The sequence below is a fragment of the Clostridioides sp. ES-S-0010-02 genome, from assembly GCA_020641055.1.
Classification (GTDB): Bacteria; Bacillota; Clostridia; order Peptostreptococcales; family Peptostreptococcaceae; genus Clostridioides.
Map to the genome: position 1 here is coordinate 2,561,640 of CP067345.1, position 57,671 is coordinate 2,619,310.

Annotated in this window: 69 protein-coding genes, 3 pseudogenes and 2 CRISPR repeat arrays (2 of these 74 cut by a window edge); of the genes and pseudogenes, 9 read left to right on the forward strand and 63 right to left on the reverse strand. The window is 27.6% G+C overall.

What is annotated here, in order from left to right; all coding sequences use genetic code 11:
• A protein-coding gene (locus JJC01_11900) for a helix-turn-helix transcriptional regulator (GenBank protein UDN56881.1) crosses the window boundary here: on the reverse strand, positions 1-278 show its 5' portion. Its footprint begins 55 nt before the window's first position; the window shows 278 of its 333 coding nt (coding positions 1-278); the start codon lies at positions 276-278; its stop codon lies beyond the left edge, outside the window.
• 370 nt (positions 279-648) lie between these two features.
• Here JJC01_11900 and JJC01_11905 point away from each other — a divergent pair, with 370 nt between their 5' ends.
• The gene (locus JJC01_11905; GenBank protein ID UDN56882.1) at positions 649-1,269 is read left to right on the forward strand and encodes a flavodoxin family protein; all 621 of its coding nucleotides are present in this window, start codon (positions 649-651) and stop codon (positions 1,267-1,269) included.
• Between the two features lie 149 nt (positions 1,270-1,418).
• On the opposite strand, the gene JJC01_11910 is transcribed toward JJC01_11905, so the two are convergent.
• From JJC01_11910 to JJC01_11940, 7 genes and pseudogenes are all read right to left on the reverse strand, one after another.
• Positions 1,419-1,859: a hypothetical protein gene (locus tag JJC01_11910; GenBank protein ID UDN56883.1), complete on the reverse strand. Its 441-nt coding sequence runs from the start codon at positions 1,857-1,859 to the stop codon at positions 1,419-1,421.
• Between the two features lie 159 nt (positions 1,860-2,018).
• Positions 2,019-2,840 (reverse strand): conjugal transfer protein TraX, encoded by an 822-nt coding sequence (locus tag JJC01_11915; protein UDN56884.1) that lies wholly within the window; start codon positions 2,838-2,840, stop codon positions 2,019-2,021.
• Positions 2,841-2,850: 10 nt separating this feature from the next.
• The gene (locus tag JJC01_11920; protein ID UDN56885.1) at positions 2,851-4,254 is read right to left on the reverse strand and encodes a HAMP domain-containing histidine kinase; all 1,404 of its coding nucleotides are present in this window, start codon (positions 4,252-4,254) and stop codon (positions 2,851-2,853) included.
• A gap of 3 nt (positions 4,255-4,257) precedes the next feature.
• Positions 4,258-4,979: pseudogene (locus JJC01_11925) on the reverse strand (response regulator transcription factor).
• 118 nt (positions 4,980-5,097) lie between these two features.
• On the reverse strand, positions 5,098-5,871 hold the full coding sequence (locus tag JJC01_11930) for an ABC transporter permease (GenBank protein UDN56886.1): 774 nt from the start codon (positions 5,869-5,871) through the stop codon (positions 5,098-5,100).
• Between the two features lie 5 nt (positions 5,872-5,876).
• Positions 5,877-6,764, reverse strand: a complete 888-nt coding sequence (locus JJC01_11935) for an ABC transporter ATP-binding protein (GenBank protein UDN56887.1) — start codon at positions 6,762-6,764, stop codon at positions 5,877-5,879.
• A 13-nt stretch (positions 6,765-6,777) separates the two neighbouring features.
• Positions 6,778-7,800, reverse strand: coding sequence for a hypothetical protein (locus JJC01_11940; GenBank protein ID UDN56888.1), 1,023 nt, complete (start codon positions 7,798-7,800; stop codon positions 6,778-6,780).
• A 220-nt stretch (positions 7,801-8,020) separates the two neighbouring features.
• Between JJC01_11940 and JJC01_11945 the strand changes: the two genes are divergently transcribed.
• Positions 8,021-8,269, forward strand: coding sequence for a hypothetical protein (locus tag JJC01_11945; protein UDN56889.1), 249 nt, complete (start codon positions 8,021-8,023; stop codon positions 8,267-8,269).
• A 749-nt stretch (positions 8,270-9,018) separates the two neighbouring features.
• The gene (locus JJC01_11950; protein ID UDN56890.1) at positions 9,019-9,195 is read left to right on the forward strand and encodes a hypothetical protein; all 177 of its coding nucleotides are present in this window, start codon (positions 9,019-9,021) and stop codon (positions 9,193-9,195) included.
• A gap of 632 nt (positions 9,196-9,827) precedes the next feature.
• Here the strand turns inward: JJC01_11950 and JJC01_11955 are convergent.
• Positions 9,828-10,175: a helix-turn-helix transcriptional regulator gene (locus JJC01_11955; GenBank protein ID UDN56891.1), complete on the reverse strand. Its 348-nt coding sequence runs from the start codon at positions 10,173-10,175 to the stop codon at positions 9,828-9,830.
• A 133-nt stretch (positions 10,176-10,308) separates the two neighbouring features.
• Between JJC01_11955 and JJC01_11960 the strand changes: the two genes are divergently transcribed.
• Entirely contained in the window at positions 10,309-10,647 is a 339-nt protein-coding gene (locus tag JJC01_11960; GenBank protein ID UDN56892.1) for a TIGR04076 family protein, read from the forward strand.
• Positions 10,648-10,908: 261 nt separating this feature from the next.
• Here the strand turns inward: JJC01_11960 and JJC01_11965 are convergent, their stop codons facing one another.
• A complete protein-coding gene (locus JJC01_11965) occupies positions 10,909-11,106 on the reverse strand; it encodes a hypothetical protein (protein UDN56893.1) in 198 nt (65 codons plus the stop codon).
• Between the two features lie 155 nt (positions 11,107-11,261).
• On the opposite strand from JJC01_11965, the gene JJC01_11970 reads away from it, so the two are divergent.
• On the forward strand, positions 11,262-12,539 hold the full coding sequence (locus JJC01_11970; GenBank protein UDN56894.1) for an amidohydrolase family protein: 1,278 nt from the start codon (positions 11,262-11,264) through the stop codon (positions 12,537-12,539).
• Between the two features lie 267 nt (positions 12,540-12,806).
• Here JJC01_11970 and JJC01_11975 read toward each other — a convergent pair whose 3' ends face one another.
• The 4 genes from JJC01_11975 to JJC01_11990 form a co-directional block, all read right to left on the reverse strand.
• The gene (locus JJC01_11975; protein UDN56895.1) at positions 12,807-13,541 is read right to left on the reverse strand and encodes a hypothetical protein; all 735 of its coding nucleotides are present in this window, start codon (positions 13,539-13,541) and stop codon (positions 12,807-12,809) included.
• Entirely contained in the window at positions 13,534-15,780 is a 2,247-nt protein-coding gene (locus JJC01_11980) for a hypothetical protein (protein ID UDN56896.1), read from the reverse strand. The genes JJC01_11975 and JJC01_11980 overlap by 8 nt, the downstream gene beginning before the upstream one ends.
• Positions 15,780-16,520 (reverse strand): ATP-binding cassette domain-containing protein, encoded by a 741-nt coding sequence (locus JJC01_11985; GenBank protein UDN56897.1) that lies wholly within the window; start codon positions 16,518-16,520, stop codon positions 15,780-15,782. Before JJC01_11985 ends, JJC01_11980 begins: the two co-directional genes overlap by 1 nt.
• A gap of 108 nt (positions 16,521-16,628) precedes the next feature.
• Positions 16,629-17,018, reverse strand: coding sequence for a BlaI/MecI/CopY family transcriptional regulator (locus JJC01_11990; protein ID UDN56898.1), 390 nt, complete (start codon positions 17,016-17,018; stop codon positions 16,629-16,631).
• Between the two features lie 420 nt (positions 17,019-17,438).
• Here JJC01_11990 and JJC01_11995 point away from each other — a divergent pair, with 420 nt between their 5' ends.
• The 3 genes from JJC01_11995 (at position 17,439) to JJC01_12005 (ending at position 18,502) form a co-directional block, all read left to right on the forward strand.
• Positions 17,439-17,798: a DUF3796 domain-containing protein gene (locus JJC01_11995; GenBank protein UDN56899.1), complete on the forward strand. Its 360-nt coding sequence runs from the start codon at positions 17,439-17,441 to the stop codon at positions 17,796-17,798.
• Positions 17,798-18,001 (forward strand): helix-turn-helix transcriptional regulator, encoded by a 204-nt coding sequence (locus tag JJC01_12000; GenBank protein UDN56900.1) that lies wholly within the window; start codon positions 17,798-17,800, stop codon positions 17,999-18,001. Before JJC01_11995 ends, JJC01_12000 begins: the two co-directional genes overlap by 1 nt.
• 195 nt (positions 18,002-18,196) lie before the next feature.
• Entirely contained in the window at positions 18,197-18,502 is a 306-nt protein-coding gene (locus tag JJC01_12005; GenBank protein UDN56901.1) for a hypothetical protein, read from the forward strand.
• A 56-nt stretch (positions 18,503-18,558) separates the two neighbouring features.
• On the opposite strand, the gene JJC01_12010 is transcribed toward JJC01_12005, so the two are convergent.
• From JJC01_12010 to JJC01_12245, 48 genes and pseudogenes are all read right to left on the reverse strand, one after another.
• Positions 18,559-21,090 carry a cell wall-binding repeat-containing protein gene (locus JJC01_12010; protein ID UDN56902.1) on the reverse strand — a complete coding sequence of 844 codons (2,532 nt, stop codon included), beginning with the start codon at positions 21,088-21,090 and terminating at the stop codon, positions 18,559-18,561.
• Positions 21,091-21,250: 160 nt separating this feature from the next.
• Entirely contained in the window at positions 21,251-21,538 is a 288-nt protein-coding gene (locus tag JJC01_12015; protein ID UDN56903.1) for a hypothetical protein, read from the reverse strand.
• A gap of 106 nt (positions 21,539-21,644) precedes the next feature.
• Positions 21,645-22,442 (reverse strand): N-acetylmuramoyl-L-alanine amidase, encoded by a 798-nt coding sequence (locus JJC01_12020; protein ID UDN56904.1) that lies wholly within the window; start codon positions 22,440-22,442, stop codon positions 21,645-21,647.
• Positions 22,439-22,699 carry a phage holin family protein gene (locus tag JJC01_12025; GenBank protein UDN56905.1) on the reverse strand — a complete coding sequence of 87 codons (261 nt, stop codon included), beginning with the start codon at positions 22,697-22,699 and terminating at the stop codon, positions 22,439-22,441. The genes JJC01_12020 and JJC01_12025 overlap by 4 nt, the downstream gene beginning before the upstream one ends.
• Positions 22,700-22,714: 15 nt before the next feature.
• A complete protein-coding gene (locus tag JJC01_12030; GenBank protein ID UDN56906.1) occupies positions 22,715-22,945 on the reverse strand; it encodes a hemolysin XhlA family protein in 231 nt (76 codons plus the stop codon).
• 35 nt (positions 22,946-22,980) lie between these two features.
• Positions 22,981-23,163, reverse strand: coding sequence for a hypothetical protein (locus JJC01_12035; protein UDN56907.1), 183 nt, complete (start codon positions 23,161-23,163; stop codon positions 22,981-22,983).
• The gene (locus JJC01_12040; protein UDN56908.1) at positions 23,163-23,456 is read right to left on the reverse strand and encodes a hypothetical protein; all 294 of its coding nucleotides are present in this window, start codon (positions 23,454-23,456) and stop codon (positions 23,163-23,165) included. The genes JJC01_12035 and JJC01_12040 overlap by 1 nt, the downstream gene beginning before the upstream one ends.
• Positions 23,457-23,458: 2 nt before the next feature.
• The gene (locus tag JJC01_12045; GenBank protein ID UDN56909.1) at positions 23,459-24,055 is read right to left on the reverse strand and encodes a hypothetical protein; all 597 of its coding nucleotides are present in this window, start codon (positions 24,053-24,055) and stop codon (positions 23,459-23,461) included.
• Positions 24,056-24,068: 13 nt separating this feature from the next.
• Positions 24,069-24,914 carry a phage tail protein gene (locus JJC01_12050; protein UDN56910.1) on the reverse strand — a complete coding sequence of 282 codons (846 nt, stop codon included), beginning with the start codon at positions 24,912-24,914 and terminating at the stop codon, positions 24,069-24,071.
• Positions 24,907-25,554, reverse strand: coding sequence for a YmfQ family protein (locus JJC01_12055; GenBank protein ID UDN56911.1), 648 nt, complete (start codon positions 25,552-25,554; stop codon positions 24,907-24,909). The genes JJC01_12050 and JJC01_12055 overlap by 8 nt, the downstream gene beginning before the upstream one ends.
• Positions 25,551-26,687 (reverse strand): baseplate J/gp47 family protein, encoded by a 1,137-nt coding sequence (locus JJC01_12060; GenBank protein UDN56912.1) that lies wholly within the window; start codon positions 26,685-26,687, stop codon positions 25,551-25,553. The genes JJC01_12055 and JJC01_12060 overlap by 4 nt, the downstream gene beginning before the upstream one ends.
• A gap of 8 nt (positions 26,688-26,695) precedes the next feature.
• Positions 26,696-27,154 carry a DUF2634 domain-containing protein gene (locus tag JJC01_12065; protein UDN56913.1) on the reverse strand — a complete coding sequence of 153 codons (459 nt, stop codon included), beginning with the start codon at positions 27,152-27,154 and terminating at the stop codon, positions 26,696-26,698.
• Positions 27,129-27,494, reverse strand: coding sequence for a hypothetical protein (locus JJC01_12070; protein UDN56914.1), 366 nt, complete (start codon positions 27,492-27,494; stop codon positions 27,129-27,131). Before JJC01_12070 ends, JJC01_12065 begins: the two co-directional genes overlap by 26 nt.
• Positions 27,487-28,449: an XkdQ gene (locus JJC01_12075; protein UDN56915.1), complete on the reverse strand. Its 963-nt coding sequence runs from the start codon at positions 28,447-28,449 to the stop codon at positions 27,487-27,489. Before JJC01_12075 ends, JJC01_12070 begins: the two co-directional genes overlap by 8 nt.
• Complete coding sequence (locus tag JJC01_12080) at positions 28,446-29,117, reverse strand: LysM peptidoglycan-binding domain-containing protein (protein ID UDN56916.1); 672 nt, start codon at positions 29,115-29,117, stop codon at positions 28,446-28,448. The genes JJC01_12075 and JJC01_12080 overlap by 4 nt, the downstream gene beginning before the upstream one ends.
• A 303-nt stretch (positions 29,118-29,420) precedes the next feature.
• Positions 29,421-29,573 carry a hypothetical protein gene (locus tag JJC01_12085; GenBank protein UDN56917.1) on the reverse strand — a complete coding sequence of 51 codons (153 nt, stop codon included), beginning with the start codon at positions 29,571-29,573 and terminating at the stop codon, positions 29,421-29,423.
• A 247-nt stretch (positions 29,574-29,820) separates the two neighbouring features.
• A CRISPR array of direct repeats spans positions 29,821-30,974; the repeat unit is 30 nt; unit sequence ATTTAAATACATCTCATGTTATTGTTTAAC.
• A gap of 294 nt (positions 30,975-31,268) precedes the next feature.
• The gene (locus tag JJC01_12090; protein ID UDN56918.1) at positions 31,269-31,445 is read right to left on the reverse strand and encodes a hypothetical protein; all 177 of its coding nucleotides are present in this window, start codon (positions 31,443-31,445) and stop codon (positions 31,269-31,271) included.
• Positions 31,446-31,503: 58 nt separating this feature from the next.
• Positions 31,504-32,370 carry a phage repressor protein gene (locus tag JJC01_12095; GenBank protein UDN56919.1) on the reverse strand — a complete coding sequence of 289 codons (867 nt, stop codon included), beginning with the start codon at positions 32,368-32,370 and terminating at the stop codon, positions 31,504-31,506.
• Positions 32,371-32,492: 122 nt separating this feature from the next.
• Positions 32,493-32,645: a hypothetical protein gene (locus JJC01_12100; GenBank protein UDN56920.1), complete on the reverse strand. Its 153-nt coding sequence runs from the start codon at positions 32,643-32,645 to the stop codon at positions 32,493-32,495.
• Positions 32,646-32,903: 258 nt separating this feature from the next.
• Positions 32,904-33,428, reverse strand: a complete 525-nt coding sequence (locus JJC01_12105) for a hypothetical protein (protein UDN56921.1) — start codon at positions 33,426-33,428, stop codon at positions 32,904-32,906.
• Between the two features lie 130 nt (positions 33,429-33,558).
• Positions 33,559-34,386 (reverse strand): SHOCT domain-containing protein, encoded by an 828-nt coding sequence (locus JJC01_12110; GenBank protein ID UDN56922.1) that lies wholly within the window; start codon positions 34,384-34,386, stop codon positions 33,559-33,561.
• A 279-nt stretch (positions 34,387-34,665) separates the two neighbouring features.
• Positions 34,666-34,818, reverse strand: a complete 153-nt coding sequence (locus tag JJC01_12115) for a hypothetical protein (GenBank protein UDN56923.1) — start codon at positions 34,816-34,818, stop codon at positions 34,666-34,668.
• A gap of 245 nt (positions 34,819-35,063) precedes the next feature.
• Positions 35,064-35,426: direct repeats of the CRISPR family, unit length 30 nt; unit sequence ATTTAAATACATCTCATGTTATTGTTTAAC.
• A 216-nt stretch (positions 35,427-35,642) separates the two neighbouring features.
• A complete protein-coding gene (locus JJC01_12120; protein ID UDN56924.1) occupies positions 35,643-36,563 on the reverse strand; it encodes an SHOCT domain-containing protein in 921 nt (306 codons plus the stop codon).
• A gap of 80 nt (positions 36,564-36,643) precedes the next feature.
• On the reverse strand, positions 36,644-40,912 hold the full coding sequence (locus tag JJC01_12125) for a phage tail tape measure protein (protein ID UDN56925.1): 4,269 nt from the start codon (positions 40,910-40,912) through the stop codon (positions 36,644-36,646).
• 180 nt (positions 40,913-41,092) lie between these two features.
• Positions 41,093-41,566, reverse strand: a complete 474-nt coding sequence (locus JJC01_12130; GenBank protein ID UDN56926.1) for a hypothetical protein — start codon at positions 41,564-41,566, stop codon at positions 41,093-41,095.
• 76 nt (positions 41,567-41,642) lie between these two features.
• A complete protein-coding gene (locus JJC01_12135) occupies positions 41,643-42,065 on the reverse strand; it encodes a hypothetical protein (GenBank protein ID UDN56927.1) in 423 nt (140 codons plus the stop codon).
• A 15-nt stretch (positions 42,066-42,080) separates the two neighbouring features.
• Positions 42,081-43,501, reverse strand: a pseudogene (locus JJC01_12140) (phage tail sheath family protein).
• 3 nt (positions 43,502-43,504) lie between these two features.
• The gene (locus JJC01_12145; GenBank protein ID UDN56928.1) at positions 43,505-43,708 is read right to left on the reverse strand and encodes a hypothetical protein; all 204 of its coding nucleotides are present in this window, start codon (positions 43,706-43,708) and stop codon (positions 43,505-43,507) included.
• A gap of 12 nt (positions 43,709-43,720) precedes the next feature.
• On the reverse strand, positions 43,721-44,545 hold the full coding sequence (locus tag JJC01_12150; GenBank protein ID UDN56929.1) for a hypothetical protein: 825 nt from the start codon (positions 44,543-44,545) through the stop codon (positions 43,721-43,723).
• A 1-nt stretch (position 44,546) separates the two neighbouring features.
• Positions 44,547-44,957 carry a hypothetical protein gene (locus JJC01_12155; GenBank protein UDN56930.1) on the reverse strand — a complete coding sequence of 137 codons (411 nt, stop codon included), beginning with the start codon at positions 44,955-44,957 and terminating at the stop codon, positions 44,547-44,549.
• 12 nt (positions 44,958-44,969) lie between these two features.
• The gene (locus JJC01_12160; GenBank protein UDN56931.1) at positions 44,970-45,353 is read right to left on the reverse strand and encodes a hypothetical protein; all 384 of its coding nucleotides are present in this window, start codon (positions 45,351-45,353) and stop codon (positions 44,970-44,972) included.
• A complete protein-coding gene (locus JJC01_12165) occupies positions 45,350-45,667 on the reverse strand; it encodes a hypothetical protein (GenBank protein ID UDN56932.1) in 318 nt (105 codons plus the stop codon). Before JJC01_12165 ends, JJC01_12160 begins: the two co-directional genes overlap by 4 nt.
• Positions 45,668-45,669: 2 nt before the next feature.
• Positions 45,670-45,876 carry a hypothetical protein gene (locus JJC01_12170; protein UDN56933.1) on the reverse strand — a complete coding sequence of 69 codons (207 nt, stop codon included), beginning with the start codon at positions 45,874-45,876 and terminating at the stop codon, positions 45,670-45,672.
• 14 nt (positions 45,877-45,890) lie between these two features.
• Positions 45,891-46,931, reverse strand: coding sequence for a major capsid protein (locus JJC01_12175; protein UDN56934.1), 1,041 nt, complete (start codon positions 46,929-46,931; stop codon positions 45,891-45,893).
• A gap of 19 nt (positions 46,932-46,950) precedes the next feature.
• Positions 46,951-47,304 carry a hypothetical protein gene (locus JJC01_12180; GenBank protein UDN56935.1) on the reverse strand — a complete coding sequence of 118 codons (354 nt, stop codon included), beginning with the start codon at positions 47,302-47,304 and terminating at the stop codon, positions 46,951-46,953.
• 20 nt (positions 47,305-47,324) lie between these two features.
• The gene (locus JJC01_12185; protein ID UDN56936.1) at positions 47,325-47,972 is read right to left on the reverse strand and encodes a phage scaffolding protein; all 648 of its coding nucleotides are present in this window, start codon (positions 47,970-47,972) and stop codon (positions 47,325-47,327) included.
• A complete protein-coding gene (locus JJC01_12190; GenBank protein UDN56937.1) occupies positions 47,966-48,292 on the reverse strand; it encodes a hypothetical protein in 327 nt (108 codons plus the stop codon). Before JJC01_12190 ends, JJC01_12185 begins: the two co-directional genes overlap by 7 nt.
• A gap of 69 nt (positions 48,293-48,361) precedes the next feature.
• The gene (locus tag JJC01_12195; protein ID UDN56938.1) at positions 48,362-48,514 is read right to left on the reverse strand and encodes a hypothetical protein; all 153 of its coding nucleotides are present in this window, start codon (positions 48,512-48,514) and stop codon (positions 48,362-48,364) included.
• 65 nt (positions 48,515-48,579) lie between these two features.
• Positions 48,580-49,575: a hypothetical protein gene (locus tag JJC01_12200; protein ID UDN56939.1), complete on the reverse strand. Its 996-nt coding sequence runs from the start codon at positions 49,573-49,575 to the stop codon at positions 48,580-48,582.
• Positions 49,576-49,587: 12 nt separating this feature from the next.
• Entirely contained in the window at positions 49,588-51,093 is a 1,506-nt protein-coding gene (locus JJC01_12205) for a phage portal protein (protein UDN56940.1), read from the reverse strand.
• Positions 51,093-52,445 carry a PBSX family phage terminase large subunit gene (locus JJC01_12210; protein ID UDN56941.1) on the reverse strand — a complete coding sequence of 451 codons (1,353 nt, stop codon included), beginning with the start codon at positions 52,443-52,445 and terminating at the stop codon, positions 51,093-51,095. Before JJC01_12210 ends, JJC01_12205 begins: the two co-directional genes overlap by 1 nt.
• Positions 52,435-53,118 carry a hypothetical protein gene (locus JJC01_12215; protein UDN56942.1) on the reverse strand — a complete coding sequence of 228 codons (684 nt, stop codon included), beginning with the start codon at positions 53,116-53,118 and terminating at the stop codon, positions 52,435-52,437. The genes JJC01_12210 and JJC01_12215 overlap by 11 nt, the downstream gene beginning before the upstream one ends.
• A gap of 74 nt (positions 53,119-53,192) precedes the next feature.
• Complete coding sequence (locus JJC01_12220; GenBank protein ID UDN56943.1) at positions 53,193-53,480, reverse strand: hypothetical protein; 288 nt, start codon at positions 53,478-53,480, stop codon at positions 53,193-53,195.
• 93 nt (positions 53,481-53,573) lie between these two features.
• Positions 53,574-53,795: a DUF2829 domain-containing protein gene (locus JJC01_12225; GenBank protein ID UDN56944.1), complete on the reverse strand. Its 222-nt coding sequence runs from the start codon at positions 53,793-53,795 to the stop codon at positions 53,574-53,576.
• A gap of 60 nt (positions 53,796-53,855) precedes the next feature.
• Positions 53,856-54,533: a Bro-N domain-containing protein gene (locus JJC01_12230; GenBank protein ID UDN56945.1), complete on the reverse strand. Its 678-nt coding sequence runs from the start codon at positions 54,531-54,533 to the stop codon at positions 53,856-53,858.
• A 114-nt stretch (positions 54,534-54,647) separates the two neighbouring features.
• Positions 54,648-54,854 (reverse strand): hypothetical protein, encoded by a 207-nt coding sequence (locus JJC01_12235; protein ID UDN56946.1) that lies wholly within the window; start codon positions 54,852-54,854, stop codon positions 54,648-54,650.
• Between the two features lie 148 nt (positions 54,855-55,002).
• Positions 55,003-55,323, reverse strand: a pseudogene (locus JJC01_12240) (hypothetical protein).
• Positions 55,324-55,515, reverse strand: coding sequence for a hypothetical protein (locus JJC01_12245; GenBank protein UDN56947.1), 192 nt, complete (start codon positions 55,513-55,515; stop codon positions 55,324-55,326).
• A 285-nt stretch (positions 55,516-55,800) separates the two neighbouring features.
• Between JJC01_12245 and JJC01_12250 the strand changes: the two genes are divergently transcribed.
• Entirely contained in the window at positions 55,801-56,118 is a 318-nt protein-coding gene (locus tag JJC01_12250; protein UDN56948.1) for a pyrimidine/purine nucleoside phosphorylase, read from the forward strand.
• A gap of 96 nt (positions 56,119-56,214) precedes the next feature.
• Here the strand turns inward: JJC01_12250 and JJC01_12255 are convergent, their stop codons facing one another.
• A protein-coding gene (locus JJC01_12255) for an HAD-IC family P-type ATPase (protein ID UDN56949.1) crosses the window boundary here: on the reverse strand, positions 56,215-57,671 show its 3' portion. Its footprint extends 901 nt past the window's final position; only the last 1,457 of its 2,358 coding nucleotides appear in the window; its start codon lies beyond the right edge, outside the window; its stop codon occupies positions 56,215-56,217.

The window sequence follows — 57,671 nt, forward strand, 5'->3', positions numbered from 1 at the left end:
GACTTCCCTCTCTTTGATAAACTGTATTCTACTTTAGGTGGTATTTGAGGATATTCAGTACGAATAATCAAATCATCTGCTTCTAATTCCTTTAAAGATAAACTCAGAGTCTTATAAGAAATAGTCTTTATATAACGTTTTAGTTCATTATATCTAACAACTTTAAATTCAGCAAGGCAATAGAGAATTACCATCTTGTATTTTCCATTAATCAGTGAAAGTGTATAACTAAACCCTGTTTCACTTAAATCTGCTTGTGAGATACAATCCATATCCATGTGCTACACTCTCCTTTAGGTTAGTATTGAACAAAAATGTGCGTACTTGTCTTTTAGCTAATTTATAATAAAATTATAGTGTAAGAACAATTAAAAGTCAATTTGCTATAATACATATAAATTCTACTTAATACTAGTACTTTAGCATATTGTCAAATTTTAATTTATTTACTCTTTAATTCAAGTTATAAAAAACTTCTAACAAATGTAGTTTCATATCACTGATAAATTTAGTAATAGGAGGTGTTTTAAATGTAAATCTAAGAACAAATGGAATATACCTGTACTTATAGATTCATAGAAAACCTATTTTAGAAAAAGCAAAGACCCTTGAATATCTATTAAATAAATTTTACTGGAGGAATTTCTAATGAAAGTTTTATTAATAAATGGTAGCCCAAACCAATACGGGTGTACTTATACAGCATTAAATGAAGTTGCTAAAACATTAAATAAGCACGACATTGAAACCGAAATATTATATTTAGGTAAAAAACCAATACCAGGTTGTATTGCTTGCTCATCATGCTTTCAAACCGGCAAATGTACTTGGAATGATAAGGTCAATGAGTTAGCGAAAGAACTAGATAATATTGATGGTATTATTGTTGGTTCACCTGTATATTATTCTGGTGCAAGTGGACAACTAACTTCATTTCTTGACCGCTTATTTTTTTCAGCTGGAAGTAAAATGGCAAAGAAACTTGGTGCATCAGTTGTATCATGTCGACGTGGTGGAGCAACTGCAACATTTGACCAACTAAATAAATATTTCTCAATCAGTAATATGCCTATTGTATCATCACAGTACTGGAATCAGGTTCATGGTTTTACACCAGAGGATGTTATGAAAGATAAAGAGGGATTACAAACTATGAGAACTTTAGGTGAAAACATGGCATGGCTTCTTAAGTGTATTTCAGCTGGGCAAAAAACAGGAGTCAAAGACCCTCAATATGAAGAAAAAATTATGACTAATTTTATACAATAAATAATTTGGTTTTATTAATTGTTAATTTAAAATTAAAGTGATACTTAATAAATGGAATAGCGCATAGAAAGCAGTATAATACCTAAATAGTGGTTTTGATTCTATTTATATCAAAACCACTATTTTATTATTTAATCTGTTTAAAACGATTAATTTCTGACATGCTCAGTTATACCCTTCCATTTTCTTTTATAAAAATAGATTAACCCAATAATAGCTGGGAGTATTGGTGATAAAGATTGAGCAAAATAAACGCCTATAAATCCATATTCTAAAATAGTTCCTAGTGTATAACTAAGGGATAGTCTAATAACTACAGAATCTAATAATGCATTAAACATAGCTAGACTAGTAAAACCTATACCAGTTACAAATGAATCATAAATATGCATTACTGCATAAATCAAACTGTTAATTAAACAATAAATTCTAAGATACACAATTCCCTCTCTAATAACTGCTTGATTTTTAGACCCCCAAAATACAACTATTGATTCTGCAAATATTTGTACAAAAACAATGGAAATAAATGTTACAACCAAGCTTAATAATGACAGCTTGACCAACTGCCCAACATAGCATCCCTGCAAAAGTATTTATCTTCAATCCAATTCCAGATACTGCTGAGACAGCAACTCCATAATTATTTAACATGCCAGTCATTAATAAGTAGAATATATTGACCATAGACATTTGTATGAAATATAGAAAGTTATTAATAACCATACTTATCAATGTCTTCTATATTCTTAGATTTTTATCAAATACACTCCTAAAATATACAATATATATATATGTATTGGATAGTATAAATAAAACAAATATTTCATACTCTTACCTTTTTCTCCATTATAAAGCAACATAAAAGGAAGTGACGCAATCATCATCCATTGGTAATTTTCTAGAAGAGATTTTTTCAAGCTATAATCTCCTCCTGCTATGGCTACAAATATAAATATACACATCAAAAAATAACAAATACTTAAACTAAACTTCTTTCCTCTACATAAATAAAAAATAATCCCCAGTGCAATCAAAATTGGTCCACCTTCTACCAAAAATGGTACTGGTACAAAAATCATAATAAACATAAGTACTTTATCCGCTGAGCTAAAAAGTAAAGTTAATATAACGATTCCTAAAATTATAGGAACACTTATCATCAAAAGCCCTCTCACAAGATACTTTTTTTCTTTTTCTGTTCTAAATTTCTTTATAAATTCTATAGCCTGTAAATAAATTACTACCAAAAATAATGTTGCAAAAATATTATTCATAATAATTGAACCTTCTGGATTTTGGAAAGCAGTATTAATTATTTGATTCCCTATTGCCATAATGATAGCCCCTACATATAATCTAGCAATATACTTTTTTTTGTTGCTTGTATGACAAAACCCTTCTACTACCATAAACGTAAACAATGGTGCTGATATTCTACCTAACCAATGAAACCAAACTGGTATATGCATTGTTTGTGGCATAAAAGCTGCTATATGGTCAAATGTCATAAATACCAGTGCTAATATTTTAATAGTAAATCCATTGAAACCTTTTTTAAGAAAATCCATATCATATCTCCTACTTCTGATTTATTTTTATGACGACTTCTGTTCCTATTCCTATTTCACTATTCACATAAATACTACCTTTATGAATCTCTATTATCTCTTTAGAAATAGCCATTCCAAGACCAGAGCCTTTATGTAATTCACCTGTATTAGTACCTCTATAATATTTTTCAAAAATATGCTTTAAATCATTTTTACTTATTCCTACTCCACTATCTTTTATTATAATTTCTATAGTATCTTTTTTTACTATTTCTATTTTTATCAGAGTTTCTTCTTTATTATGCACTATTGAATTAAATATAAGATTTGTTATAGCTCTTCTAAATAAAATTGAATCTACATATACTTCAATTAAATCTTCATAACTTACAAACTCAATATTTCTATTTTTATATCTATTGTCATTTAGAATATCTATTATTATATTTCTAACCAAACTAACTAAATTTATTTTCTTCTTGTTCAAAACTAAGCTATTATTTTTTAATCGAGTTGATAAATTTAAATCATCAACCAAATTTTTTATATACTTGGACTTATTGTATATAATCTCTGTATATTCTCGTAATTCCTCTTCCACAAATTCATAATCTTTATCATTGATTATCTCTGCATATCCTTGTATAGAAGCCAGTGGTGTATTTATATCATGTGTTATATTAGCTAACCATTCCTCTCGCATCTCTTCATTTTCTTTTCTCTCTGCTTCGTTTACCCTCAATGTATCAGCCAACATATTGATATTTTCAAAAACTTCTTCATATATTCCCCTGTTTTTAAGATATAAACTATAATTTCCGTTAGCCATAGTTTCAATACTCCATATTACATTGGATATTGGCTTTGTAAGTTTTCTACTAAATAAGTATCCTATGCTTAAAGCTACCATCCCATCAATTACCAATGTCAAAGTGATAATTTTATTTAAAATTGCTTTAGCATTATCTTGAGAATAAGTTAAAATTATTCTCGATACATCTCTACTAGGCATACCTATTATTATATTTAGATGTTTGTTGCCTAAATATTTTTCTAAAACAAAATTAGTATACTCTGTTTCTATATATTTGTAGTTATTAACCATTTGAAAAGGAGTATATTTTTTTGGAGTATTCGTTGGCACATTTACTCCATACAATTCTTCTCCTGAGTCATTTAAAACTTGTACCCAAGAATGTGATTTTTTTAATTTGTCAATGCCAGCTTTTGATAACTTGAACTCTCCATTTTTTTCATATAGATCTTTTTCAAAAGAACGAGCAAACTCTTCAGGACTGTTTTTAGAACCTACAACATTAAAAAAATTATTAGTCGAAATCACATATAAAATAGACGCAATATTTATAATAACCACTGATATAACTACAAATACGATTGTAAACATAAAGTTTCTAGTAATCTTCCACTTCATATTCTAATCTTCCTTTACTGCTAATTTATATCCAAGTCCTTTTATCGTAAGGATATATTCTGGCTTTGAAGGATTATCTTCTAATTTTTCTCTAATCTTTCTAATATGAACCATTATAGTATTATCAAATCCAATATAATCTTCACCCCATACTTTATCCCATAACTTTTCTTTACTTATAATTTGATTTTGATTGTGTGCAAATAAAGACAATATTTTTAATTCTTTTGCAGATAATGCAATAGACTTACCATCTTTTATGAGTTCTGCTCTACTTTCATTTAATTTATATGGACCAAATGATATAATCTTTTCTTTATTATCTGAGTTTATGCTTTCATTTTGTTCTTCATTAAAATAATTTAGTCTTCTTAGATGAGCTTTTGCCCTAAAAGCGACTTCTTTAGGACTAAAAGGCTTTGTAACATAATCATCGCCTCCAATTGCTAGTCCAAGTAATTTATCTAACTCTTCCGTCTTAGCTGATAAAAATATGATTGGTACATTAGAGTTTTTTCTTATTTCTTTACAAATATCGTACCCTTCACCATCTGGCAACATAATGTCCAGAATGATTAAGTTGGGATTATATTTTTAAATACTTCCAATCCTTCCTTTCTTGTTTTTGCAGTATACACATTGTTAAGACCTTCTTTCTTAAATACAGTTTCTAAGAGTTTTAAAATTTCTACCTCATCATCTATTACTAAAATGCTATTTTCCATAAATAACCTCCTATGATAATTTATCTATATATTAACATATATCTTCTCTAAGCTTCATTTATATTATTTTAAATCAAGTCAATATATAAACAAAATCATTGTTCTTTTTTATTCTTAATTAAAACCTTTTACTTGATGTAAAATTTTTATATGTTATTTTAGTTAATATTATTATCAATATGATTGAGATTAATATAGATAAACCTATTAAAGTATTTGGTACATTATACTTAACAATTTGTTGACTCATCATAATCCAGTTTGGAGTAATAGAAACAAATTTTATAGCATTATCTGGTATAAAGCCTGTAATAAAGTATGGAACAGCCATAATTAAGCCTCCTAATATGAAAGGCATTACAGCTGATTTAAATATTGAAGAAAGTGCTAGTCCTATTTGTGCAAATATGAAAGAACCAAAAATGACTGATACTATAACAATCAAGTACATTTGTATTACGGTAAGATTTAAATTACTATTACTAAAATACCATAAGTTCTTAATTGGTTCATTCAAATTTTTAAATTCAAAAAAACTAAATCCTCTAATCCCAACCAATAATACAAAAGAAATGTTAATCATGGACAAAGTCAATCCATTAGCTATTATTTTTGATACTACTACTGACTTTTTCCCATTTTTAGTTGTATTTATTAGACTTGTCATATTAGAATCATATTCTTTTGTATAGTTTCCAGAAGTTATTATAAACATTATCAACCCTATTAAAGGTATAGAACCCTCTATCTTATAAAATATATCTGAATATGTGTCAAAAACATTAAATTTTCTAATCAATACAAACCCAAATAATAGTAAAAATATCCAAAGCATCCAAACACTTTTTAATTTTAAGGCTTTTATTATTTCTGCTTTAACTAAATTTATCATATCTGTTATATCTCCTTTGCATCTTCTAAATCAAAGTAAAGCATATATACATCCTCAAATTTTGCTTGAACTAGTTGTGCATTAGCTTCAGTTGGAGTATTTTCTGACACAACTCTAATTACTATTGAATTAACATCACTTTGAATACTTATAACTTTATATTTAGATTGAATCTCATCAATATCACACTCATCTTCAACTTGAATATTATAAACTTTATCTTGCATATGATTTAATATTTCTTTATGTGTTCCTTTCATAAGAAGTTTACCATTTTTAATCATTATTGTTTCTTTTGCAACTGATTCTATATCTGAAATTATATGAGTAGAAAGAATTATTATCTTATCCCTTGATATTTTTGCTATTAGATTTCTAAACCTCGCTCTTTCTTGTGGGTCAAGGCCTGCTGTTGGTTCATCAAGTACTATTATTTTAGGATTGTTTAATAAAACTTGTGCTATGCCAACTCTTCTTTTCATACCTCCAGAGAATTTTCCTATAGCCTTATTTCTGACATCATAAAGACCTACTAGCTCTAACAATTCATCTATCCTACAATTTAAATTTCTACCTTTTAGACCTTTCAACGCTCCTATATATTGTAAAAATTGTCTAGCTGTAAAGTTTTTATATACTCCAAATTCTTGTGGTAAATATCCTAAAATATTTCTATAATCATCATCCATATTAAATATATCCTTACCATTGTAAAGTATTTGCCCACTCTCAGGTTTTATTAGTGTGGTTATTTGTTTCATTAGAGTGGATTTTCCTGCTCCATTTGGTCCTAAAAGACCATAAACTCCATTTTCTAATGTAACTGTAATTTTATCATTTACTACTTTTTTTCCATATATCTTTGAAATATTTTTAACTTCTAATTTATTCATTTTAATTCCCCTTTTATCTATTTATATACTTTGACTTTATTACTGAGAAACACAAAGTCATTATACCTAAAAATATTACTACTAAAAGTCCTATTGATAGATTGACAATATCTATATTCATTTTAAATATTCTAATATCACCTAAATAATTTCCTATTATTTTATTAAATCCAAATATTAAATCATAGTAATTTACCGTTGAAATAATCGAAAGCAATCCTTTAGGTAATATGTGAACTACTGACATCACTTTAGCTACAGCTATACTTAAAATAAGAAAACCTACTGATGATATTGAAGATTTGCTAATAAAAGAACCTAACATAGCTATCATTGCCCATCCTTCAAACATTAAAATATCTATAGCTATATTTGATATTACATAATTGGTTATATTTGAATTTGCTTTTAATGTAGCTATATTGTCTACTATCCTAAACGATTCTAAGTCACCATTAATTGGTAATCCTTGTTGTATGCAGGTCATAATAAATATCCAGATTAAATAAACAAAATAAATTACTAATGGTATAAATATAGCAATAACTATTTTAGATTTTAATGCCTTTTCCTTCTCTTTTGATGATAGTATAATATCTTTTACTGAAGAAGTTACTTCATCTGTATAAAGATTTGATACAGTTATGATTATGACAATCAACATCCCTATATTTATAAGTGAATTTGTGGCTCTATAATTAAATACCTTCCAAAAGTCAACATTTTTATATTCATCAACATTTAGATTATCAAGTTTTTCTTTTGACATGGATTTAATCTTTTTAGAAAATTTATCACTATATGTTTGATTTGAAAGTTGTTTTAAAATATCAAGTTTTTTTTGAAATTTATCATTAGCTATATCTGTTCTATTACTTGTATATTCTATATGACCTTTTTTCTCATCAATATAATAATCTTCTGTTTCTAAAACAGGTTTAACAAATATACTGATTAATAATATGAATATTAATATCCCTAAAGATATCAACATGCTCTTAGATTTAATCAATTTCTTTATTTCCCAACTTATCAATATACATTTCCTCCTAAGTCTTTTTAATTGCTTTTTATTTATATACATAATAAAACTTAAATCTTATATCAATATAATTCTAACCTTAAATAAAACTTAAATTATGTGTTTAGTTTTATTCGCTACTTATTTTTATTGTAATTTTTTAGTTTACATTTTTTATAATAAACTTGCTATACTTTTATTAATAGGATTAAATCTAAGATAAGTTGGTGATTGTATGAAAAGTATAGATATTTATACAAAATTAAAAATAATCTTCTTAACATCTATGGCTATGTTTATTATTGGAGCAGCATTTATCTTTTTTATAGAAAATTATATAGTATCAATTATTTTTGTACTTGTTGGTATTTTTATTGATTGGAAATTTTATCGTTGCCCAAATTGTAATCATTATTTAGATTCAAGAATGGAACTTGTAAAGAATAGTACTTATTGCCCATATTGCGGAAAAATTATCAAATAGTGACTTAAAATGCATTTTATATTTAAAAGGAATTTTTTAATATAAAAACTTTATTATTAATAATCAAGATATTACATATAAATAATATAGTTTAACCAAATTTAATTGCATTGTTTTATTTATTTTTATAAAAGAACATATATATGTGTTATAGATATGCTCTTATCTTTTTTGTTGTCTCTTAAAATTTTTTATCATAACAAAAAAGATATAAAGAGTTATCTACAAGCTCTTTATATCTTTTAAATATCTATAAGTAAATCAATTAGTTTTTATATCTGTTTTAAAATATCTATCTTAAAGTTCTTACTAACAATAAATTTTATTTTTTATATTATTGTTAATTTTAATATTCTAGCATTTCACTTTATTTATTCTTACATTCATTTTAATAATATATCCTGAATACTTTTTTAGTTTATCCTCTACTTTGAATCTAATTAATTCAAATATATAAACCTTTAATTCAATCTATTCATGTAAACCTTATCAGTTTATTGTCAGAGTTTATTCTTCAAAAAATAAATATAATTTTATAATATTTTTTAATCTAAAACAAGCATGTTGAATAATAAATCATATTCTAGTATTATTAACTTGTAGAATAAAAGCTAAATTGGTAAAACTAGAAAAATTTAGTAATAAAGTTATAGTGATAAGTACTAAAAAATTCTTTGTAAGTTATGTTAACAAATTAGCACATATATAATTTTTTTATTTTTACTAAAGTTTTTAGGGGGATGGATAATATGTTTATTGGAGAAATAGACAGATGTACACATATATTGACTGCTTATATAAGTAGTTCATATGATTATTGTAATTTTATAGATACACAATTAGATGATTTTATATCAGAATATGGAGAAACTGTAGTTGAATCTTGTTTATATCAAGTTTTATTGTTAGTAAGTAGATATAATTAAAATTAAGTTTCATTTTCTAGAAAAACCTTTTTAGATTTTCTACCTTAAATAACTATATAATTTTTTATACTTTTCAAGTAACTATAACTTATTTTAAAGTAAAGATGTATTGGGAGTACATCTTTACTTTTTCACTATATAATTTAAAAGTATATACTATAAAATAAAACAACTATACAAATTACATCCTTTATATTCTCTTGAAACACAAGAATCATTCTATACACATATTCTACAATTTCATCAAATATGAATCTAAGTTTTTACTACTCCAAATTTTATCTATCTATAACGCAAATCATATTTATAAAATATCCCCCTATTATACTTAAATCATATATAAAGTAACATCAATATTTAGAATATTCAATATCAATTGCGTAACTGGTCAATAAAAATGTATAACTAGACAAATTTCCATATTTATATAAAAAATTCAAGAAAAATAATCATTTTATTTAGATATATTTTTTATTTTTTTATTTAATTTATATTAAAAAATATCACTAATAAAGATTTTAATTAGTGATTTTCAAAGTATTAATCACAGAAAATTATATACCTGTAAATTAACTTTAGCATTTCTAATTTATAAAATAAAAGCCCAGCAAAATCTTTACTGGGCTTTTATTTTATAAATTGAGTTTATTATTTTCACCCCATTTACACATTTCTTCTAAAATAGGCATTAATGACAATCCCCTTTTGGAAAGTGAATATTCAACTTTAGGAGGAATTTGAGGATATTCTTTGCGTATGATAATACCATCTCGTTCCAATTCTTTTAACTGATTATTGAGAATCTTATCAGTTATTGAACCAATACATCTTTTAAGTTCTCCATAACGTAATACATCATACTCGACTAACCAAAACATTATAATCATCTTCCATTTTCCTCCAATAATTGAAAGAGTATATCCAAATGGTGTAGAAGTTATATTAGTTAAATCAGATGTATTATAGTTTTTCATACTCATTTAATCACCATCCTATAATAAAGATACTATCCTAAATGTTAGTACCTTACTTAAAAGTAAATACTTGTTTAAATATAAGATAGCACATATACTTATATAAATAAAAGTTACAAATTATGAGGAGATGACTTTCATGAAAAAATGTAAAATAGAAGTAATAAAAACAACATTCCATAAAGATTTAGCAGATGAGTATGGATGTAAAGGTATTGGAAAATGCCCTATGCATAAAGTAGGAGAAGTATTTTTTGGAGATTTTGCTAAACCTGAAAAATTATGTGACGAAGCATGGAAAGCAATGTATCAATATGTATTTGCTTTGTCTCATGGTAGTGAAAAATTTTACTATGGAGATTGGATAGATAAAGAAGGAGTGGCTATATGCTCCTGTAATGATGGAATTCGTCCTGTCATTTTTAAAATTGAGAGAACTGATGAAGAATCTAAAATGGAATATAAACCCATAAGATAGATAATAGTCTTAAACTAATTTTACTAATCATATTTTAAATGCATTATTCCAATTTATTCCTTAAAATTTAATGCTTATAGTGAAATATAGTACTAAAATTAAATTAATGAAATACAATAAAAGGAAATTGTATATTGTACAATTTATGTCATAAAAAAGATTCATTTAAATCGATTTTAAAAACTGTTAAGTAATGTACCTAATATTTTTTTAATCCAGTTATAAAGAGAATACTCCTACCAATAGATGTCTCTAACATGATTATAATATATGATAAATCTTGTTCATTTTGTCATATATTATAATCTTATTAATTCCTAATATATTTTTTGTAATACAAAATTCCCTAATGTAAGAATCCTTTGAAATTTCACTTTTATATAATTTTATTATTTTATTCTCTCCATAATCATAAATTTTAGATGTATTTCCTTTACCAATACATTCGTATTGTTTCATTATTTTCATCCTCTCAAATTCAATAATATTTATTATTATTTAATAGTATTTATAACTCAGATTTGATATAATACATAGGGTAAAATTTTAATTAATAAACCCTATATATTTACTTATATATTAAAGCTAACAAATTTAAAACTAAGGAGAGCTATATGTTAAAAGCAATAAAAGGAAATATAATTTTTACAAAGACTTCAGATACTTTCACAGTATTTGAAAATAGCTACATTATACTAAACAAAGGCAAAGTAAAAGGTGTCTTTAAAGATATACCTAAAGAATATAAAAACTCAGAAATCATAGACTATACTGATAAACTTATAATACCTGGTATGAACGACCTTCATTGCCATGCACCTCAGTTTAGAAATTTAGGCATGGCTATGGACAAGGAACTTATACCATGGCTTGAAACTTATACATTCCCAGAAGAATCAAAGTATATAGATATAGAATATGCTACAAAGATGTATAAAAAATTTGTAAAAGAAGTATGGAAATCAGGTACTACTAGAATAGCTGTATTTGCAACAATACATAAAGAAGCATCTATGAAACTTATGGATATTTTTAAAGAAGCTGGTCTTGGAGCATATGTTGGTAAAGTAAATATGAACATGAATTGTCCTGACACTCTACTAGAAAATACTGAGGATTCTATCAACGATACAGAAGAAATAATAAACAAATACAGTGACATAAATTCTATTGTAAAACCAATTATAACTCCTAGATTTATACCTAGTTGTACAAGTAATCTCTTAAGGGAATTAGGAGATTTATGTTTAAAGTATAATGTTCCTATACAATCACATTTATCTGAAAACCATGATGAAATTGAATGGGTTAAAAGTTTAGAACCTGAATCTAAATTTTACGGAGATGCCTACAATAGATACAATTTATTTGGTCAAACAGCTACATTAATGGCTCATTGTATTCACTGCTCTCAAGAAGAAATAGATTTAATGAAAGAAAATGAGGTTATGGCTGTTCATTGTCCTGCTTCTAATTTTAATGTTGGTAGTGGAGCCATGCCTATTAGAAAATTACTTGATAATAATATTAAACTAGCTCTTGGTTCAGATATAAGTGGTGGTCATACATTGTCAATATTTAAAGCAATAGTATCTGCAATCCAGCTATCTAAATTATACTGGGTAAATTCTAATAAGAAATGTAATTTCCTATCGTTATCTGAGGCTTTTTATATTGCAACTAAAAGTGGAGGAAGTTTTTTTGGAAAAGTTGGTAGCTTTGAAGAAAATTATGATTTTGATGCATTAATTATTGATGATTCAGATTTAAATCATGACAGCTACTCTATACTTGAAAGACTTGAAAGATTTATCTATGTTGGTGATGACAGAAATATTATTCATAGATATGTATGTGGAAAATTAATTGAGGAACCTTCTGTAGAATTATAATAAAAATTTTTATTGTACATAACTTACTTAATTCATATACTCAATAAAAAGAGTATGTACTAAAATCCATGAAATCATAGATTAAAACATACTCTTTTAGATTATCTTTGATTTATTTCTAGTTGTATTTAATTTTAATAATTATATTGTGTTTTTCATAGTCAGTTTTATTTCTAAACTTTAATTTATACACATTACTCTTAATCCTTAAATAAGAATGCTACAATTTTTATGAAGTTTAACTAAATTACTCTTTGTAATACCCTTCTAAGCTTTAATTTTAGTTTTATTGTATGCTTTGCATACAATAACTATTAAGCCTATACCTATAATCACCAAAGCTATTCTACTTATTACAAATCTCTGTGGAATATCAAATGCAAGATTCCCCATCGTGTCTGCAACTTTACTCTCTAATATAGAGTTCACTAAATTTTTACCAGATATAATAGATAGTGTACCAGAATTTGTTATAAGAAATATTATTGGAATAAAAATATATAGAAAGTTTCCATTTATATTACCAATAAACATGCCCATACCTGATATAAATAACACAGATGGTATTAAAATTAGAATTATAGGTTTTATAAATTGACTAAAATCATTAAATTGAAATAATCTATTGTAAAAAATAAAACTTATTGCAATTACAACTGCAACTGTTAGAAGATACGCAACTGCTATTGTAAAACTTTTTAAGCAAAAATATGTTGTAGGTTTTATCTTAGTGCTCATAGTAATTGTCCTTACAGCTTCTTCTCTCTTTGAAAAGATGTACGTGCAAAACACAAGAACTATAACTAGTAAAAATGGATTTACATCAAGTAAAAAACCAGAATAACTCCACTCTGAAAATGGTGCTGTGTCGTTTAAACCATAGATTGTCTTTGTCTTAAGGACATGGTAGGAGAACCATCCTGTTATTAATATTAAAACCAAATATACCTTAGAGAATAACAATCTCTTCATTTCATATTTTATTATTTTTAAATTATTCAAAATTCAATTCCTCCCCTGTAAGATTACAAGTCTTTAAGAAATCATCATATTTTAATATATTGTACTTATATTTGTTATATAAGTCTTTAAGAATAGCTTCAAACTTATCTTGTCCTAAAATCTCTTCTGCCTTCAAAATTTGTAATGGCATTTTGTTATATAGAAGTCTCATAGAATTAGGTGATAAAATATTGAATACATAATTTTCAGGCAATTTTTCCAAATACTGCGGATTATTCATATAGAAATTTCTCTTAAGCTTATCATTTTCTTCTTTCCAATTATCTATAGTTTTTTTACTATACTCTTTTCCATACTCGTATTCCATGAACTTATTAGTTGCATAATTTGTTATTCCTTCTGGTGACCAAGGAGGTGTCATTTGGTCAACTTGTACTATAATCCCCCACCACTGGTGGCATATTTCATGAGCCAAAACTTCAGATCCATTTTCTCCCTCTCCTATGTGAGTATCAAATACATCTGGGTTGAAAATACTTTCATCCATATAACTTATATTCTCATGTGCTTTTCCTCCAGTTACCTGTCCTGATGAGGCTCCTCCTTCTACTAGCTTAAGCGGAATAACTTTATAACGTTCTAGTTCTCCATATTGTTTTGTATAGAAATTGATAGAATCTTTTATAATTTTCTCTGCATTCATTTTATTTATTTTATCTCCATGCTTTCTATTATAGTAAAATTGCACATCAATCCCACCTGCTTTTATATCTTTTTTTACATAGTCTGCAGCTATTATAGTCAACATTATTCCTCTTGTGCTAAATTTCCATGTACATTCATTATCCTTTTTATCACCTTTTACCTTTTCTGTACTGATTCCACTTACTACAGGTGTTATTCCAGTAGGTAGAGTTATATTACCATGAATCATCGATTCCATTGTATTCATAGCATCAACTTTAGGTTTTGGAAATATTGAACCTTTACTACGTAACTCAACCTTATCTTTACTTATTGTATCTCCTGCAAGAATAGTTTCAAATAGTTGATTGTTTATTAATTTCCCTCCATACTCAATTTCAATTTTAAGATTTTTTTCTTTAGGTATATTCAAACTAAGTCTTCCTTCTGCTTGTTTCTTCTTAGAAATATCATATTTAGCTTTCTTACCATTTATCTTAATATCTTTAATATCGTATCCAGGATTTAAATCAAATTCCAAGTTTTGATTTTCTCCACTAGTATTTTCCATAGTGTATTGTATTTTGCCATCTAATCTTGCCTTTTTAGGATTTATTTTTATATCAAGATCTGAATCAAGTAATTTTATATTCTTATTTAGCTTTTCATCAGCACCAGTAGACATAACAGCACCTGAGCCAGACTTCTTATCTGATACCTTTTCCATTTTAGGTGGAGGAGTATCATCATAATATGGTTCAAATGCATATACACTATAAGAACCTGCAATTAATACTATAGTTAAAATTGATAGTGATACCTTTTTCATATTAATTAGTATAGATGAAAAAACATTTTTTTCATATTTTCTTGTGCATATCACACCTAATAAATACGTTGATATTGATATAAAACTCCAAAGTAGTCTATTCCAACATAAAGCTTTTAATTGCAAAGTATTCCCAAAGCTATCAGAATAAATAGTAACTTTTGTCTGTACCCAATCAATAAGATAACTATCTTTTATATTTATAGATAAAAATACTAGAACAAGGAGTATAATCATACTTAAATCAATACGTCTTGTTATAGAATAAAATCCTGCTGAAAGTAAAATACCAAATAATAAGGCTGGTAACATTAAAACTAAATAGTTTATAAGATAAGTACTTAAACTAAAATTATCACCCATCTTAATGATAGAATATGGAAAACATATAATCATCGAAATTATTACAGATACTATAGTTGATACAAGAATAGAAATCACTCTAGCTAAATTTAAACTTTTAGCATCCATAATAGTTTCTATGATACCATTGGTTTTGTTTCTATAAATACTATCCATCTCATATATTGTAAACATTGAGAATAAAACTGTACATATTAAAGCCCCTAACTTTGCTGGATTAAGTAAAACAGGTATACTCAAACTAAGTGATTGTCCTGAACTACCTTGGGGCAATAATCCAGGATTTTCATACATTATTATTGATAGACCTGGTATCAGTGCTATTACTACTATGAAAGTCCATGTAATCTTTGAGCTAAAAAGCCTCTTTATCTCATCTTTGATAAATTTAATTGATTGCATTACTTTATCTCCTCCTCAGATATTAAAAGCATATACGCATCCTCTAATGATGGCTCTACAGGTATCGCAAATTCTGGAAGATTATGACTTACAATACGATATGAAGTCCCTGTTGTAGTAAGAATACTTGATGTAACTTTAAATTTGCTTGTTTTATTGCTATGTATTTTTCCATTTTTATCTTCATAAACTCCAACATGTCTCTCCGCTTTTTTAATTAACTCTTCAGAACTTCCATCAAATAGCACATTTCCTTTATTTATTACTATCAATCTATTACATACAGACTGAACATCTTCTATAATATGTGTGGACAATATTACAATCTTATCTCTTGAGTTTTTTGAAAATAAATTACGGAAGTTTATTCTCTCCTCAGGGTCTAGTCCGACTGTAGGTTCATCTAGTATTAATAACTCTGGATTTCCCATTATTGCTTGAGCTATTCCAACTCTCTGTTTTTGACCACCTGATAGGGTCTTAATCTTTGAATTTCTCTTTTCTAATAAATTAGTTTGACTAATAACTTCTTCTATTATCTTTTTTGTGTTCTTATTAATACCTTTTAAAACTGACATGTACTCAAGAAATTGATACACTGTCAACTCATCATACAAACCAAATTCTTGTGGTAAATATCCTAATTTACTTTTTAAATCTGTTTCATTCTGTTTAAGGGGTTTACCATTTACTAAAATCTGACCTGAAGTTTGAAGTATTCTTGAAGTCAAAAGTTTCATTAAAGTACTCTTACCTGCTCCATTAGGATATTATAATTTAGTCCGAATAATTAAAACATCTATAACAATTGAAATAAGTGGTATCCAATCAAATGGACACCACTTATTTTATTCATCAATATCATCTTCTTTTAAATTTTTAAAATACTCTTCTAACTTATCTAAGCTTTTACTATCTAAAACTTCATCATCATGCAGGGCTGAAATTAAACTCTTAAATGAATTGTTGTGCATAAAACTAAAGAAACTTTTTGTCTCAACCTTTAAATAATCTGTTTCCTTTATAGCTATAGTATAATATGTACATCTAACTACCTTATCAGTAGTTAAAAATCCTTTGTCTACTAAATTTTTTAGGAATGTTAGTGTTGTACTCTTTTTCCAATCATACTTTAACTTCATAGCTTCTATGACATCCCTTGAGGCTAAGATATCATCCACTCCCCAAATATATTTCATCAGTTTTAGTTCTGCATGTGGTAATTTATTAATCTTCATTAGTTTACACCTCTTACCAATTTATGTATAATTAAATTTTATACCAATAAGAGTGTGTAATCAATTGAATTAGAATATATATTTATTCCAATTTATTCCATATAAAAAATAAGCACTCCTATAAAAAGAGTGCTTTGGTGTATGTTAATGTATATATCTAATACAATTATAACATGTCTTATGTTCTAGTATGATAATTTTTGTTCGTTTTATTGTTACAACTTCTACTATAGTTTTATGTATTTCTTTTTAAATAATAAAAAACTACTTATTTTATTAATAATATAGATAAGTAATATTTATAAAATATTTTTTTATTTTAAATTTATTTTTTATATTGCATGACAACCATAAAATGTTATATATTCTTAACAAGAAGTTAAAAATACATCACATTGCATAGTATGGGAGGAATTATTAATGAAAAATTTTAAAGAACTAAATAAGCTTGGATTTTTAGGTTTCTTAGGTTTTCTAGGGCTAATTGGTATATTATATACTGGTGAAATACATACAATTAGCTTCTGTGCGTTTTTTGTTTTCTTTAGATACTTTAATATAATGCCAGATGAATTATTTAAAGAAAATTTAAGAAAAGCAGCAACACCAGCATTTTTCTTAACACTTACATCATTATCAGCATCTATGGTTATATCTATTATTTCAGATAAAACTTCTAATATAGAAAATGGACTAGGAATTAGCTTTTCTATAGCAATGATTAGTTTTATAGGAATTTTCGCATATCTACAACATAAAGAAGGAAAAGGATTAGAATAATGATAATTCGTTCAAAAACTAAAGAATATAGAGCAAGGTACAATATGAATCAAGAAGAACTTGCATCATTGGTAGGTGTAAGAAGAGAAACTATTGGCAACCTAGAAAACGGAAAATATAATCCTTCATTGAAACTAGCATTTGATATTGCTAATGTATTTAATGTAAGCATAGAAGAAATTTTTGAATATATAAAGGATTAACAACTTAAAGCAAGAGAATTGTAATAATAAAAATATAGTTCTCTTGTTTTTATGTTATAAAAAATGATATTTCTAGTTTTATGTATCATGTTAATATTTGTAATATTTTAGATACTCTTTGTACTTATGTTACTGATATACTTTGATTAAGAAAATTAAATCTATTTTGCTAAATTATGAAGGAGGTATCCTACTATGAATTTTGGGAATATCAATCTTATACTTATTGGAGTGGGAATTATAGTATTAACTACAATAATATCTTTAATTAAACCTAAAACTAGTTTTTGCAGTGAAAAATATTTTAATAAATTAGAATCAATGTATGGAAATATAGATAGGAAAAGAACTGTTAAACTGGAATTGCTTTATCGCTATGTAATAGGCTTTGAATATATAGCTATAAGTTTATTAGATATTACAATAATAGCAATTATATTAATAGTTATTATAACAGCAATCTTATATTATTTAATTAGGAAAAGGTATATTGTTATATAAACTTTAAATTTATTAAAAAAGAAGGTAACAACTAACTCTAGTTGCTACCTTTCAATCTATTTAACTAAGTTTTCTACTTCACTAAATGCTTTCTCATTTCCATTTCCACCAATTTGAGTTATATTTTTAAACTTTTTATTCTTGATTAACTCTTTTTGGCTATTATCTAATCCATTTCCAACTAATACTACTGGAGATTCCGTTTTACCTGCGAGTACTCCTACGGATAAAGCATCTACTAAATCATCTTGTTTATTCATTCCATTCTTAGCTATATATAAGTCATTAAGTGTATCTTTACTATAGAAATGATTTATTACTTTTGAGTTAGTTTCTGTTCTATCAGAACCTGCTATTTTAGTTACAGATGGTAATGTATTACTCACTTCTTTACTATTAAATAAAGATTCTCCACCTATTACATATGATTTTGATATGTTTTTATTAGCTATTAAGTCTTTTATATCTTTCATATCATCATTTTGATTAGTAAGAAGAATTGGCATTTCCTCTTTTGCTGATATAGCTCCCATACTTACTGCATCAGCTAATCCCTTTTCTCCATTTACTACTACTACTTTTGATAGATTAGAATTTTTATCTAATTCTTTTGCAAGTTTTATTGATGTTTCATATCTATCATTTCCAGATATTCTAATTACATTTAATCCCTTTTCCTTTAAATCAGATACTACTTTTTCATCAACAGACTTTAATCCACCTACTATGTACACATTTTTTGCTTCTAACCTATTTATTTCTTTTTCTGTTAATTTATTTAAGTTATTATTTTTAGTAAGTAATATTGGTGCATCTTTAGACTTAGCAAATGGTGTTGCTGATAAGGCATCAGATATACTAGAATCATTTATTAACACTATATTATCAGCTTTATTCCATCCTTTTTGACTTATTTTTACTGATGTTTCATTTCTATCTGAACCAACTATTTTTTTATTTGAGGTTGTTATTTTAGGTTTAGAAGACTCTTCATTTGTGGATGATGAACCTCCTCCACCTCCTGATAATACTGATTTTTTTTGATTTGACCAATCTAACTCTTCTAATTTTGTATTTTTGCTTACATCTAAACTAGCTAACCTATTTTCCCTACAATATAGCATCTCAAGTTCTGTGTTTTTTGTTACATCCAAGCTAGTTAATTCATTTTGTGAACAATTTAAACTCCTCATAAGAACATTATTACTTACATCCAAACTTGTTAATTTATTCTCTGAACAATTTAAACTCCTCATAAGAACATTATTACTTACATCCAAACTTGTTAATTTATTTTCTGAACAAGCTAAATTTCTTATCTTACTACTTTTATTTATATCTAAATTTGTTAATTTATTTTTTTGACAGTATAGGTTTAGAAGCTCTATGTTATCAGAAAAATTCAAATTCATTAATTCATTTTGTGAACAATCTAAGTATTTAAGATTGTTATTTTTACTTGTATTTAAACTATCTAATTTATTTTTATAACAAGTTAAATTTTCCAAGTCAATATTTTTACTTATATCCAAATCATTTATCTCATTGCCATAACAATATAATTCTACAAGTTCTATATTATTCTCTGTATTCAAATTTGTTAATTTGTTTACTGCACAATCTAGATATTTTAAATTCTTATTGCTGATTATATCCAAATCCTGTAGATTACTTTCACCACAAGTTAAATCTTCTAAATTAATACAATTTTCGATATTTAGATTACTTAATTGCTCTTGATTACAATATAGCTTTACAAGTTTTTCATGGTTTTTCAAATTTAAACTCTGCAATTTATTATTTTGACAACTTAATTTAATAAGTTCTTTATTATTATCTAAATTTATATTTGTTAATTGATTAAAGGAAAAGTTTAAATCTTGTAATTCTAAATTTGTAGATACATCTAAAGTATTTAAATTATTATACTCACACTTTAAAATTTTTAATTTCTGATTCTTAGATAAATTCAAACTACTTAATTCATTTTCAAAGCATAAAAGAGTTGTCAAATTAGTTGCTTTAGTTATATCTAAGTTTTTCAAATTATTTTTTCTACAGTTCAATTCTTCTAATTTAGAATTTTCTACAACTAAGTTTATTAGATTATTTTCCCCACAATGTACTGTTATCAACTCTTTATTATTACTTAAATCTAGACTTGTTAATTGATTTTCATTACAATATAATTCTTTTAAATTTATGTTGTTACTTAAATCTAGACTTGTTAACTGATTTCCTCTACAACTGAAATTTTCTAGCCCAATAAAATAATTAATTCCAGATAAATTTTCTATTGCTTTACTTCCTAATATTAAATCTTTTGTAGATTCTATAATCGTTTTTTGTGAAGTTCCAATTGGATTCCCATCATCTAAAATGCCTAGTTCATCACAAATTACTTTTCTAAAATTCTCATCTGGAAAAGCTTCTTTCATTGTCATATTTTCTAAGTTATTAATTTTCCTTGCTTCATATCTAACTTCCGTATTCTTCTCAATATCTTGTGCACTTATCTTATGTACTAAAGGTGATACAACTACCAATGAAAGTGATAAAATAACTGCTTTTTTACTTAAAGTTTTCATCCCCACACCTCAATTAAAGTAATATTTATTTAATTGAATTGTAGCACATATTATACAATTTCGAAATAAACTTTGAAATTAATATTCTAATCTTCAAATAATTTTTATTTTTTATAAAAAAATAAGGTAACAACTAATTTTAGCTGCTACCTTCTAATCATCAATGCTTAAATTTTGATACTCTAAAATTTTTAATTTGAGACTTGAATAACTGCTCAATCTCACCGACTATACTCTGTATCTTACTTTCATATCTTGAATCATAATATATATTTATCTCACCTATGCTATTTATGCTTATAGAATAATCTTTTCTTTCTATTATACATATGCTTCCACAATCTGATAAATCATTCTTGTATATTGATTTTAATTGTCTTTTTATCTTAAGAAAGTCTATTGCTGGATAAATATTATTTGGATAAAAACTTTTATCATTTATTAACATCTTATCCACCCCTTATCGTTTTATTTATAAAACTTTATACCTTATTAAAATTATATTAAACATATTTTTCCATATATTCATAATTATTTCATATAAAACATTTACTCTATCTATTAATAAAATCCAATGCTTTATAAAGTGTATCAAATCTATCATTACCTTTTATCATAGTGTATCTCTCTTTAGTTATAGAAACTATTTTATTACATGCTCCTCCACCTACAACATATAAATTCTCCGTTTGACCTGGTACATAATCTTTTATATCACATACTCTACATTCATTTTCTTTATAACTCCAACTGACTATTTGTGCTAATACCTTGTCAACTTCTCCCTCGTAAACCACTGTATGTTTATACATTTGTTTCACCTCAATATTATCTATTTTCTTATTTAATATACCCTCAGCTATTAGCTTTGCAACTGTATTTTTATTTTTAATATAGTAATCTGTATCTGCTTTACTGTCTACAAAACATACTTCGATTAGAATTGCTGGTGCTTTTGTATGACCAAGCCAGTAAAGACCCCTTACATCCGATTTAGCACCTCTATTTTTAAATACCATTGATAGTTTATCATTGACTCTATTTGCATACATTTTGCCATTATTAGTTTTATATATAGTTTCTGTACCCATAGGATTTAGGGTTGTATTATTTGCATTAAAATGAATTTGTACTGCCAAATCTACATCTTGTCTGTTGGCTATTTGACATTGTTCAGATAGATAATTATTCGATTTATCTATCTTGCCAGTATATACAGTTGCTCCACCTTGTTTTAACCATTTAGCAATTAAATCAGTTAGTATTCTGTTTTCTTTTCCTTCATCTATATATCCAACTGCTCCTGTTCCTTTACCTGTTAGCGTATGCCCTGGTATTATTGCTATTTTCATTGTTTATTTTCCTCCTTTAACTGTTTGTAAGTTTGATTTATACCTATTGATATACCCCAACAAATCACTCCTTGTAATACTGAGGTTGGATTTAATCCTAACATCCATACTGAGAAACCTATCCCAAGTGCTAATAACACTACTGGAATATACTTGTTATCTAACTGTTTATACTTCTTACAACCTGCTCCTACAACATAAAGAGCAGCAACTAAAATTAGCAACTGCTCAGGTATGAAACTTATTAAATTATCCATTTATTTTCCTCCTAATTAAAATATTCCTCTCTGAATTGCAAATATAAAGAATCCTATAAGTGTTGTAATCATTGTCCCAATCAACCACTTTAGCATACTAGTAAGTGAGTTCAAGTTCTCACACAATGCTTTTAACTCTGCTTTAGACTCTATATTTGCTACTTTTAACTCATCTATTTCATCATTATGTTTATTTATTGTTACCTCATGTCGTTTCAAATTGTCTTTGAAAAGTTCTTCATTCATGAAAACCTCCTAATTAATTGAAATAAAAAAAGAACCTACTTTGTTGGTTCTGTTCCTTCTACTACCCCACTATGCTCTATAATATAATCTTCTACTGCTTTTCTATACTCTGTATTAGTTACATCATCCAGTTCAAAAACTCGATTTTTCAAGGGGTTCAATCCCTTATTTAAAATCCTCTCTGCTAATATTCTTACTACAACATTATTTATATTCATTATAATAATCCTCCCACTTTTTCATTTTCTGCAATCAATATTTGATTTTCTAACTCTTGTATTCTCTTTTCTTCTTCTGTAATAAATACTGGTATTTCCTCTAAAATAGGTTCTTTTGTCTCTACATTTATACCAATGATTCTATATTTAGAATAATCTATAGAATTGTATTTTACCTCTAACCAATCAACTTTCATATCTTTATCATATGGAATTAAATCTCCTTTTCCCTCTCCTCCTTGAAATAAGATTTTTCCTTTGTTATCATAAATTATTAATTTTCCTACTTCCATATTTAAACCTCCTGCCCTATTGCTAACCATTGTACTTCATAAGTGTCTCCTGAAGCCCCATAAAGATGTATTACTGTTTCTATAGAAGTTCCATTGTTTAGCTCTGGTAAAAAAAAATCCTTCAACTCTGTTCTTACATTATCTTTTTTCCCATAAAAAATAAATTTAGAAAAAGGACTATTTATCCAAATAGAAAGCCGTCTATAGTCAGCATAAACAAAAACAACAAGTGGCACAAAATTTAGTTGTGGTAAATTTACACTCCATAAGTAATAATAATCATCATAAAATCTACCTTTAAATGCACTAGCTGTACCACTTGCTTGTCTTAAATCTTTTATACTGCTAACTTTACTTATCATATCTTGCAAACTTTCTGTACTGTTTGTTACAATACCTTTATTAGTTATGTTACTCGCAAGTGTATTTTTTAATGTTTGTGTTTTTGTTTTAGTTGTATTTAATTTATCTGTTCCTAAAAATGGACTTCCCAATGTACTTGCTATATTATTTTTACCTATCTGCAAGTCATTTTTTGTACTTTCAAATGCTATCATAAGTTCTCTTAAACTAGCATTATCAGTCAATTTTTCTGTCATATTCTCACCTCTCTTATATCATGTCTATCAGGCTATTTGCTATTGAAATTCCTTTTATTCTCTGTCCATTCACTTCTGTTTCTAAATTATTCTGTTTTTCCGATAATGTATTATAATTTCTTGCTAGTTGATTTAATGCTTCCTCTACATTGTCACTTTCAAATAAGTTATCTGTATCTTTTATAGTTGTTTTATCTGCTGTTGTTTCTATACTATCTACACTAGTTTTTACCTCATTAATTACACTAACTATATTTGTTTTATCTGTTGTTTCAAGGAGTGTTGTATCTCCTATTTTATTGTTTAACTCTGTCTTAGCAGTTTCTATATTGCTCGTTAACTCTGTTTTAGTTGTATCAATTTTAGTGTCTAACGTATTGATATTTGTTAATATTTTTTCTTCATCTTTTTTAGTTGAAAATATTGCAGTTGGGTCAACAATTAAGGTCACTTTCTCTACATTAGATACCTCTATGATAAACTTCAAATACAAATCTTTCATAGCTCCATTGCCAACTTTTGGCTTATATGTTTCAGGACTTTTACAAATTGCAATCATATCGCCTTCATTATCTATAAGAGCCATTTCTCTAACTGTAAACCCACCTATTGAACCAGGTACACATGCTGTTGCAATAATCCAATTAGGATTATTTTCATCCTTGTCAAAAGCATTTATATTCCCTTCCCAAACTTTATTTTTTAATGCTGTTTGGTCTTCTGTTGGATTGTAATAGCTTCCTCCTCTATCACCTGCTTGAATCTTCTCTAGTACTACTGATTTACCTAGCATTCCTGCGTTAGCAATTTTAGCTTTACCTATATTCGTAAGTATAGTGTAAAATTGTTCATCAGCCATTTATACCACCTCCTTTTGGATATACTGTCAATATTTCTGAACTCATGTTATGAGCTAATGCAAACTTAGCTTTGACATTAGCTTTTACTTCTTTACTTGAATAAGGATATACTGTTATTTCTTCACTCATAATTGTTGTTTGTGCAAAATAAGTTTTACTTTTTAATAAAGATACTAACTTATAACTTACAGATAGATGAGAAGGTTTTATAACATTTACTCTCTTATATAAATCTTCTAAATCTCTAGGAAAACCTTGAGTACTGGTTAATTCAACACCAAAAGTATATGGAGATATGTTTTCATTTATTTTTATATTTGCACCTGTATAAGATTGAAGTATCATAGACATTCTTTTAGGTGTCATAATATATTTGCTTTGAAGTTTAGCAATGACTTTTCTTCTCCTAGTTTCTATATGTTCATCTAAGTTAGTAGATAAACCTACTCTATTTTCCCAAAAACTTAAACCCCACGTTGCAGTCTGAGGAAATAATTGTAATTCTATTTCTTTATTTAATAACTCTAAATTATCAAATTCGCTTCCTATAGCTTCATATAAGCTTTGCATTATGATAGATTGTTCATATATTGGTGACAATGTAAGAAGCATTTCTCTACCTTTTTTAGAAGCTATCATCCAACCACCTCGTTAACTATTTCCCCTACTCCGACCACTTGGTCCTGCAATTTTATATTTTCTTTTACATCATTTATAGTAAGATTAGAAAAGTCCTGTATGCCTTCGTCTGTCAACATCATAGAACCTACTATAGCCTGTATAGCATTGTATGAGACCGTTCCACCTAAATCAATTTTATCCAAATATTTGTCTATCTTAGTTTTTAGATTGCTTAATACTGTTTCTTCATTAAAACTGTTACTAAATATAAAACTAGCTTTTACATTAATAAGTAGTGTTTCGGGTGTTACAACTGTTACTAAAGCCCCGATAGGAGCTTTCCCATCCCTATTTTCTCCTTCTGATATATTTAATGGATATATATAATCTTGAACTTTATTTATCAACTCTTGTGTTGCTGCTTTTCTATTTTTGTCTAGTATTAATACTTTTACTGTCCCCTCTCCATTCCATTCTGGAACTACATAAGCATATCCAACTCCATCTACTTCTTTAGCCCATCTTATATAATCTGAACTAGCTCCACTAAGTTTGTCTTCTTGTTCTGCTACAAGAACTCTTTCTCTAAAATGTTCTTCATCTTCAATATCTATTCCGCCTTTGAAATCTTCTTTATTAGTAACTGATTTAACACCACTAATAGAACCTAATAAAACAGTTACAGTATTTTGAGATACATTTCCTATAGTTCCTGTAATCCTACATTCTGCTTTAATATCTACTATTTCATTTTCTTCTATAATTTTAGTTTCAAGAAGCTCAAACTCTATACTCTGCTTTTCATCAGTTGCAACAGTAGTTACTACAGTCCCTTTTGCAATGATAGTTCCTTGTACACCTGTAAATGTAACCATGCCAACCGATTTAGTTGGTTGATTTTTAAATACTCCCTTACATTCACCAAGCCACTCTAAATAAGTTCCATAGCTAGTTTGAGGAAATGCAATCTTTAAATTATTTTGTAATCCTAATTGTTTTAACTGTGCAACTTCTTCTGCCGTAGGTCTTGTTGCATCATAAATAAAGTCTCCTTCTAGTGTGCTCACATCTTGAAAGTTGCTTAACATCCTTTCGTGTATTACTTCTTCATCTTCTGTCAAAAATACTGGTATAGGTAGTTCTCTTTCCATATAATCACCTACCTTTTTATATTGCCATCTATAGTTATATTTTCATCATCTATTGTCAATACATTAAATTCATACTCTACTAACCTGCTATTCTCCAACCAATTAAAACTAAATTCTCCTACTTCTTTTGTGTAAGGATGAACTAAAATAGTTTCTTTTATTAACCTAGATATTTCAAGCTCTTTTGCATTTTGTGATAAGTTACTGGCAATTAAATCTTTTATTTCACTTCCATAAACGTTTGTATAAGCTGCTTTTTTGTATCTAGGTGTTAATATAGCCTTTTGACACCATTGTTTATATGCTTGGACTTTATCACATTTTTTTAATGTTCCATCTGCATTTTTGACAAATTCACCTTTTATAAAATCAAATAAAAAAGAACCCTTTAGGTCCAATTCATTTTCATTATTATTTTTTAATTCTACAGTTTCAAAAGTTTCATTCTGCGGAAATAGGTTTGGCATTTACAACCCTCCCAATTACTACAAATTCAGCCCCCATAATAGCTACTAATACATTATCACCTATATCTAGTGGCTTTAATTCTTGTGGAGTTTCTATTTTATGTTTATGTCTATATTCTGCACCTAACATTTCATCTGAAAAAGTAAAATAATCTTCTTTCAATGTTAAATTCTCTAAAACTAAATAATCTTGTATTTCATCTTTATAACCATTCACCTTAAGACCATTTGTTGTTATTTCTGCAAGTGAACAACCCATTCCAAAGACTCCATCATTAACACTTTTATTCATTTTTTCTTTTAATATTCTAGCAACTCCATTAAATCTAGCATCAGTCATTGTTATAAAATTTCCTCCTTATATATTCTAAGGTTCCTATATTTAGTTTCATTTTTAGAGTAGAATCTAGTGTATGAGTCACATCTATAACATAGTATTCTCTACCTTTTAAACTTACTTTATCACCTGCTCTTATTCTATTTATATCTACTACGCAGTCAACACTTATAGTTTCTTCACCCGAATTAAACATTGCTTCTGCTGCTTTCTTAGATTCTTTTGCATTAGTTATCTTTTCATCTTGTTTAATCTTTTGTAGTGTCCCATACTTATCTGAGTCCTTTTTATAGGTGCCAATTATAGGTGCTTTTGTATTTTCATCTTTACTCTTACCTAACACTTTTACACTTGTTACTGCATCATTAAAGCTACTGGTAAAGTTCGCATCTTCTAATATACTATCTAATTTATATACATTTGCATTAGTACCAAGCTTAAATAATTTCAATTTATTATCCATTCTTACTCTAAATAAATCTCCACCCTTACTAGCGGTTTCCTTTAAATCCTTTTTAATCATATCTAGTATATTAGTCTTATGTATTACTTTAGTAAGCTTCTTCCCTGTGTTAGCTAGATTGTAGTAAGGTATATTCCATTGTTTACAGTAGTACTCAATTCTCTGTGTTGCTGTATTTTCTTTAAAACTATATTGTTCTTCTGATTCTTCCATGTAAATAGTCCTTTCTCTGCAAGACAATGTCAGTTTTTTACTCTTTTCACTTCTTCTAGTTTCCCATATGACTCCATCAAATATAGTTTCTTCTTTTTTACTCTCATATGCAATATCAATTAGAACTATTTTATCACCTTTTTTAATTCCTATATCTTGAAGTTGCTTAGGTTCTACTAATGATACATCCATCTTATATGCAACTCCATCTATAGCTTCACTTAATGTTATTCCCTCATTAAAATTTGCAATGTCATATTTTCCATTTAGTATTATTTTCATTTGCTAGGTATCACCAACTTTTGTCCTTTTTTAATAATATTTGGATTTTTACCAATAACTTTTTTATTTTCGGGTATATTATAAATCTCTTTCCACCTTGAACCCTTACCTAAAAGATTTTTAGCTATCTTATATAATGTATCACTTGCTTTAACAGTATATATTTTAGATTTAGTTTGAGTATTAGGTCTATTATCTTTTAAGTCTGTTTTAGCATTACTCTTAGTCTCTTTTTTTAATGTCTCTATCTTCAGTTCTCTGTAAGTTCTAAATGTTATCTCAATGTCCCTATCTTCTTCTCTTCCCGCTGTTTGAGTATTGCTAAAACTAGATATTGTAACTAACCCATTGTAACCAAAACCAGTTACTATTAAGCGTAATGGTTCGGCTTGGTCTACCCATTTTTCAAGCATTGCAACTACTTCGATTGGATTTTTTAACTCGCTATATCTGCAATAAGAAGCATCATATAAGTTAGGTAAGAATGTCTTGAATGATATTTCTCTTATCTTCTCCCCTTCTTTTTTAATGTCAAATTCACCTAAATTCACTATATCTACAGTTTCAAATCTTTTTTCTTTTTTTATAGATAAAGAATCTTGCGGATTAACTGGAAAATGGAAATCTATTTTTTCTTTTTCATTTTTTAGGTATATGTCTATTACCAAGTTATCACTTCCTTTCTAAAATGTTTTTAAATACTACACCGCAGTTTTCTTACCATAAACTCACTTCCTTTGATTTTTTATATAAAAAAACACCTACCTTTTGAGTAAGTGCTTACTATATTCACCTTTTTATAATTAAATTTATTCATCCAGTTAGATTTATCATCATTGTGTATAAAAAATTTCATCTTTTTATTAACTATAAAAAATATTATAGGCAATATTTTTGCTAATTTGTGGTATAATAAAAGCAAGAAGAACTACAATCTATTTTGCGGTAGAGTGAAGTTCTATAACTGAAAGTTATTTTTTACGATGATATTTAAAATTTATATCAATCTTTAAGTCACTCTTTGCGGTAGAGTGGCTTTTTACTTTTTTGATTAACTTGCTAATCAAATAAACTATGTAACTAGCTGTTACACTAGCTAACACATTAAATAAAAAATTATCCATGTATATTCACCTCCCTTCTTATCGTTGGGAGGATAATTTTTTAATACATGAACTCCACTCTATAAATTGTAGATTACATCTTCTTGCTACAATTATTATATCATATAATTTTTACATATTTTACCTATATATTACTTTTTACATTATAATTACATCCTTTCAATAAAAAACACCTACCATAAGCAAGTGTTTTTGTATAAATATTCATAGTTTAAACTGAAGGATTTAATAATAGTATACTTATTAAATATAAATACATCTCATGTTATTGTTTAACTCTATAGGTATAAAGAAACTGGAGAAGATATTTACTTATTTAAATACATCTTATGTTATTGTTTAACTCTCCATTTTTGAAAGTATAAAGTTGTTGACCAATATTTAAATACATCTCATGTTATTGTTTAACATTAAATATAGAAAAATCTAAGATAGATGGTATTTGATTTAAATACATCTCATGTTATTGTTTAACTGTAGAAGATGTGCAATACTATCAGAAAAGAATCTAATTTAAATACATCTCATGTTATTGTTTAACAACTGCAAATATAATTTAAAGACAACCAACTCAACAATTTAAATACATCTCATGTTATTGTTTAACAGATATATTTGACGTTGAACCATTGCCACCAAAATTATTTAAATACATCTCATGTTATTGTTTAACCAGATAATGTTAGAGATTGTAATCGTATTTGGTTACTATTTAAATACATCTCATGTTATTGTTTAACTACAACATATGTACTTGGAGAAAATTCTATTGATTTATTTAAATACATCTCATGTTATTGTTTAACGGAAAATGGAATTTTAAGCGATTTAATAATAGATAGATTTAAATACATCTCATGTTATTGTTTAACCAGCTAATGTGGAGTGGCGAAACTGTTTCAGAGAAAAATTTAAATACATCTCATGTTATTGTTTAACAAAATGCGATATTAGTGATATTGTAGGATACATAAAATTTAAATACATCTCATGTTATTGTTTAACAATTTTATAATTACTTCTCAATTTGATTTGCAAATATTTAAATACATCTCATGTTATTGTTTAACTAGAGTACCAGTATGTAGACCTAAAAGGTGATAATATATTTAAATACATCTCATGTTATTGTTTAACGGATTCAATAAATAAAAAAGGCGATATAGTTTATGCATTTAAATACATCTCATGTTATTGTTTAACTATGAAAATTAATCTTAAAGAACTAAAAAGAGATTAATTTAAATACATCTCATGTTATTGTTTAACTTTTGCCAAATAGTCCTTTTTTAAATTTAATTAGTTCATTTAAATACATCTCATGTTATTGTTTAACGACAATTTTAATTTTGATTCTATTTCTATCAGTAAATTTAAATACATCTCATGTTATTGTTTAACCACTGTAAAATACACATTCTTATACAGCATAATTTTCTAAAACCATTGCAAATACTAGCACTAATCAAATTTATCCCAAGTGTCTTTAAATTTCGGATGTTTTTACCTAGCGATTCGCTAGGACGGTGATAATTGCTACATTTTACAACTATCTTTGCGAGTGCCTATCCCAATTACTTGGGATAAGCTCACATTTAGGATGCGTAATCACCCTATATTTAACACTACAATTATAGCATATTTTGGAAGATAAAGCACTTTTATGTACTTACTAAGTGCTTTATCCATATTATTTTACTTATTTTCTCTCTCTTCTTGTTCTCTAAGAATACCTCTCAATATCTCTGCATATTCTTGAAATTTTTCTTCGCTATTCTGTTTTAGTTCATATAACGCATTAGCAAATTTCACAAAATACTCTACATCTTCATCAGTTTTTAAATTGTACTCCTTAAGTAAACTTTCACGCATTGTATTAATCCCCCTCAAAACTAAACTAAAATATATTATTTAATACAATCTTATAAATTTACTCAATCTTATAAACCACATGATAATTCTTCTTCTCCCCTGCAATCTTAGCAGGTCTATTATTTTCCTCTATCCATTTGCTAATCTTGTCTATTACACTTTGTGAATACTTTGTTGTAGTTCCATTCCAATTATCCTTATTTGCTAATACTATGAGTTTTTCTTCTTCTTTAATATCTAATTTCTTAATAATCTCACAAACTGCCACAAAATCAGGTTTATTAGTTTTAGAATACATATTTAATTTAATTGCAATTTGTTTTGTATCAAAGAAATGCTCTTTTTCTTCAATCTCCAAAGGTAACTCTATTCCTGCTTTCTTATAGATAGTTTTTGCTGTAAGTAACTTTGCTTTTTCATCTATTCCAGCACCGTTTAGAAAAGGTGTTAGTATTTCTATAGTCTTGTTAACTGTGTCTAGACTTTCAATCTCACTTGCTTTTTCTCTTAACACTTGAGGGTCAGCGTTATTAGTTATGTATGCACCAGTTTGTCTTATGCTTGGTAAAACTTCTCGTCTAAGCCATTTTCTAAATTGAACACCGATAGGTTTGTCTGTGTATTGTAAGAATCCATATAAACCATCTTCATAAAAAATAGTTATACTTCTAGCTTTATTACTAATTATATTATTTGCGACTACATTTAAAGTAGTTACAAAATCATTAAATTCAATTCCTTTCAATACATCATACTCTTGTTCAATTTCAAATTCTTCTGCTTTTACGCAATCCTGTATTGTTTTAGATACATCTGCATAGTCGAATAATCCAACTATTTGGTTGGCTATCCAACAAGATTTTCCTTTCCATACAAAAGTATAAATTTGACTTCCATTAAACTCTTTTACTATTAAATTTTCCATAACTATTACACTCCTTAAAATTGATTTTTTTCAAGGAATGACGTATACTATAGTTAGTTGATGTATAGTATACGTCAATAAGGGTTGCTCAAACTTTGGTCGGTGGGAGTGACCCTTATTTTTTATTCCTTTTGTTCCAGTTCTTCGTCGATTTTTTCTTCTAGCCATTCTTTCTTTGTTAGATTCTTTTCCTCTAACACTTCATCAAATTTATCTAACTTTTCTTTGTCTAGAAGTACACTAAAACCTCTTTTATCTTTTCGACGATTCTTCATATACTCTGCTCTACTTTTAGTTGCTATTTTATTCACCTCTTTTCTGTAACTCGTTACATTAATAATAACATTGTAACGAGTTACAGTCAAGATATTTTGGAATATTTTTCAAATAAAATTTTATTGAAGCTAGCGTCGCAAAACACTACCTCAGCTATATCATTTTTCTAATTATTTTACTCAACCGACCAATTTGAGCAAAACAAAAGCACCTACATATTTGTAAGTGCCTTATGTATAGTTAATCTAATCCTAGGACTAACTTTTAGCTTCAAGTTCTAAATCATCAATTAAATTTACATCATTTTTTATATTATTCCAATCATCTAAAAATACATTATAAGTGAGTGTTACATCGACAATAAAGCTTATTCTAACTGAATGGATATCATTCATATCTTTTATATTGTTTACAAATTCTTTAGTAAAGTTTCTACACTCATTTTCATCATTAAACCTAGAATTTTCCACTTGAATGCTAACTATATATCCCTCACCTTTTGTTGGGGTTAATATGTTAACATAATATGTTGTTTTATCTTTTAAGTCTTCTGGTATAATAGAGTCTACTTTTACCTGCATCTCTTGTTTATAAATATCTTCTTTTTCTTTTTCACTAATTATATTTTCTTTTGTAATATTTCCTTCATCTACTTCATTTCTATTTTTTGAATCTCGTATAGCTTGATGAATCATCATTGATACTGTAAATACAATAAGGTATATTAAAAATATCACTAAAAGTTTCTTCAACAAACTTAATTTTTTAAATTTTCCCCACATAATATACTCTCCCCTATTAAATTCTTTACTCAAATATAATTCTATCTAAAAATAAGAACTTAGTCTATTAATTTAAAATATTTTGAGCAAAATAAAAGCACCTACATATTTGTAAGTGCTTGCTATATCTCTATTCCAATAATTCCTTTTTCTTTTTATTATATTCTTCCTGTGTAATTGCTCCTGAATCTAATAACTCTTTTAGTTTTTTTATTTGGTCTAGTGGGTCTACATAACTCTGATACTTTTTCTTTTCAGCCTCATCTATACCTTTTTGAATCTCTTCATCAGTCATAATATCACTTTCACTAAGATGTAAATCTAATGCAGATTTTTCACCAGTTTGTACTTTTCTATAGTACTGAATATAAATCCTATTATACCTACCTCCATCATCTTTAGTGTAAAATTCAAAAGTGCAACAATCTATCTTAAAATCTTTTAATTCTTCTGTTATATATTTTATGAATAGTTGACATTCTTTAGTATTTTCAAATTTTTCATTTTGTACTGTTAAATAAAATTGAGTAAGCCCAGACTCAACTACATCAACTTTATAGTGACTACCCTTATATTCTTGAGGTACTAATTCTTCTAATTTTGCTTTTAACTCCTCTACTGAGATTTTTTTTCCATATTTTTTCTCCCTTTTTTCTTTATCTATTTCTTCTTGTTTTCTGATTCTTTCAATTTCTTTTTCTGATTCTTCTTTCTTTTGTTGTTCCTCTAAAATAGCCATCTTTTCTTCTGTATATGGGCTTATATCTTCCCAAACTGCATATAAATATATTGTAAAAATAAGAAACATATAAGATATAATACACATCACTCTTTGTTTTTTTCTAACAAAATAAAGAATTATCAATGATGCCAAAAGCACCAAACTTCCTGGCATAAATCCTATAAATATAATTATACCTAATAACATTAATATTATTGCTATTATTATCGCTGACATAATAAAATCCCCCACAAATTACTCATCTCACACAATATTATAGCATAATTTGGCAAAACAAAAGCACCTACCATAAAAGTAAGTGCTTTCTTATTTACAATTTTTATAATTAAATTTATTCATTAATTTAGATTCATTATCATTGTTTATAAAAATTAACATTAATTATTGTCAAAACTGACAATAATTAATGTTAAAATTTTTTTATTGTGGTATAATAAAAGCAAGAAGAACTACAATCTATTTGACAGTAGAGTGAAGTTCATAATTATAAGCTAATTATTTTTTGGATTTAAACATAAATTTAAATTCAACTTGTAAGTCACTCTTTGTGCGAGAGTGGCTTTTTGCTTTTTTGATTAATTTACCAATTACGTAAGCTATTAGAGTAGCTGTTAAGCTAGCTAATACGCCAATCAAAAAATTATCCATACATACACACCTCCCTTCTAAACGTTGGGAGGATAATCTTTTGTATGAACTCCACTCTATAAATTGTAGATTACATCTTCTTGCTTACAATTATTATATCATATAATTTTTACATATTTTACCTATATATTACTTTTTACATTATAATTACATCCTTTCAATAAAAAACACCTACCATAAGCAAGTGTTTTTGTATAAATATTCATAGTTTAAACTGAAGGATTTAATAATAGTATACTTATTAAATATAAATACATCTCATGTTATTGTTTAACTTATTATGTGTGTCATATTTGTTGTTAATTTCCCTAGATTTAAATACATCTCATGTTATTGTTTAACAGATGATAGGATTGAAAATGTAGATAATTTTGAGTTATTTAAATACATCTCATGTTATTGTTTAACTAAAAATAAGGAGGTATTATATGTTTAATAATTTAAGATTTAAATACATCTCATGTTATTGTTTAACTTGCTTACCTTGAAAACAAAAATGGTTTAACACTTGCATTTAAATACATCTCATGTTATTGTTTAACTGTAGTATCTTTATTTCTTTGTTATCTGCATTAAATATTTAAATACATCTCATGTTATTGTTTAACCACTGTAAAATACACATTCTTATACAGCATAATTTTCTAAAACCATTGCAAATACTATCACTAATCAGTTTTATCCCAAGTGTTTTTAGATTTCTTTACATACACTTAGTTAATATAATTCTCTATCTATATTATACCATTTTTTAACATATAAAGCACTTGAAACAACAGAATATCCAAGTGCTTTGTATGTTTATACTTATTTATTTTCTCTTGTTATAAATTCAATAATTCTTTTTTCTTCTTACTAAATTCTTCTTCTGTTATTGCTCCCATGTCTAATAACTCTTTTAACCCTTTCACTTGTTGTATTGCATCATCATTTGATTTTATTTGTTTTTCTTTATTATTTTCTAAATTATTCTTACTTATATTTATTTTTCTCCTTATATTGTCAATAAATTCTTGGCTATGAAAATTAAGTATTGAATCTTCAGCTATTATTTCCCTTAATTCTCCATGAGAAAAATATTCAATACTTATAAACAACTTTTCAGTTTTACTTTTTTTATTTCCAGTTCCTGACAACCCACCAACAATTGTTCCCATAGGACCAAATAAAGTTCCTATAGCTGCTCTTCCAACAACAGACTTATTATTATATGCTATTTCTTTCTCACTATACTTATTTACACTATATAAATCAGAAAATTTAATACGCATTTTTTCTTCTTTTAAAAGTTTGCTCTCAATAACTAAACATGCATTATGGTTGTCAATAATTATACTTATTGCTTCACCCCTACAATTAGGAACTCCAACAGAATTATAGTAATCCATCTTCATTACCCCTTGTTTAACTATTTTATTTTTATTTCTTAATATAGTATCTGTCTTTTTATCTTGCATATCTGTTATATTTTGATTAATTATATTGCATATTTTATCTTTTGAGTTACTTTTAAAATACAATACACTTTTTTTGCTTTCTATAATTAGCATATCATTATCAATAAAGACTTTCTCTATATCTAAAAGTTTTATTTCACTAATAGGTACTTGTTGCAATGTATATACAGATACTAGTTTTTTATCTATATACATAGTACATGTAAGTTCATTGTTAAAATGTGGGTGCCCTTTTATATACATAAGCTTAAAATTCTTTATGTCATCTTTTCGTTTAAAAAAATTCATTTTAATCCCCTCATAAATCAATAGTCTATAATGTTATTATAACATCTATAAGAAGGATTTTTTCAACAATAATTCGACAATTATCCAATGTCTTCTAATGCTTCTCTTAATCCACTTTCCACTTGAGACAATATTTCTTGTATCATTTCTTCTTTGTTATTGCTACCTTGAATATTTATAGATATTCCACCAACATTAATCGCATTACTTCCACTAGAAATTATGTTTTGTGGTTGAGCTTCTTGATAAATTCTATTTTCTGTATTATTAAATTCTTCTTGTTTGGTAGGAAATTGTCTAACATTATTAATAATACTAGAATTACTATTTTGGATACTACTTGTAGAATTAAAACTAGTTCCTAATTTCTGAGAAATTGGAATTACATTATTACTTGCTTTAGTTCCAAGCATCTCTCCTGCTTGTTTATACAAACTTAATGCTCTACTTCTCTTATTATTAGAAAGAGGAATAACCATTTCAGGACCTGCTTCTCCACAAATACTTGGTTTACTTGCAACACCACCATCTGCAAAATGGTCTAGTATATTGTTTACTCCAGTTTTTACTATACTTACAAAACCAGTTATTTTGGTAGAAAGTTTCTTTTTAAGAGAATCCCAAGCAGATTTAATTGAATCCACTTTACTTTTAAATCCGTTTTCTACAAGACTTACAAATCCACTTATTTTGCCAGATAAATTTACTTTAAGTCCTTGCCACCACATTCCAACTTGTTGAACTTTTTGTTGAAAACCATTGCTTACAAAACTAACAAATCCGCTTATTTTTTGGCCTACATTAGTTTTTAAATCAGACCACCATTGTTTTACTTGCCCTACTTTTTCTGAAAATCCATTATCAATAAAATTTACAACTGCTTTAAGTGGTGCTCCTAAAACTCCTTTTATACCTTCCCATAAAGACTTAACCACTTCCCTAATTCCTTCGAAAACATCAGAAAATCCTTGTTTTATGTTTTCGCCATCACCACTAATTATCCCACCTATGATTTCGAATATTCCTTTTATTATATCAATTACACCTTTTATAGCGCCTGCTACAGCCTTTATAACAGATGTAATTGCATTAATAACAGAAGTTATAACTAAAACTATAGAAGTTGCTACACCTTTGAGTAATCCTCCCCCTATATCTCCCAGAGTAGATGTTAAAGAATCTTTTATCTGTTTTAAATAGTCTATAAAAGGTTTTGCTGCTTCTTTTAATTGGTTAAAAGCATTTCCTAACTCTTTGAAAGATGTTCCAACACGTTGTGTTGATTGTTTTAACTCATCCATATTGGTTTTAGTTGTCTTAGTTGCTCCATCATCTTTGATTGGCTTAAACAAATTTGAAAAGAAATCTTTTATTGGTTCAAGAGCCTTTGCTATATCTGCAAAGCTAGATTTTAAGTTATCAAAAACTTCTTTTAAACTTTCTTTTGTTTCTAAAACTTTTTGTTTTAAATTTTCGAAAGGTGTTTTAATATTTTCATTAAATACAGTTTTTAAACCTCCAAAAGCTTCTTTTATACTATCTAAAGAACCTCCAAAAACTTCTTTTAAATTACTTAACGATTCTTTAAAGGTGTCTATAGCAGGTTTTATGCCTTCTAAAAGTTTATTTTTTAATTCCGTTGCTTTGTCACCTACAAAAGAAATTATATTATTAAATACTTCTGTCGCAGATGTTTTGAGTTCTCCAAATTTCTCTTTAATTTTACCAACACCTTCACCTATTTTTTGACCTAATGAGCTTATATATGCTTTTGCTCCATTTGATGAAGCTTGTAACTCACTTGATGCTTTTTCTCCAGACAGATTAACTGGCTGAACTTTTGGAGCTGCTTTAGCAGGATTTTTTAAAAAGTCTTTTAATTCATTCCATTTTTTCTTTATGCCTTCCACTTTTTTGCCAAACTTAGTATCCAAAATATCGACTACAGCTTGAATTGGTGATGTCACAAAATCTACTAACCCACTCCACAATGACTTAACAATATCTATAATCCCTTTAAAAATAGATTTAAGCCCATTAGCTACTTGGCTCATATCTCTATTTTTAAAGCCTTTAACTACATCAGCTATCCCTTTAAATATCTCCATTAAACCATTTACTACTCCTGTTGTTGTATTTACTATAGCTTTTACCTTGTTAACAATTACATTAAATGAATATATAAATTTTATTATGAAAACTGTCGCCAAAAATTGTATAACTGGTAATAAAGCACTTACAATCATTGAGCCTAATTTAGAAAAAACTGCAAACAAAGGTTTTAACGCATTTATAAGTTCTTTAAATTTACCTTTTATTTGTTCTATGAAAGGATTTAAAGGTTTTAAAAAATTAGATATTGATTTACCTATGTTTTTAATACCATACCTAAAAGTTTCAGATTTTTGATAAGCAAATAAAAATGCTCCTGCTAATACGCCTATAGCTAAAACTATTGCACCAACGGGTCCAAGAACTCCAACTATTCCTCCAATTAGCGTTGATGCTGTAGCTATCTTTGTAATTATACTTATTACGCTAGAAATTACTGTTAAAGCCTTAAAAGCCATAAATCCAGCAACAACACCACCAATAATAGAAATCACACCTTGTAAAACACTTTTAATTTTATCAAAGTTATTTATAAAATTACTCACAAAGTTTACAATTGAATCACCAACTTTAGGCATACTGCTAATTATATTTTCCATAAAGTTTCTTGTTACTGGACCTAATTTTTCTCCTATACTAATTTTTACATCATTTATAGTGTTTTTTAATTTAGCGAACTGACCATTTATGGAATCCATCTTCATGTCAGCTATTCTTTTAGCTTCTTCCTCGCTTTCTGCAATAGCTTTTTTTAGTTTATTGTAGTCACTTTCACTAGCATTTACTATTGCAGCCCAACCACTTGAAGCATTAGCTCCTACTATATCTCCTAAAGCTCCTACTTTCTTCGTGTCACTAAGCTTACCAAGCTTATTTCTAAGTTCATCTATTGTTGCTGCTAAATCTAAACTTCCACTTTTAGTTGTTTTCATTTCTATTCCATATTTTCTCATAGCTGTTGCGGCTCGTTTAGGTTCATTTATAAGTCTTAAAAGTCCCATTCTCAAAGAAGTACCTGCTTGGCTTCCTTTAATAGCACTACTTGCCATCAAACCCGTAGCTAATGAAAAGTCCTTCATAGGCACACCCAAAGAACCTCCTAGAGAACCAACAAATTTCAATGTTTCACCCATTTTTTCAATATCAGTATTAGAATTTGTTATAGTTGCAGCCATAATATCAACAAATTCATTAGTATCTTTGGCAGCCATTCCCAATGATGTTAAGCCATCCGTTACTATATCACTTGTTAGTGCCAAATCTGTTCCGCCTGTTGCTGCCAAATTCAAGATGCCTGGCATACCTTCGATAATCTGATTAGTTTTCCAACCTGCCATACCCGCATAATACATGGCATCGCTCACTTCTCTAGCTGAATATGCAGTTGTTTTCCCAAGATTTCTAGCTTTTACAGTTAAAGCTTCCATTTCTTTTCCGCTTGCTCCTGTGACAGCTTGAACATTTTTCATTCCTTGTTCAAAATTAGCAAAAGTTTTTATAGAAGAACCAACCCCTATACCTCCAAGTGCAACAGTAATTGATGTTGTTAATTGAGCGAATTTACTTATTGCTCCACTTATAAATGAATCTATTTTACTTCCAATACCACTCAATGTTGGACTAGCTTCATCTTTTAATTTTACAATTGCTTGATAAGTCTTATTAGAAAACTCTTGTAATTTACTCTTAGTACGAGAAATAGCATTTAATGCTTCTTCCCCTTTTGCTTTAATATTTATTATTGTATTATTTTTGAGTTCTCCTAATTTACTTCTAGTTTGAGAAATAACTCTTAAAGCTGGGTCAGCTTTCATATTTAAACTAATTATTGTAGCTGCAGTCAAATTTTGTACCTTTGCCTTTACTTTATCTACAATTTGACTAGCTTTGTCTCTAGCTTTTAACAAAACTTCTCTCTGTCTACTTGTAAGTAAACTATTTACTTTATTTTTAACTCTATTTACAACGCTAGATGCTCTATCTTTTGCGTTTATAGTTGTAGATATTGTTCTACTCACTCTTTTCAAGTTGTTGCTAATTCTATTTACAACACTAGATGTTTTATCTTGAGCTTGGATAACTGGATTAGCTTTTATCCTATTAAGTGCTTTCATTCTCTTTTCTGTCTGTTTCGTGTATCTTTCCATAGCACTTAATTTATTTTTAGTTTGTTCATCTCCTGTAATATCAATAACAACATCAATGTGATACATCTCTTTCTTAGCTATTTCTCTCACCTCACTTTCGATTTAAATTTTATTTATTTTTCATAGCTTTGTTTTCTTGCTCTATTTCATGTTGTGTAAAAACTCTAAGAAGCTGTTGAGGTGTTTTCTCTCTTTTTAGAAAATCTTCAGGAAGAACACTATGTTTAACATATGCATTATATAAAATAGTAATCTTCCCACCTCTTTTTATTAGTTTTTTATATCATCATCACTTAATTCTTCATAGAATCCAGACAATTCCAACACTTCATCGCTAATTAATGCAATTTCACCTGCTAAAAACTTTCTTCTTATAAATTCCACCCCACTAGAAACATTCATAGAATTAAGAAGCCTTGCATCACTAAAATTAGGAACTATAGTAGCTTTTTCTATTAGAGCTATATTAAATTCATCTTCCATTAGTTTACTTTCCCTTCTACCTCTCACCTTAGTGACTTTTGTATATTTTTTCTGCAATGCACTTATCTCTTTTTCTGTTAAAGCTCTAAGTGTGAGTGGTATATCTAACCTTTTTACAAAAATAGTTTTTTCGGGTAATATAGCATCCTCTGTCAATTTCATAATTATATTATCTTCTTGTTGCTTTGCTATTTCCTCTTTAGTAAGCTCTCTTTCTTCTTCTATTCCTTCATTTAAAAATTCTTTATCTAAGTTTTTCATTTTTAACTTCCTCCATTTTTATAGTTTTATAAAAAGCTACACATAAAATTAATTACGTGTAGCTTAAATTTATTTATTATGCTATTTCATCTAACAACTCATACCCTTCGAAAGTTCCATCTATTTGTATTTCTATATTTTCATCAGATTTTATGCTTGCTAGTTGTATTTTATCTACCATACAATTTTTATATCTAATTCTTTCATATCCAACTAGCCCAGGATTTTCTATTTCTGTAATTATTTCAAATTTATTAAATCCTTTTTTAATCCATTTAGACGTAGTTTTAAGTACAGTAAAAGAGAAAGTACCTTTTTGAGTAGATGCTTTATTAAGTTCCCATTTGCAACCAATTACTCTAAAAGTCTTTTTATCGTTTTCTACTTCAGCTGTAAATTCTGTTCCATATCCTTCTTCTTCTCCATCAATTATTATTCTAGCATTTGAACCATCAACAACATTTGCAGCATCTATAATATTTTCATCATATTTCCCCATACTTTATAACCTCCTTTATCCTAGGTATCCAGTACCATAAATTTTCTTCATTACATCAATCTTGACAGCGTCCCATTTCCAATAAAACTCATCTGCTTTGGCAGTTGCTTGAAGTTCTGTATCTATATCAACATTAAACTCTGATATAATACCTTGGCTCATTAATTCTTCAAAATATTTCTTTAATGCACATATAACAGTTGTCTGCCCTGTCGCATCATTAAATATTTTCCCTACAAACTCTTTTCTTTTTAGAGAAGTATCTTTATTTATAGTGTTAATAAACATAATATTAGAGATATATCCCATAGCTTCATTCTTATCATCTGTATACTTCTTAAATGTATTTACATCATCAACAACTATTACGTCTCCATCATCAAAATCCAAAACTAAAGTACCACTCTTTAAACACTCTTTAACTTCTGATTGGCTTAGTCTTGGTTCTACTTCTTCAAATATAGTCTTAGCATTACATATACTACCTATTATACCTTTGCTTACAGAAAGAGCAGCAATGTAGACAGCTACTTCACTAGGTGTATATTTTATTCCCTCATAATAGGCTGAGCTTCCAACATTAACTATATTTTCATCATTAAAACCTTTTGATTTATCATTAATCTGTTTTATATTATCCTCTTTTTTCCCACCTAAAAATAATAATATATCTTTTCCTAATTCTTTATTCTTAGCCACCCAAGCCTTTGTAGTTTCCTGCAAAGCTTCGTCAGCCACACCATCAAGTGCAAAAGAATCAAAACTATATCTCTCAAATTCTTCTAATGCTTTTAGATAAGATTCATTAGTGATAGAAGTACAACCATCATTTCCACTCTCAAGTGCTACATTTACTAAGTTTGCTAGAACTGTATCGCTATCAGCTACTTTAGTTGCAATTACATACTCATTATCTAAATTAGAGTTTATTTCTAGTACTATTTCATCTATAGTACCTTTGACTGAACTAGAAAATAGTTGTTTAGTTCCTTCAAAGAAAATAAAATCTTTTTTATCTGAATCTACTAAATTAGATTTTATTGTTACATTAAAGTTTCTAGCTGTTGGATACTTAGTTTCTAGCTTAATTACATCTTTTGCAGTATTTTCTGTAGTATCTTTAAGTATTAATGTACCATTTTTTTGATTTCCATCTACGAGCCTATACAACAATAGTTCCTTTACATTCCCTAGTAAAGCTAGTTTTCCTAATTTGTAAGCTGAATAACTTATATCATCACCAAATAGAGCTTTAAGCTATTTTAAGTCGTTTTTTATTGTTATTACCTTACCTACATCTCCCCAATTAGCTTTAACTGGCATTGCTAATCTACCCTTTAACCCTGTATTAGTTGTTTTCTCTGCTTGAGTCTTAAACCTGTTGTAAAAACCAGGTATCTCTTTTTTTCTTTTTCATTCCATGTTCCAGTTGCCATATACTATTTCACCTCTCTTTCTAAAAACTCTTTTATTGCTTTCTCAAACTCTGATTTTGTAAGTTCTTCTTTCTTACAATTAAATAAAGCACCTGCAACTACTTCTTTCTTGTAGCCAAGTGCTTCACTATTTTTTAAGAAATCTTCTTTTGAATATTTTTCTTCCTGCTTACTTATATTAGTTTTTTTATTAATTGTTTCAGCCAACCCTTGCACCTCCTATTTTAAATTTCCATTACTATAAATTTCATTCATAATAGTTCCTTCTCTTTTTATCTTACCTATCATTTTAAACACAACTGTTAATTGTCCTGTTGTAAACATGTCTGATTCTCTATCTTCAACTACACTTACAAGAGTTAAATACATGTTTTTATCTTCTCTAAGTCTTACTCTCTTATCTATTATTAACTTAGTCTCTAATTCTTCAAGAAGTTTAACTATTTCATCTTTATTTTTACTTACAACATGACACTTCATAGTTTTGGTAATCTCAATCAGATGATAGTTAATCCTTTTGTTTTCAACATTTGTAGTTCGCCACAAACAGCATGGTGCTATAAAATTTTTCTTCCAATTATCCTTGTAAACTTCAATTTCCAATAAATCTTTTGTGTACTTTGACAAAGATTCAACCCATCTATCATTAGTTATATCTTCTTTATCATCTAAAGCTATTATGCTAAACCTCAGACACCTTATTATAGCTTCCCATTCTTCATCTATGACATCTTGACCAACTGCACCTTCATAAATACATGTAAATACCTCGTTAGTAGTATCATCTGTTATAGTTTTAAAATCTAATATTTCTATAACTTCTTTTGTAAGTTCATCTAATTTATTAAATGTAGTCCTTTTCTCATATAACCAAATGTTTATAGTCCTTCTAAAACCTATAACATCGCCTTCATTGTCAGCATCTTCGCCTTGAACAATTACAGCATATGGTTTTATAGTCTTTTTATTAGGTACAGTTGGTTCATAGCAATCTTTTAATCTTGGTATGTTATCAATTAAGGCTTTTCTTATTCCTGCTCTCATATTATTTACTCCAATGTCCTTCTACTAATTTACCTATTTTAGATATATTCTTGCTAACTGTAGACTCTAAAGAATGTGTACCTTTAGTACCAGGATGTTGTACTTGTTTTACAGGATGTGAAGCTTCATTCCAAAATAAAGCTTTTGCACTTTTTGGTTTTATAATATGAGGTGCTGAACCTTCTTCTAAAACATTTCCATATTCAACACCATGACCTAGACGAACAATATATTGGTTACCTCCACCTAGACTAGTTCCTGTTATACCTTGTCTTGCATTTCCTGTCCTATCAGTCCATTTTGCACTATTCTTAGCTTCTCCTTCTAGCATAAAAGCTATATTCATACATAAAAGTGGCATTGTAGCCTTTTTCCTATCAATTTCATTTATAGCCTTAGTAAACACACCCATGCTAAACCACCTCTAATCTAACTTTTCAAGACCACATATATATCCACAAATCTTTTCTTCAACTACAATAGGATTTACATAATTTAATTTCATAGTACCTTCAATACATTTAAATGTTATATCATTTTCAGTATTTAATTTTAAACCAGCTTCTTTATCTGCAACCATACCAAAATTTTTATTTTTATAAACTGTACCAATAGTTTCACTATTTATTACTGTATCATTAGTTTTTTCGGGATATATAACTACTGTTAGTTCTTTTATTTCATTTGTAATCTCAATAGCTCCATCCACTATTTGTTTAATTTCCTGCTCTATAGTTATTGTTTGAGGATTTAAAGCTATCCCTCGATTAACAGTTTTTATTATCTTATCAGTTCTTAGTTTTCTCATTGACCATCAACTCTTGTCATAGATGTTTTATATCCTGTATTAGTTGTTTCATTCTTTGATTTTTCTTCTAAATAATCAGTTTTATATATATCTGCTAATGACAACCAGTACGAACTATTACTACTTTTAGTTTCTATAGGACCTATTTTAATACAATCATCTGTAGCACCTTTGAGTAAACAACCTCTCCATGAAGCTTTTAAAACATTATTCTCATTAGATTCTAATAACATCACAAGTTGTTCATCTGTAAAATAAGGATACTCTTCTTCTTGCAAATTGAGTTTTAATTTATCTAAATCAGTAATAGCCATGTCTACTCACCATCTTTGTTGAGAATCTCATTATCAATATTATTCTTTTCCTCAGCTTCTCCTATTACTTCTATATATCCTTTTTCCTCCATAAGTTCTTGGTCAGCTTTTCTAATCTCAAATACATCACCTATTTTATAGCATCCATTATCATACTTTAGATATACCAAAGCTTTTACTTGCATTAAATTATCTTTCTTTTTAGCCATAATATCCTCCTTTTTTAAGATGCTACTGTAGCAAAGAAACAATCATCTGCTCTCTCAAAACTTGGTATTCCTACCATAGAAACTTTTGTATCTACTGCAACAGGGTCTTCCTTAACCATAGTTGTAATTGCTATACCAGTTTTTACGACTTGTGTATCTAACTTTCCACTGCCATATTGGCTATCGAACTCCTCTGGAGTAGTACCAAATATAGTTTTACCTATAGCTCCCTTTGGAATTAAAGATACAAGATTATCTTCATAATAACTCATTGTTTTTTCTTCTTCATTTAAGAAAGTTCCATTTAAAAGACCTATCTCTAAGTCTAGTTTTTTCTTTAAAAATGAAATGTAATCATCATCAGTAAGAATTATATCTCCAAAACTTCTAGTTTTCAAATCTTTTGTTATAGCTTCATTTTGAGTTATATATCCGAATGTTTTTTCAGTTAACAGCATTCTTGTCGGTTTTTCTGAACCTTTATCAACAAATACCTTTTGCCATCTTTTTATATCGCCTACTACATCAGCTTTAGGGTCGCTCCACATTGCACTTCCTGTTAACACTTCTTTATGGTTAGCTGGTATATCATAATCAACAACAACATCTCCATCTTTTGTAATCAACTCTATTTCACCTTTTTGCATCAATTGTGCTCTCATTCTTGTCATTTGAACTCCTGCACCATCTACTAAATTTGCATAGTTTTCAAATACAGTTTTAATTAAAGACTCTACTAGATTTTGATTGTTAGCAGTTTGGTATATAATCAATTGTCTTCTGTCATTTTCATCAATTCCAATAGCTTCTTTAAAAAATGGCATTTCTTTTTTCTCTATAGATACATCTGCTTTCAATGCTCTTACTTTCGCCACTGAATTAAATGTACTCATTCGTAGTGCGACTGGCTTCTTCTTACTTCCTTTCGCTATTTCTATCTCTGTAGATAATTGTTTTGTTATTGGAAATAAAGCTTCATCAATAGTTGTCTGTGGTGGTAAGTTTTTAATATATAAAGCTATTTCCTTTGAATTTATAAAGTTTTTTAATTCCATTAGTATTTTCATCCTCCTATTATATAAATAATATTCTTCCTGCTACTGCTTTTTCAGCTTCGACAGTTATTTCTTCATTTGTGTATTCTTTTAATCTAGTTTTATTAAGAAAGCCGTGTACTAACACTGGTAATATTTCTGTTCCTTTTGAATCATTGAAATCAACTTCATTAAATGACACTCCATAAGTTGTTGCATCATTTGCAGGTATTCCAGTGCTATTTACTAAAGTACCTGCTGGTAATACTCCATCAATTAATTTACTTTGTACATCAGTCTTTTTTACCTTAAAATTTAAATTGATATAATGCTCTCCTGCTATATCTCTAATGTCTTTTTTTCCTACAGAAATTGTTTTTGAGCTTTGTCTCATTTTTTATTCCTCCTTATAATTTATTTAAAAAAGCTATCTAGTGATTCTGTAGCTTTACTTGCTTCTGCTTTTTCAGCTGCTAATCTCTCGCCTAGACTCTTTTTCTCGCTTCCTTCTTCACTTGATGTAGTAGAACCTAAGTTATCAAGTGGTTTACCATCTATTTTTATCTTTATATCTTCTTTATCTTTAAATAAATAACTGTCACTTTCTTGATAAGCTTTTATTTGTTCATCTAAGCCAATGAAATTACCATCAATTAATTTAACATTTTCTTTGTTTATTAGGGCTGCTAAAGCTTTTGGATTTTTAGGATTATAACTTTCAATAGCTCTTTCAAAAGCTGTATTAAATTTTAAAACCTCAATTTCTTTTTCTGCATTTTCTTTAATTTCTTTATTTGCATTTTTAAGACTTTCAATTTCATCTGATAGCTCTTTGTTATCTTTAACTTTGCCTTGTAAATCATTTAGTTGCTTATCCCTATCCCCTATTTGCTTTTTATACTCTTTAATCTCTTTATTTGCATTTTCTAGTTCTGTCTTTTCAACATATTTAGGACTTTTGATATTATCTAAAAGAAGCTTATTTTCTTTATCTTTAGATAATTTTTCATAAACTTTTTGTCCTTCTTCATCTCCAAGTAACTTTTTAAAATACTCTAACATTCAATTTCCTCCTTTAATGATTTTTGTAAATTTTTTACTACTTCATTTGTTACAAGATTTAAATCAAACATATTAGGTATTGATATTTCATCTGAAACAAGTTTTATTATATTTTCACTTATTATTAATGTATAATGAGAATTATAATTTTCTCTTAAAAAATCTACTACTGGATTACAAAGAGATTTCAATTTATATAACTCTAACTCTTTCCTTAAAACATTTTTTTCTTTCTTTTCATTATTTAATTTTCCTTGTAAACAATTTATTTCTTTAGATTCTCTTACTACTGATTTTATTCTTTCTTCTTCTAAATCCATACTTTATGCCCTCCTTATAATTAAACATAATAAAAGCACTCATTAATATTTAATTAATAAGTGCTTACTTTACTTCTGTATCAATTCCTTTAACTTTTCTTTATACTCAGCATAACTATTGTATTCATCATAGTTAAACCCAGGTGCGTTTTTACCATACTTCTCTTTATATAATCGTCTTAACTCTAACAATTTTTTATCTTTTCTCATTTCTTCAAGCAATCTAAATCCCTCCTAACAATTCATTAAATATTTTATCCAAATCATTTAAATGTTCTTTAATAAAACTATTTATTTCTTTGTTTCTTAATGATTGGAGCACTATTATTTTGATGTGTTATTCCATCAAACCAACTATCAAGAATATCATTGTCTCCACCAGTTACCCAATCGTTCATCATTTTAGAAGCTTCATTTATTGGCACTACTACTTGAGTAGGATAACATAAACAATTAGGGTGTGGAATAGGATACTTTTCGGGTGGGAAAACTCCCTCACCTAGTCCAAAACGATTTTGTTCTGCATACTCGTCACATTCATCCTCGCCCCTCCACTTTACTTGTCTAATATAATGTTGAGAACTTAGGTTCCATTGTAACCCCGCGCAGAAAGGATTATTTATCGCATTTTGAACACTTGTTTCTACAAAAGCATGTGTTATAGATGTTCTAGCAAGTCTTTGAGCTTGATAAGATATACTTTTATTCATTCCAACTTCTAATGTTTTAGCCTCTGTTTTTCTAACTGGATTAACATAATTGTCTAAACTCTTTGCTAAGGTCTTTGCATTAGCACCTCTAGCAACATTAACTTTTATTAATCTATCAATGCCTTTTCTATTTTTATTACTATAGCCCCAAATTCTGCTATCTAATAACCTTTTATCTTTATAAAAATTACCTGTAACCAGTTTTTCCACTACACTAGTAGTTGCCTTTATACACATAGCATCACATGCAAGGTTCATAGCTGTATTTGGAACTATTGATTGATAGTAATACATTTGTAATTCTTTAGCTATATTAGAAGCTTCTATTATACTTTTTTCTGCAATAGGTACTAGTCTTTGATTTAACTCGTTAATGTACTTCTCGATTGATTTATTTAGCTTTTTTAAGTATTTATTACTTAGATTTAACTCTTTATTTTTAGCAATGTCACTTAAAATAGTTTTACTAGCATCTTTATAGACATTTAATATCTCTAATTGTACTTTTTTATCTAATAACAAAATTTTTTTTCTAGCTTCAAGAACTTTCTTTGTATAAGAGTTATCTTTCATATTAATACCTTGTTATTCTTCAGTATTCTTATTAGAATTTTTATTATTAGATTCATTATTTAATTCTTCATCAGTATTATCAATCTCTATATCTGCGTCTTTTCTGAACTGGTCTTGCTCTACTGATTGTATTTTTTCAATATCTTCTAATACTTCATTAAAAGATGTTTCATAATCATCATCACTGCCAAAGTCTTTTATGTAACTTCTATGACTTCTAACATTATTGTTAACTTCCTCCATTGCTAAACGCTTGTTGTCTTCCTCGTCTTCGGGTATTGGGAATTTCTTTTCTAAAACTATTAAATAGTCTAGTTTAGTCCAAGTTTTATCATAGTTATTATAACAATTAAGTTTGTCACATGCTTCGATTATTAAATCAATTAATAGTTTAATCCCTGGCTCCCAGTCGTTCCATTTCTCGTAGCATCTAGCTATTAAATCATAATAAATATACTTCAAAGCTTTTGCGCTAGGGATATTAAGAAGCTGTTCGGGTTTTGGAATACTCAGCTTATCTGACATACTATCTTCAAGTCTCTTTAAAAACATATTGATTGGCTCAGCACTAGAGAACGAACTTTCAACCCTTTTTGCTTGTGCCTGTTTGCCATTTTCACTTGCATCATTGCTTTTTAATGGCATCAGTGCATTAGGAGCTATTTTGGTTTTGTTTACAGTTTCCTCAGTAGCATCTATAATAGCTGTTTGACCAAACATTTGAAATCTTAGAGCATCTGAGAAATCAGAAACCCTTCTATTAAGTTGATTTTGAAGCTCTTTTAACTGTGTTATGTCACTTTGACCTCTTGTATTTATTAGGTCGCTTTCATTTAAAAATAATATGCATGGTATTTTTGTAAATATTGTATCATATGTTTGAACACTTATAGGATTACTTAAATCTTTTTCTTTGAACTGCTCTATTTTAAACTTACATACCTCATTTTCTAAGTAATAAGTGTATCTATTGTATAAATTATCATCATCTATTTTACTTATAAATCTAACCACTACAACTTTAGTTAGATTACCTTTCATATCAACTTCATAATTAAAGTCGCTTGAATCGTGGTAATATAAACTAATTGGTTCATTTTTATTAGCTTCAATCCTTAATAATACTCTTTTAGTTACTGTTGCAATCCTAAAAGCTTTTAGTGTCTCACTCCAAAATTTATTATCATCTAATATATCATCAATGAAAATTCTTAAATTCTCACAAGCTTCTTTATCTTTTTTATCTCTAGCTTTAAACAACAAATTAGGTTCTTTTCCTAGAAAAAACCTTGCTTGTCTTTTAATTAATGGTTCTATTTTATTGTCAATTAATTGTGTTGGAACATAGTCTAAATCATCATTTACAACCCAACTTTGACCTAATAAAGTTTTATCAAGTTTATACTTATCTTCTTCACTAACTGCACCTTTATAGAAAAAATAATCTTCTTTTATTCTTCTCATTTCTTTCTTCTGTTCAGATGTTAAACCAAGCAAAGTATTTTTTACACTATCCACTAGAATATAACTCCTCCCTTCTTATTATATTGGTTTGGTATATTATTTTTCTTCAACCCTAGACCTTTATTGTAAATGTCATTATTATATTTTAACTCCTTAATATCTGACACTTCATAACCATCAAGTGCATACCATATAGCACTAAATGTATGAGGGTCTATATTAAATTCATCATATATTAAGTTTCCATTTTTATCTGTAGCGTATGTTAGGTTCTTTAACTCTTTTATTGTATGTTTACACTCACTTGAACAATAAATCTTTTTAAATCTCTTAACCTTCTTAGTATTTTGTAGTCTACTTCCAGCATATTTCTTAGCCCCAAATATATTAAAACCTTGTTGTCTAAAATATTTTATAGTTTTAGGTTCAGCAGCATCAGCTTTTATTAATTCTTGAGTATCTTTAAATTCTTTAATATCTTTAACAGTCACATCATCTGTAGTTTGATTCTTATAGTACTCCCAGTAAACGTATAAATATTTATTTTCATGGTCTATAGCTAATCTTAAAAGTGCATTGTATGATTTTTCAAATCCGAAGTCGAATCCAACTTTATAATACCTTTGTGGTATATTAGATATTTTATTTATAACTTCTTGATGCTCCATAACTTCAAACTGTGGTAATACTTTGGTTCCATTTATGCCAAATCTTCCTTTTCTTGCTATTCTGTATAAGTCGTAGTCATATTCTTTCATTTCATCAAGTTGCTCTATATAGCTTTTTGGCAGAAAAAAATTATCATCTGCAATTGAATGATGATAATATGTATTATTTTTTATTACTATTCTATTTTTATATAACACAGTATCATCTAATACAAACCTGTCTTTTTCTTCATCTCTAAAAAAATGTTTATAAGTCCAGTTATCTTCGCCGATTGGATTAGTTGAACAAATTATATGATTAGATAAACTAGGATGTCTCAAACGTCCTAAGAGTTCTTTAAAACCAGTGTATTTAACCTCTGAACATTCTTCCAACCATATTATAGATACACCATTTATTGACTTTAATTTAGCTGGATTATCCATCCCTTTAAATATTATTTTACTTCCGTTTGGAAATATAACTCTCATAGGACTTGTTTTAAATGATAATATATCTCCTAAACCCATACTTTCTGCAACTTCTTTTAATAGAGAAAAACAACTATCTCTCATTGTGTCATATACTTCTCTTACCACTAAAGCTTTTCTTTTTTCTTCAAGAAGCTTAATAATTAATTTAGTTGCTACATGATAACTCTTTGAACTTCCATATCCTCCAACAAGAAAATAAAATTTGTAATCCCAATTGAATATAAAATCATAAAAGTGGTCATTTGATATAAATTTACTTTCCATTTTCTCCACTCGCTTTCATAACTTTTACAGTTATCTCTTTATCTGTATCATCTTTATTCAGGTTATCAACCTCACATTTTAACTTTTCAACTCTATTTTTCTGCTCCTCTGTAGCTAAATTCCAATCCTTATGAATCATTTCATCATACTGCTTAATTAAACTCCTTAACTCACTCATTGCCCTACTCTGTGCATTAAGAAAAGATGCTTGCCTATCCCATGCAAATTGAAATTCATACTCTATCTTCTCGCCATTTTCTGTGCTTTCATGTTTCTTTAACTCTTTAATCATTTCTTCTTTATCTTTTACATACATTATCTTTTGTGCTCTTATTATTGCTGCGTATTGAATGGTTATCTGTTCCCAAAGAATATCGAATTTATCTTTTATGGATATTTCTTGTATCAATTCCCTAGTTTCTTCGGGTAAATATTTTGAGAAGAAACCAAATTTTTCAGCGTTCTTATTTCCGGGAGGTCCGGTGGCATTTTTATTACCTATGGGTGCACCCCTTTTATTTTTAGATGCACTCTTCTTTTTCTCAATAGCCCAATTGCATCTCTTAATCCATGATTTTAAAGTATTTAAACTAATGCCATATTTTGCTGAGATTTCCTTTTGTTTCATACCTTTTAGGTAATCTTGTTTTACTTTTTCTTTCACATCTTGCACCTCACCACCTCGTTTGTTTGTCGTTTTGGGAATAAAAAAAGAACCCTGGTTAGAGTTCTTTTTTTATCATTAGTCTATAACTTATTTAATATTCTGTTAATAGTATTAATTGCTAATTTTAGATTTTCTTCACTAGACTGTATTAAAATATTGAATTTATTATATATATCTGGTCTATCCTTTGTTCCAATATTATTTCTAATTTGTACTCCACTTATTATCATAAATGGGGGTCTGTCAAGATATTCATTCATTAATTCTAGTTTTAATACTTCTAGCTGCCCTTCATTAACTTTAATTCCTACATATTTTTTACCACAAACATCAATAATATCTGTTTCTTTAATTTTTTTAGTGTACATATTAATCCCCTCCAAAGTATAAAATTCAACTTCAAAGGTCAATATCCTTCAACAATCGTTTGGCAACTACAAAATAATTCTATTATTCTCCTTTTATCTTATTACTTCCCAATCCTCTGCAAATATATCACTTACACTTGGAACCCATGTATTAAAAGAATTTAATGTGTTTTTTATTACAAAGAATGGATAAATTTCTGAAAACTCATAATTTCCGCCTTTATCCATTTGCACATACATTCCTTTTCCATTCCAACATAATCTAAATGCTTTTTCTCCATTTTTTAATAATGGTAATACTTCTTCAAATTTCATAATTTTTCTCTCCTCCTTAATTTATTGTATAAAAATAGACCATCCATCAAGATAGTCACTTTAAATCATTTCTATTAATTCCTTAATCTTTTTATATACTTCTTTATAATTCATATCTTTATCTATTAACTTAGGCAATTTCATAGAGATAATTCTTTCAAGTGCTTGTATATCAAACAGTTCACTTTGATTTAACTCATCTCTTTTTACACCCTTTGGTATACCTAATTTTTTTCTTACAAGTTCAGTAAAATGTTTATAATACATCTGAGGTTTATTACTTCCTTGACTAGTAGCATGATAAACAAACTCTTGTATTTCATCTGTAAAATCTTTTCTTACCTTTTTACCTTCTGTTCTTATCTCCAGCCATTCTTGGTCTTTTTCTGTAGCAATATAATAACCATGTATTCTAATTTGTTTAAGCGTTTTTGTAACCCATTTTGTAAATAACTTTGCTTCTGCTTTATTACTTCTAAATGACATATTGTACACAGCTTCTTCTGTGACAAAGACTTCTCCACGATTATTCAACTTAGCTTTAAAATTTCGGTTATCGGAAACTCCGACATCTGAATCCTTAAATTTCTTTTTATATTCCCTATCTATATTTCTTAATGTGTCATGAATATTTACTATGCCTAATTCCTCTCCTACATCTCCAGCATGAAACCAAACGTCTTCTCCATCTTTTGACCATATCATCCTTACATTTTTCTCTTGTAAAATTTTCAACATACTACTACCTCCTAAATTATTTATTAATAAAGGATATTCAGTTTGAGCACCCTTATTTTCGACCCCTCAATATAAGGGATTAAAAATTGCATTAAAAAAGACCTAGAAATTAATCTAAGTCTTATTCGCTCTATCTTTTGCTTTCATATTTACTATATAATTTGCTGTAAGCACTACTCCTCTTATCAATAAATCTTCACTAATAGCACTTTTTCCTATAAAACTCTCAACATATTCAACTCCATAATCTAAGAATTCATCATCAGCATCTATATTAAATTCATCTAATTCTTTTATTATCTTTTCTCTTAAATCATTCATGTTTTTATTCTCCTTATTTACAAATTAAAAAAGACTAAGTCGGGGTAACTTAGTCTTTTTCAAGGGGATATATTATACACTTGTTTCATACTACCATTATAACAGGGGTTAAATATCATTAAAATATCATCTTTTTATCATGTATTTATCAAACAGTTAATTTCAAGCCATCTACACCAAATAAATATATACCAAGTTCTATTATCATCTCATTAACCCAACGTCTTGATGTAACTACTCCACAGTTTAATATTTCTGATATTTCTTCATAAGTTTTTTCATCAAAATAGTAAAGCTCCAATGCTCTATATTTTTCATATGATTGTAATCTCTCTTGTCTTAACTTTAAAGTTTTTAATGCTGAATCTATATGAGCTATCATAATAATAGTTCTTGTTTTACTTTTTTTAATGCTTAAAATATATAACTCTTCATCTTCAAAATCAGATAAATTTTCTTCTAAATAATCTCACAAACTACAAAGCCATCTATTTTTGGCATCAGTATGTCTAATAAAATCAAATTGTTGCTTTTTAAACTTTTCAATTCCATCAAGACCATTATTTGCTGTTATGATAGTATAATCTGCATTTTCTAAAAATGTTTTTATTATATTTTGGATATCTATATCGTCTTCTATGACCAATATTCTCTTTGACAAGCTTATCCCCTCTTTCTATAATTATAAACTTTAGATTGTATAACATATTTAGATTATACACTATCTTTATGTTTTTGATGTGTAGCATATGGTACTTCTCCTAAGTACTTTTCATATTATATTTATAAAATTGCGAAGTCAATATAATAAAAATATGAATTTTTTCTTATTTTATCTTTATTAATTTTTTTTTATAAATACTAAATTTTATTTGTAAATATATAGCAATTTTTATATTATTTCTATATAATATATATGAGTAAATAATTTTGGAGGATTTGTCTAATGAGTGAATTTAAAGATGTTACTGCAGTAAAAAAAGCAAACGTTTATTTTGATGGTAAAGTAAGTAGTAGAGTAATAATATTTCCTAATGGAGAAAGAAAAACTTTAGGATTGATGTTACCTGGAGAGTATACTTTTTCTACTAGAGAAGAAGAAATAATGGAAATGCTTGCTGGAAGCATGGATGTAAAACTACCTGGAAGCAATGAATTTGTGACATATAAAGAAGGTCAAAAATTTAATGTTCCTTCTGATTCAAGTTTTGATTTAAAAGTTAATGAAGTTGTTGATTATTGCTGTTCATACATAGCTGATTAATAAATATATATGATATTCTTATATAAAATTTAATGTAAATAAAAAAAGAACAACTATATTTAATATTAAGTTGCTCTTTTTTTTATATTGCTCAAATTAGTTTAAATCTGGAACTATTGTGTCTAGTATCTCATCTAATACAAATAACATAACTTTTATCATAATCGGCATTAACACTGCTAATACCATAGTTATAAGGATTAGCTCTTTACTTAGAGCTACAAATGAGAATAATCCACCTAAAAATAGAATCCCAATAACAAATGCTATGGTCATGCTTACAATTAAAAATAATCTTTCTTTATTAAATGGCAAGCATTGCTGTCTTAGTATTAAAAGACCACATATACCAGTTAATATAGCACACATTGTGGAAAATACACTTGAACTATAACCTAAATATTCGACTATATTGTAAACAATAATTACATTTAATGTTACACATAATGCTCCTGGTAAAGCATTTTTTAATATATTAAGTAAAAAATTTCCTGAAATTCTACTTCTATTTGCCTCAAGAGCTAAAAAGAATGATGGTATACCTACTGTTACAGCTCCAATCAATGATAATTGAATTGGCACAAATGGATACTGTCTACTAAAGAAAAATAATGTTAATAGTGATAAGAAGAATGAAAAGATTGTTTTTACTAAAAACAAAGAAGATGCTCTTTGAATATTATTGATTACCTTTCTCCCCTCCATAACAACCTTTGGCATGGATGCAAAATTTGAATCTAATAAAACTAAATTAGAAACATTTTTGGTAGCATCACTTCCAGATGCCATTGCAATACTACAGTCAGCTTCTTTAAGTGCTAACACATCATTTACACCATCTCCTGTCATTGCTACTGTACGATTTTGTTGTTTTAATGCTACAATCATTTGTTTCTTTTGTTGTGGGCTTACTCTTCCAAAAACACTATATTTATCAACAGCATCGTATATGTCTTTATCATTTTTAAGTGTTGTTGCATCAATAAATCTATTAGCTGTTTTAAGACCTGCTTTTCTTGCTACTTCACTTACTGTTATTGGATTATCTCCAGATATAATTTTTATATCTACACCTTCATTATAAAAAAATTCTAAAGTTTCCTTAGCCTCATTCCTAATTTTATCTAATATCAATATAAAAGCAAGCGGTTTTATATCTTCAGGTATCTTATTATCTTCCATGTAAGAGTTACTATGAGCTAAAGCTATTACTCTATTTCCTGCTTTAGAATATTTTTCAATTTCTATTTTTAAGTCTTTATATCTATCTTTAAAAATAAACTCAAAGGCTCCTATTAAGTATGTACCTTCATTTTCAAAAACAACACCACTGTATTTTCTTGCTGATGAGAATGGAATCAAATTTTTAACTTTATACGTATCTGAAATATCATATTTATCTTTTATAGCATTTAATGTCGCATTATCATCTTTAAGAGAATTACACAAATTTCCCATAATCTCATTTACATCAACTTTTTCAAGCATTACTACGTCATCAACTTGCATTTTACCTTCTGTAATTGTACCTGTTTTATCAAGACATAATGTGT

Bases quoted from the DNA above. Each gene is read 5' to 3' on its own strand.
- JJC01_11905 (UDN56882.1), top strand. From the start codon at position 649: ATGAAAGTTTTATTAATAAATGGTAGCCCAAACCAATACGGGTGTACT.
- JJC01_11915 (UDN56884.1), bottom strand. From the start codon at position 2,840: ATGGATTTTCTTAAAAAAGGTTTCAATGGATTTACTATTAAAATATTA.
- JJC01_11920 (UDN56885.1), bottom strand. From the start codon at position 4,254: ATGAAGTGGAAGATTACTAGAAACTTTATGTTTACAATCGTATTTGTA.
- JJC01_11930 (UDN56886.1), bottom strand. From the start codon at position 5,871: ATGATAAATTTAGTTAAAGCAGAAATAATAAAAGCCTTAAAATTAAAA.
- JJC01_11935 (UDN56887.1), bottom strand. From the start codon at position 6,764: ATGAATAAATTAGAAGTTAAAAATATTTCAAAGATATATGGAAAAAAA.
- JJC01_11945 (UDN56889.1), top strand. From the start codon at position 8,021: ATGAAAAGTATAGATATTTATACAAAATTAAAAATAATCTTCTTAACA.
- JJC01_11950 (UDN56890.1), top strand. From the start codon at position 9,019: ATGTTTATTGGAGAAATAGACAGATGTACACATATATTGACTGCTTAT.
- JJC01_11955 (UDN56891.1), bottom strand. From the start codon at position 10,175: ATGAGTATGAAAAACTATAATACATCTGATTTAACTAATATAACTTCT.
- JJC01_11960 (UDN56892.1), top strand. From the start codon at position 10,309: ATGAAAAAATGTAAAATAGAAGTAATAAAAACAACATTCCATAAAGAT.
- JJC01_11965 (UDN56893.1), bottom strand. From the start codon at position 11,106: ATGAAACAATACGAATGTATTGGTAAAGGAAATACATCTAAAATTTAT.
- JJC01_11970 (UDN56894.1), top strand. From the start codon at position 11,262: ATGTTAAAAGCAATAAAAGGAAATATAATTTTTACAAAGACTTCAGAT.
- JJC01_11980 (UDN56896.1), bottom strand. From the start codon at position 15,780: ATGCAATCAATTAAATTTATCAAAGATGAGATAAAGAGGCTTTTTAGC.
- JJC01_11985 (UDN56897.1), bottom strand. From the start codon at position 16,520: ATGAAACTTTTGACTTCAAGAATACTTCAAACTTCAGGTCAGATTTTA.
- JJC01_11990 (UDN56898.1), bottom strand. From the start codon at position 17,018: ATGAAGATTAATAAATTACCACATGCAGAACTAAAACTGATGAAATAT.
- JJC01_11995 (UDN56899.1), top strand. From the start codon at position 17,439: ATGAAAAATTTTAAAGAACTAAATAAGCTTGGATTTTTAGGTTTCTTA.
- JJC01_12000 (UDN56900.1), top strand. From the start codon at position 17,798: ATGATAATTCGTTCAAAAACTAAAGAATATAGAGCAAGGTACAATATG.
- JJC01_12005 (UDN56901.1), top strand. From the start codon at position 18,197: ATGAATTTTGGGAATATCAATCTTATACTTATTGGAGTGGGAATTATA.
- JJC01_12010 (UDN56902.1), bottom strand. From the start codon at position 21,090: ATGAAAACTTTAAGTAAAAAAGCAGTTATTTTATCACTTTCATTGGTA.
- JJC01_12015 (UDN56903.1), bottom strand. From the start codon at position 21,538: ATGTTAATAAATGATAAAAGTTTTTATCCAAATAATATTTATCCAGCA.
- JJC01_12020 (UDN56904.1), bottom strand. From the start codon at position 22,442: ATGAAAATAGCAATAATACCAGGGCATACGCTAACAGGTAAAGGAACA.
- JJC01_12025 (UDN56905.1), bottom strand. From the start codon at position 22,699: ATGGATAATTTAATAAGTTTCATACCTGAGCAGTTGCTAATTTTAGTT.
- JJC01_12030 (UDN56906.1), bottom strand. From the start codon at position 22,945: ATGAATGAAGAACTTTTCAAAGACAATTTGAAACGACATGAGGTAACA.
- JJC01_12035 (UDN56907.1), bottom strand. From the start codon at position 23,163: ATGAATATAAATAATGTTGTAGTAAGAATATTAGCAGAGAGGATTTTA.
- JJC01_12040 (UDN56908.1), bottom strand. From the start codon at position 23,456: ATGGAAGTAGGAAAATTAATAATTTATGATAACAAAGGAAAAATCTTA.
- JJC01_12045 (UDN56909.1), bottom strand. From the start codon at position 24,055: ATGACAGAAAAATTGACTGATAATGCTAGTTTAAGAGAACTTATGATA.
- JJC01_12050 (UDN56910.1), bottom strand. From the start codon at position 24,914: ATGGCTGATGAACAATTTTACACTATACTTACGAATATAGGTAAAGCT.
- JJC01_12055 (UDN56911.1), bottom strand. From the start codon at position 25,554: ATGATAGCTTCTAAAAAAGGTAGAGAAATGCTTCTTACATTGTCACCA.
- JJC01_12060 (UDN56912.1), bottom strand. From the start codon at position 26,687: ATGGAAAGAGAACTACCTATACCAGTATTTTTGACAGAAGATGAAGAA.
- JJC01_12065 (UDN56913.1), bottom strand. From the start codon at position 27,154: ATGCCAAACCTATTTCCGCAGAATGAAACTTTTGAAACTGTAGAATTA.
- JJC01_12070 (UDN56914.1), bottom strand. From the start codon at position 27,494: ATGACTGATGCTAGATTTAATGGAGTTGCTAGAATATTAAAAGAAAAA.
- JJC01_12075 (UDN56915.1), bottom strand. From the start codon at position 28,449: ATGAAAATAATACTAAATGGAAAATATGACATTGCAAATTTTAATGAG.
- JJC01_12085 (UDN56917.1), bottom strand. From the start codon at position 29,573: ATGGATAATTTTTTATTTAATGTGTTAGCTAGTGTAACAGCTAGTTAC.
- JJC01_12090 (UDN56918.1), bottom strand. From the start codon at position 31,445: ATGCGTGAAAGTTTACTTAAGGAGTACAATTTAAAAACTGATGAAGAT.
- JJC01_12095 (UDN56919.1), bottom strand. From the start codon at position 32,370: ATGGAAAATTTAATAGTAAAAGAGTTTAATGGAAGTCAAATTTATACT.
- JJC01_12100 (UDN56920.1), bottom strand. From the start codon at position 32,645: ATGAAGAATCGTCGAAAAGATAAAAGAGGTTTTAGTGTACTTCTAGAC.
- JJC01_12105 (UDN56921.1), bottom strand. From the start codon at position 33,428: ATGTGGGGAAAATTTAAAAAATTAAGTTTGTTGAAGAAACTTTTAGTG.
- JJC01_12110 (UDN56922.1), bottom strand. From the start codon at position 34,386: ATGTCAGCGATAATAATAGCAATAATATTAATGTTATTAGGTATAATT.
- JJC01_12115 (UDN56923.1), bottom strand. From the start codon at position 34,818: ATGGATAATTTTTTGATTGGCGTATTAGCTAGCTTAACAGCTACTCTA.
- JJC01_12120 (UDN56924.1), bottom strand. From the start codon at position 36,563: ATGAATTTTTTTAAACGAAAAGATGACATAAAGAATTTTAAGCTTATG.
- JJC01_12130 (UDN56926.1), bottom strand. From the start codon at position 41,566: ATGAAAAACTTAGATAAAGAATTTTTAAATGAAGGAATAGAAGAAGAA.
- JJC01_12135 (UDN56927.1), bottom strand. From the start codon at position 42,065: ATGGGGAAATATGATGAAAATATTATAGATGCTGCAAATGTTGTTGAT.
- JJC01_12150 (UDN56929.1), bottom strand. From the start codon at position 44,545: ATGAGAGCAGGAATAAGAAAAGCCTTAATTGATAACATACCAAGATTA.
- JJC01_12155 (UDN56930.1), bottom strand. From the start codon at position 44,957: ATGGGTGTGTTTACTAAGGCTATAAATGAAATTGATAGGAAAAAGGCT.
- JJC01_12160 (UDN56931.1), bottom strand. From the start codon at position 45,353: ATGAGAAAACTAAGAACTGATAAGATAATAAAAACTGTTAATCGAGGG.
- JJC01_12165 (UDN56932.1), bottom strand. From the start codon at position 45,667: ATGGCTATTACTGATTTAGATAAATTAAAACTCAATTTGCAAGAAGAA.
- JJC01_12170 (UDN56933.1), bottom strand. From the start codon at position 45,876: ATGGCTAAAAAGAAAGATAATTTAATGCAAGTAAAAGCTTTGGTATAT.
- JJC01_12175 (UDN56934.1), bottom strand. From the start codon at position 46,931: ATGGAATTAAAAAACTTTATAAATTCAAAGGAAATAGCTTTATATATT.
- JJC01_12180 (UDN56935.1), bottom strand. From the start codon at position 47,304: ATGAGACAAAGCTCAAAAACAATTTCTGTAGGAAAAAAAGACATTAGA.
- JJC01_12185 (UDN56936.1), bottom strand. From the start codon at position 47,972: ATGTTAGAGTATTTTAAAAAGTTACTTGGAGATGAAGAAGGACAAAAA.
- JJC01_12190 (UDN56937.1), bottom strand. From the start codon at position 48,292: ATGGATTTAGAAGAAGAAAGAATAAAATCAGTAGTAAGAGAATCTAAA.
- JJC01_12200 (UDN56939.1), bottom strand. From the start codon at position 49,575: ATGAAAGATAACTCTTATACAAAGAAAGTTCTTGAAGCTAGAAAAAAA.
- JJC01_12210 (UDN56941.1), bottom strand. From the start codon at position 52,445: ATGGAAAGTAAATTTATATCAAATGACCACTTTTATGATTTTATATTC.
- JJC01_12220 (UDN56943.1), bottom strand. From the start codon at position 53,480: ATGTACACTAAAAAAATTAAAGAAACAGATATTATTGATGTTTGTGGT.
- JJC01_12225 (UDN56944.1), bottom strand. From the start codon at position 53,795: ATGAAATTTGAAGAAGTATTACCATTATTAAAAAATGGAGAAAAAGCA.
- JJC01_12230 (UDN56945.1), bottom strand. From the start codon at position 54,533: ATGTTGAAAATTTTACAAGAGAAAAATGTAAGGATGATATGGTCAAAA.
- JJC01_12235 (UDN56946.1), bottom strand. From the start codon at position 54,854: ATGAATGATTTAAGAGAAAAGATAATAAAAGAATTAGATGAATTTAAT.
- JJC01_12250 (UDN56948.1), top strand. From the start codon at position 55,801: ATGAGTGAATTTAAAGATGTTACTGCAGTAAAAAAAGCAAACGTTTAT.